The organism is Acinetobacter sp. WCHAc060006 (genome assembly GCF_004209135.1).
GTDB lineage: Bacteria > Pseudomonadota > Gammaproteobacteria > Pseudomonadales > Moraxellaceae > Acinetobacter > Acinetobacter cumulans.
The window spans coordinates 1-57,671 of the sequence record NZ_SGSS01000007.1; the positions used below are offsets into that span (position 1 = coordinate 1).

Annotated in this window: 57 protein-coding genes, 1 other RNA gene and 1 pseudogene; 26 read left to right on the top strand and 33 right to left on the bottom strand. The window is 39.6% G+C overall.

All coding sequences use genetic code 11. The annotated features are described in order from the left end of the window. From EXE29_RS05690 to EXE29_RS05705, 4 genes are all read left to right on the top strand, one after another. Positions 1–289: hypothetical protein (locus EXE29_RS05690; protein WP_130125646.1), on the top strand; the 289-nt coding region annotated here is incomplete at its 5' end. Positions 290–467: 178 nt separating this feature from the next. Further along, positions 468–1,553, top strand: a complete 1,086-nt coding sequence (gene trmA, locus EXE29_RS05695) for a tRNA (uridine(54)-C5)-methyltransferase TrmA (protein WP_120364216.1) — start codon at positions 468–470, stop codon at positions 1,551–1,553. Positions 1,554–1,794: 241 nt separating this feature from the next. Beyond that, positions 1,795–2,019 carry a hypothetical protein gene (locus EXE29_RS05700; protein ID WP_106984784.1) on the top strand — a complete coding sequence of 75 codons (225 nt, stop codon included), beginning with the start codon at positions 1,795–1,797 and terminating at the stop codon, positions 2,017–2,019. 187 nt (positions 2,020–2,206) lie between these two features. Next, positions 2,207–2,455, top strand: coding sequence for a hypothetical protein (locus EXE29_RS05705; protein ID WP_120365990.1), 249 nt, complete (start codon positions 2,207–2,209; stop codon positions 2,453–2,455). A 69-nt stretch (positions 2,456–2,524) separates the two neighbouring features. Here the strand turns inward: EXE29_RS05705 and EXE29_RS05710 are convergent, their stop codons facing one another. Further along, complete coding sequence (locus EXE29_RS05710; protein ID WP_120364214.1) at positions 2,525–3,301, bottom strand: phosphodiester glycosidase family protein; 777 nt, start codon at positions 3,299–3,301, stop codon at positions 2,525–2,527. A gap of 117 nt (positions 3,302–3,418) precedes the next feature. On the opposite strand from EXE29_RS05710, the gene EXE29_RS05715 reads away from it, so the two are divergent. Both EXE29_RS05715 and EXE29_RS05720 read left to right on the top strand, forming a co-directional pair. Beyond that, the gene (locus EXE29_RS05715) at positions 3,419–3,955 is read left to right on the top strand and encodes a lecithin retinol acyltransferase family protein (RefSeq protein ID WP_106984787.1); all 537 of its coding nucleotides are present in this window, start codon (positions 3,419–3,421) and stop codon (positions 3,953–3,955) included. Positions 3,956–4,132: 177 nt separating this feature from the next. Next, positions 4,133–6,841 (top strand): UvrD-helicase domain-containing protein, encoded by a 2,709-nt coding sequence (locus EXE29_RS05720; RefSeq protein ID WP_120364213.1) that lies wholly within the window; start codon positions 4,133–4,135, stop codon positions 6,839–6,841. 71 nt (positions 6,842–6,912) lie between these two features. Here EXE29_RS05720 and EXE29_RS05725 read toward each other — a convergent pair whose 3' ends face one another. Next, positions 6,913–7,827 (bottom strand): bestrophin family protein, encoded by a 915-nt coding sequence (locus tag EXE29_RS05725; RefSeq protein WP_117006674.1) that lies wholly within the window; start codon positions 7,825–7,827, stop codon positions 6,913–6,915. A 143-nt stretch (positions 7,828–7,970) separates the two neighbouring features. Continuing rightward, positions 7,971–9,698, bottom strand: a complete 1,728-nt coding sequence (locus EXE29_RS05730) for a glutamine--tRNA ligase/YqeY domain fusion protein (protein WP_120364212.1) — start codon at positions 9,696–9,698, stop codon at positions 7,971–7,973. 236 nt (positions 9,699–9,934) lie between these two features. Between EXE29_RS05730 and EXE29_RS05735 the strand changes: the two genes are divergently transcribed. Together EXE29_RS05735 and EXE29_RS05740 are read left to right on the top strand one after the other, a co-directional pair. Next, positions 9,935–10,444 carry a peptidylprolyl isomerase gene (locus tag EXE29_RS05735; protein ID WP_106984791.1) on the top strand — a complete coding sequence of 170 codons (510 nt, stop codon included), beginning with the start codon at positions 9,935–9,937 and terminating at the stop codon, positions 10,442–10,444. 107 nt (positions 10,445–10,551) lie between these two features. After that, complete coding sequence (locus tag EXE29_RS05740) at positions 10,552–11,277, top strand: UDP-2,3-diacylglucosamine diphosphatase (RefSeq protein ID WP_120364211.1); 726 nt, start codon at positions 10,552–10,554, stop codon at positions 11,275–11,277. Positions 11,278–11,442: 165 nt separating this feature from the next. Here EXE29_RS05740 and EXE29_RS05745 read toward each other — a convergent pair whose 3' ends face one another. Beyond that, entirely contained in the window at positions 11,443–12,699 is a 1,257-nt protein-coding gene (locus tag EXE29_RS05745) for an acyl-CoA dehydrogenase family protein (protein WP_120364210.1), read from the bottom strand. 12 nt (positions 12,700–12,711) lie between these two features. Next, a pseudogene (locus EXE29_RS05750) lies at positions 12,712–13,884 on the bottom strand (SfnB family sulfur acquisition oxidoreductase); the annotation flags it as partial. A gap of 446 nt (positions 13,885–14,330) precedes the next feature. Here EXE29_RS05750 and EXE29_RS05755 point away from each other — a divergent pair. Next, positions 14,331–15,746, top strand: a complete 1,416-nt coding sequence (locus EXE29_RS05755) for an LLM class flavin-dependent oxidoreductase (RefSeq protein WP_120364223.1) — start codon at positions 14,331–14,333, stop codon at positions 15,744–15,746. Between the two features lie 88 nt (positions 15,747–15,834). Here EXE29_RS05755 and EXE29_RS05760 read toward each other — a convergent pair whose 3' ends face one another. Both EXE29_RS05760 and hpaI read right to left on the bottom strand, forming a co-directional pair. After that, the gene (locus tag EXE29_RS05760; RefSeq protein ID WP_106984795.1) at positions 15,835–16,056 is read right to left on the bottom strand and encodes a transposase; all 222 of its coding nucleotides are present in this window, start codon (positions 16,054–16,056) and stop codon (positions 15,835–15,837) included. 399 nt (positions 16,057–16,455) lie between these two features. Further along, positions 16,456–17,253, bottom strand: a complete 798-nt coding sequence (gene hpaI, locus EXE29_RS05765) for a 4-hydroxy-2-oxoheptanedioate aldolase (RefSeq protein WP_120364208.1) — start codon at positions 17,251–17,253, stop codon at positions 16,456–16,458. 167 nt (positions 17,254–17,420) lie between these two features. On the opposite strand from hpaI, the gene EXE29_RS05770 reads away from it, so the two are divergent. From EXE29_RS05770 to EXE29_RS05785, 3 genes are all read left to right on the top strand, one after another. Beyond that, positions 17,421–17,882 carry a super-infection exclusion protein B gene (locus EXE29_RS05770; protein ID WP_120364207.1) on the top strand — a complete coding sequence of 154 codons (462 nt, stop codon included), beginning with the start codon at positions 17,421–17,423 and terminating at the stop codon, positions 17,880–17,882. Between the two features lie 40 nt (positions 17,883–17,922). After that, a complete protein-coding gene (gene nfsB, locus EXE29_RS05775) occupies positions 17,923–18,576 on the top strand; it encodes an oxygen-insensitive NAD(P)H nitroreductase (RefSeq protein WP_120364206.1) in 654 nt (217 codons plus the stop codon). A gap of 454 nt (positions 18,577–19,030) precedes the next feature. Continuing rightward, entirely contained in the window at positions 19,031–19,261 is a 231-nt protein-coding gene (locus EXE29_RS05785; RefSeq protein WP_106984800.1) for a hypothetical protein, read from the top strand. Between the two features lie 124 nt (positions 19,262–19,385). Here the strand turns inward: EXE29_RS05785 and EXE29_RS05790 are convergent, their stop codons facing one another. The 4 genes from EXE29_RS05790 to EXE29_RS05805 all read right to left on the bottom strand — a co-directional run bounded on the left by EXE29_RS05790 (position 19,386) and on the right by EXE29_RS05805 (position 23,119). Beyond that, positions 19,386–20,243: an EamA family transporter gene (locus EXE29_RS05790; protein WP_120364204.1), complete on the bottom strand. Its 858-nt coding sequence runs from the start codon at positions 20,241–20,243 to the stop codon at positions 19,386–19,388. A gap of 101 nt (positions 20,244–20,344) precedes the next feature. Then, the gene (gene fba / locus EXE29_RS05795) at positions 20,345–21,382 is read right to left on the bottom strand and encodes a class II fructose-bisphosphate aldolase (protein WP_120364203.1); all 1,038 of its coding nucleotides are present in this window, start codon (positions 21,380–21,382) and stop codon (positions 20,345–20,347) included. A gap of 122 nt (positions 21,383–21,504) precedes the next feature. Next, a complete protein-coding gene (locus EXE29_RS05800) occupies positions 21,505–21,780 on the bottom strand; it encodes a hypothetical protein (RefSeq protein WP_106984803.1) in 276 nt (91 codons plus the stop codon). Positions 21,781–21,931: 151 nt separating this feature from the next. Then, positions 21,932–23,119 carry a phosphoglycerate kinase gene (locus EXE29_RS05805; RefSeq protein WP_106984804.1) on the bottom strand — a complete coding sequence of 396 codons (1,188 nt, stop codon included), beginning with the start codon at positions 23,117–23,119 and terminating at the stop codon, positions 21,932–21,934. Positions 23,120–23,258: 139 nt separating this feature from the next. Between EXE29_RS05805 and EXE29_RS05810 the strand changes: the two genes are divergently transcribed. From EXE29_RS05810 to EXE29_RS05830, 5 genes are all read left to right on the top strand, one after another. Next, positions 23,259–23,642, top strand: coding sequence for a DUF2237 family protein (locus EXE29_RS05810; RefSeq protein WP_106984805.1), 384 nt, complete (start codon positions 23,259–23,261; stop codon positions 23,640–23,642). After that, positions 23,642–24,235, top strand: coding sequence for a Maf family protein (locus tag EXE29_RS05815; RefSeq protein WP_106984806.1), 594 nt, complete (start codon positions 23,642–23,644; stop codon positions 24,233–24,235). Before EXE29_RS05810 ends, EXE29_RS05815 begins: the two co-directional genes overlap by 1 nt. A 146-nt stretch (positions 24,236–24,381) precedes the next feature. Then, positions 24,382–25,173 carry a PP2C family protein-serine/threonine phosphatase gene (locus tag EXE29_RS05820; protein WP_117006668.1) on the top strand — a complete coding sequence of 264 codons (792 nt, stop codon included), beginning with the start codon at positions 24,382–24,384 and terminating at the stop codon, positions 25,171–25,173. 225 nt (positions 25,174–25,398) lie between these two features. Next, positions 25,399–26,643: a PDDEXK-like family protein gene (locus EXE29_RS05825; RefSeq protein WP_120364202.1), complete on the top strand. Its 1,245-nt coding sequence runs from the start codon at positions 25,399–25,401 to the stop codon at positions 26,641–26,643. A gap of 82 nt (positions 26,644–26,725) precedes the next feature. Continuing rightward, the gene (locus EXE29_RS05830; RefSeq protein ID WP_106984809.1) at positions 26,726–27,895 is read left to right on the top strand and encodes a ribosomal protein uL16 3-hydroxylase; all 1,170 of its coding nucleotides are present in this window, start codon (positions 26,726–26,728) and stop codon (positions 27,893–27,895) included. A 141-nt stretch (positions 27,896–28,036) separates the two neighbouring features. Here the strand turns inward: EXE29_RS05830 and EXE29_RS05835 are convergent, their stop codons facing one another. From EXE29_RS05835 to EXE29_RS05855, 5 genes are all read right to left on the bottom strand, one after another. Then, complete coding sequence (locus EXE29_RS05835) at positions 28,037–29,941, bottom strand: sensor histidine kinase (protein ID WP_120364201.1); 1,905 nt, start codon at positions 29,939–29,941, stop codon at positions 28,037–28,039. After that, positions 29,942–30,631 (bottom strand): response regulator transcription factor, encoded by a 690-nt coding sequence (locus EXE29_RS05840; RefSeq protein ID WP_120364200.1) that lies wholly within the window; start codon positions 30,629–30,631, stop codon positions 29,942–29,944. A gap of 210 nt (positions 30,632–30,841) precedes the next feature. After that, entirely contained in the window at positions 30,842–31,618 is a 777-nt protein-coding gene (locus EXE29_RS05845) for a glutathione S-transferase N-terminal domain-containing protein (RefSeq protein ID WP_117006663.1), read from the bottom strand. Positions 31,619–31,823: 205 nt separating this feature from the next. Continuing rightward, positions 31,824–32,336, bottom strand: coding sequence for a ribonuclease E activity regulator RraA (gene rraA, locus EXE29_RS05850; RefSeq protein ID WP_106984813.1), 513 nt, complete (start codon positions 32,334–32,336; stop codon positions 31,824–31,826). Positions 32,337–32,347: 11 nt separating this feature from the next. Beyond that, complete coding sequence (locus EXE29_RS05855; RefSeq protein WP_120364199.1) at positions 32,348–33,013, bottom strand: Rossmann-fold NAD(P)-binding domain-containing protein; 666 nt, start codon at positions 33,011–33,013, stop codon at positions 32,348–32,350. A gap of 215 nt (positions 33,014–33,228) precedes the next feature. Between EXE29_RS05855 and rpsT the strand changes: the two genes are divergently transcribed. Both rpsT and EXE29_RS05865 read left to right on the top strand, forming a co-directional pair. Next, positions 33,229–33,495 (top strand): 30S ribosomal protein S20, encoded by a 267-nt coding sequence (rpsT, locus tag EXE29_RS05860; protein WP_106984815.1) that lies wholly within the window; start codon positions 33,229–33,231, stop codon positions 33,493–33,495. A gap of 188 nt (positions 33,496–33,683) precedes the next feature. Continuing rightward, the gene (locus EXE29_RS05865; protein WP_106984816.1) at positions 33,684–34,124 is read left to right on the top strand and encodes a hypothetical protein; all 441 of its coding nucleotides are present in this window, start codon (positions 33,684–33,686) and stop codon (positions 34,122–34,124) included. Between the two features lie 102 nt (positions 34,125–34,226). On the opposite strand, the gene EXE29_RS05870 is transcribed toward EXE29_RS05865, so the two are convergent. Together EXE29_RS05870 and EXE29_RS05875 are read right to left on the bottom strand one after the other, a co-directional pair. Further along, positions 34,227–34,961, bottom strand: coding sequence for a histidine phosphatase family protein (locus tag EXE29_RS05870; RefSeq protein WP_106984817.1), 735 nt, complete (start codon positions 34,959–34,961; stop codon positions 34,227–34,229). Between the two features lie 53 nt (positions 34,962–35,014). Continuing rightward, on the bottom strand, positions 35,015–35,863 hold the full coding sequence (locus EXE29_RS05875) for a 3'(2'),5'-bisphosphate nucleotidase CysQ family protein (RefSeq protein ID WP_120364198.1): 849 nt from the start codon (positions 35,861–35,863) through the stop codon (positions 35,015–35,017). Positions 35,864–35,877: 14 nt separating this feature from the next. Here EXE29_RS05875 and EXE29_RS05880 point away from each other — a divergent pair, with 14 nt between their 5' ends. The 4 genes from EXE29_RS05880 (at position 35,878) to EXE29_RS05895 (ending at position 38,887) form a co-directional block, all read left to right on the top strand. Then, positions 35,878–36,564: an HAD-IA family hydrolase gene (locus EXE29_RS05880; protein ID WP_106984819.1), complete on the top strand. Its 687-nt coding sequence runs from the start codon at positions 35,878–35,880 to the stop codon at positions 36,562–36,564. Continuing rightward, positions 36,557–37,003, top strand: a complete 447-nt coding sequence (locus EXE29_RS05885) for an RNA-binding S4 domain-containing protein (RefSeq protein WP_106984820.1) — start codon at positions 36,557–36,559, stop codon at positions 37,001–37,003. The genes EXE29_RS05880 and EXE29_RS05885 overlap by 8 nt, the downstream gene beginning before the upstream one ends. A 140-nt stretch (positions 37,004–37,143) precedes the next feature. Beyond that, positions 37,144–38,187: a recombinase RecA gene (recA, locus tag EXE29_RS05890; RefSeq protein WP_106984821.1), complete on the top strand. Its 1,044-nt coding sequence runs from the start codon at positions 37,144–37,146 to the stop codon at positions 38,185–38,187. A 76-nt stretch (positions 38,188–38,263) separates the two neighbouring features. After that, positions 38,264–38,887: a regulatory protein RecX gene (locus tag EXE29_RS05895; protein ID WP_106984822.1), complete on the top strand. Its 624-nt coding sequence runs from the start codon at positions 38,264–38,266 to the stop codon at positions 38,885–38,887. A gap of 67 nt (positions 38,888–38,954) precedes the next feature. Here EXE29_RS05895 and ffs read toward each other — a convergent pair. Further along, positions 38,955–39,051, bottom strand: an RNA gene (gene ffs / locus EXE29_RS05900) — signal recognition particle sRNA small type. A gap of 291 nt (positions 39,052–39,342) precedes the next feature. Here ffs and EXE29_RS05905 point away from each other — a divergent pair. Then, positions 39,343–40,239 carry a YbgF trimerization domain-containing protein gene (locus EXE29_RS05905; RefSeq protein WP_106984823.1) on the top strand — a complete coding sequence of 299 codons (897 nt, stop codon included), beginning with the start codon at positions 39,343–39,345 and terminating at the stop codon, positions 40,237–40,239. Between the two features lie 91 nt (positions 40,240–40,330). Here the strand turns inward: EXE29_RS05905 and lpxA are convergent, their stop codons facing one another. From lpxA to rimO, 12 genes are all read right to left on the bottom strand, one after another. Next, on the bottom strand, positions 40,331–41,119 hold the full coding sequence (gene lpxA, locus EXE29_RS05910) for an acyl-ACP--UDP-N-acetylglucosamine O-acyltransferase (RefSeq protein ID WP_106984824.1): 789 nt from the start codon (positions 41,117–41,119) through the stop codon (positions 40,331–40,333). Then, positions 41,116–41,601 (bottom strand): 3-hydroxyacyl-ACP dehydratase FabZ, encoded by a 486-nt coding sequence (gene fabZ / locus EXE29_RS05915; RefSeq protein ID WP_171406253.1) that lies wholly within the window; start codon positions 41,599–41,601, stop codon positions 41,116–41,118. Before fabZ ends, lpxA begins: the two co-directional genes overlap by 4 nt. Positions 41,602–41,605: 4 nt before the next feature. After that, positions 41,606–42,679 carry a UDP-3-O-(3-hydroxymyristoyl)glucosamine N-acyltransferase gene (gene lpxD / locus EXE29_RS05920; protein WP_120364196.1) on the bottom strand — a complete coding sequence of 358 codons (1,074 nt, stop codon included), beginning with the start codon at positions 42,677–42,679 and terminating at the stop codon, positions 41,606–41,608. Positions 42,680–42,682: 3 nt separating this feature from the next. Then, entirely contained in the window at positions 42,683–43,183 is a 501-nt protein-coding gene (locus EXE29_RS05925) for an OmpH/Skp family outer membrane protein (protein ID WP_120364195.1), read from the bottom strand. 36 nt (positions 43,184–43,219) lie between these two features. After that, positions 43,220–45,727 (bottom strand): outer membrane protein assembly factor BamA, encoded by a 2,508-nt coding sequence (gene bamA / locus EXE29_RS05930; RefSeq protein WP_120364194.1) that lies wholly within the window; start codon positions 45,725–45,727, stop codon positions 43,220–43,222. A gap of 41 nt (positions 45,728–45,768) precedes the next feature. Further along, complete coding sequence (rseP, locus tag EXE29_RS05935; RefSeq protein WP_120364193.1) at positions 45,769–47,124, bottom strand: RIP metalloprotease RseP; 1,356 nt, start codon at positions 47,122–47,124, stop codon at positions 45,769–45,771. Position 47,125: 1 nt separating this feature from the next. Further along, positions 47,126–48,322, bottom strand: a complete 1,197-nt coding sequence (ispC, locus tag EXE29_RS05940) for a 1-deoxy-D-xylulose-5-phosphate reductoisomerase (protein ID WP_120364192.1) — start codon at positions 48,320–48,322, stop codon at positions 47,126–47,128. After that, positions 48,323–49,147: a phosphatidate cytidylyltransferase gene (locus EXE29_RS05945; protein ID WP_117006654.1), complete on the bottom strand. Its 825-nt coding sequence runs from the start codon at positions 49,145–49,147 to the stop codon at positions 48,323–48,325. It lies immediately after the preceding gene. A gap of 3 nt (positions 49,148–49,150) precedes the next feature. Continuing rightward, on the bottom strand, positions 49,151–49,903 hold the full coding sequence (gene uppS, locus EXE29_RS05950) for a polyprenyl diphosphate synthase (RefSeq protein ID WP_106984831.1): 753 nt from the start codon (positions 49,901–49,903) through the stop codon (positions 49,151–49,153). 6 nt (positions 49,904–49,909) lie between these two features. Further along, positions 49,910–50,464 carry a ribosome recycling factor gene (gene frr / locus EXE29_RS05955; RefSeq protein WP_106984832.1) on the bottom strand — a complete coding sequence of 185 codons (555 nt, stop codon included), beginning with the start codon at positions 50,462–50,464 and terminating at the stop codon, positions 49,910–49,912. A gap of 85 nt (positions 50,465–50,549) precedes the next feature. Beyond that, positions 50,550–51,278 (bottom strand): UMP kinase, encoded by a 729-nt coding sequence (gene pyrH / locus EXE29_RS05960; protein WP_106984833.1) that lies wholly within the window; start codon positions 51,276–51,278, stop codon positions 50,550–50,552. Between the two features lie 41 nt (positions 51,279–51,319). Next, positions 51,320–52,657 carry a 30S ribosomal protein S12 methylthiotransferase RimO gene (rimO, locus tag EXE29_RS05965; RefSeq protein WP_106984834.1) on the bottom strand — a complete coding sequence of 446 codons (1,338 nt, stop codon included), beginning with the start codon at positions 52,655–52,657 and terminating at the stop codon, positions 51,320–51,322. Between the two features lie 352 nt (positions 52,658–53,009). Here rimO and glnL point away from each other — a divergent pair, with 352 nt between their 5' ends. Together glnL and glnG are read left to right on the top strand one after the other, a co-directional pair. Beyond that, a complete protein-coding gene (gene glnL, locus EXE29_RS05970) occupies positions 53,010–54,119 on the top strand; it encodes a nitrogen regulation protein NR(II) (protein ID WP_120364222.1) in 1,110 nt (369 codons plus the stop codon). Then, entirely contained in the window at positions 54,106–55,584 is a 1,479-nt protein-coding gene (glnG, locus tag EXE29_RS05975; protein WP_106984835.1) for a nitrogen regulation protein NR(I), read from the top strand. The genes glnL and glnG overlap by 14 nt, the downstream gene beginning before the upstream one ends. 68 nt (positions 55,585–55,652) lie before the next feature. Here the strand turns inward: glnG and EXE29_RS05980 are convergent, their stop codons facing one another. Together EXE29_RS05980 and mhpT are read right to left on the bottom strand one after the other, a co-directional pair. Then, entirely contained in the window at positions 55,653–55,979 is a 327-nt protein-coding gene (locus EXE29_RS05980) for a hypothetical protein (protein ID WP_120364191.1), read from the bottom strand. Positions 55,980–56,137: 158 nt separating this feature from the next. Beyond that, a complete protein-coding gene (gene mhpT / locus EXE29_RS05985; RefSeq protein WP_120364190.1) occupies positions 56,138–57,340 on the bottom strand; it encodes a 3-(3-hydroxy-phenyl)propionate transporter MhpT in 1,203 nt (400 codons plus the stop codon). Positions 57,341–57,671: the final 331 nt, after the last annotated feature.

The window sequence follows — 57,671 nt, forward strand, 5'->3', positions numbered from 1 at the left end:
TTTTATATTAAAGTACTTATCTAGTATGCCAAAGGCTGTAGCAAATCGTATTGCCGTGGTTCCAGATCTACAAAATGGACAGTTTGATGCAGTGCTGTTCCATGGAACTAAGTCGGAGCTACTGAGCTTACAACAGCAGATTGCCAACCGTGATGGTGCCATCATTGGTATTACTCGATTAGAGCCAGGTCAATATGACATTCCGCTTGAGCGATTTGTCATTGAACGTGCAATTAGCATTAATACTGCCGCTGCAGGTGGTAATGCAAGCCTCATGACCATGAGCTAACCTATCCACGCTTCCTCAGAGCAAGGATCGCCGAAGTTGTATTCGTACAGCTTCGGTTTTTTTTCAGTTAATTCCCAACGCTGTGAGTTTCTTACAACATTTTTAGAATAATTTGACCCTTCAAGTTCAAACTTTGTTACCATCCCTGTTTTGAACATACATGTGATTTTTTCTGTATATGACTTCTTCTTATCAGCAACAACTTGATGCAAAAGTTGAGCGTATTTCAGCGCAATTTGCCGAATTTAATCCTCCTTCACTAGAAGTTTTTAACTCACCTGAGCAAAACTTTCGTATGCGTGCAGAATTCCGTATTTGGCATCGTAAAGAAGGCGGTATGTTCTATGCAATGTTTGAACGTACTGAAGATGACAAGAAAAAAGTTGTAGAGATTAAAGAGTTCCCTATTGCAGATCAAAGCATTAATGACTTAATGCCGAAGTTACTTACTGCATTGGAAGCAGATTCAATGTTATCTGCACGTTTATTCCAAGTCGATTTCCTCGCAACGCTCAGTGGCGAAATGCTGGTATCTTTGCTTTACCATCGTAAGCTTGAGCCAGAATGGGAAGTGGCTGCCAAAGCTTTGGCTAAAGAATTGAACATTCAACTGATTGGCCGTTGCCGTGGTCAAAAGTTTGTTTTAGAAAATGAATTTGTCGTAGAAGAATTACAAGTATTCGATCGCCAATATAAATACAAACAAATTGAAAATAGCTTTACGCAGCCAAATGCCAAGGTTTGTCAAAAAATGTTGGAATGGGCATGTAATGTTGCTCAGCAGTCCGATAAAGACCTACTTGAGCTTTACTGTGGTAATGGTAACTTTACCCTGCCTTTGGCTTCGCGCTTTAACCGCGTATTAGCAACCGAATTAGCAAAATCATCTGTATATGCAGCACAGTGGAATATCGAGCAAAATGGCGTAGACAACATCCAAGTTGCACGTTTATCTGCCGAAGACTTTACACAAGCCTATAATGGCGAACGTGAATTCCGTCGCTTACAAGAAGCCAATATTGATCTTTCAACTTATGACTTCGACACAGTTTTTGTTGATCCACCGCGTGCTGGTATCGACGATGAAACATTAAAATTGATCCAGCGCTTCGAACGCATTATTTATATTTCATGTAACCCAGACACTTTACATGACAATTTAAAAACCTTGTCAAAAACCCACAAAGTCACAAAATTCGCAATGTTCGATCAATTCCCGTATACGCATCATGTAGAATCTGGTGTGTTACTCGAAAAGATTTAAACAAAACATTTCATGTCATAAAAGCATAACCCAAAGAGCTTAACATTAAGCTCTTTTTTATTACTTAAAAATAAGTAAGTTAAAATATACAAGTCCCCTATACTTTCTTTATTTCGTTCATGTTCATTAGATTAATCGGAAAATCTAGTGTTCAACTGATGCTTTTATCACTTTGGTAGACTTGAATTATTTTACAGATTGACTATATTTCGTTCTATCGAAGGTCATAAATGAAGGCTCTATGAGTTTTTGGCAAAAATTGTTCTCAACTGAACAGGAAAACGGGCATAAAAACCAAATTGCTTGCGTTGAAAATGATTGCTCATGCAAATCTAATGAACAACTTCTAGAAGCGCTTGCAAAAGCAACCGATGAAGATGTCATTCTTGGCATAAAGAAAGTTCTAGCTTCTCGTGGCTATAGTCGTAAAGAGCTCAATGAGCTACAACATCTACCATTGCACTAAATTGTAGATTGTACAAAAAGGCATTTCATCCCCATGAAATGCCTTTTTTAATGTCTATAATTTTGGCAATTCAAACCCAAGCTTTCGTCTTCTTAGCTAAATGACTGCTTTGTTTATAATTTTTTTCATCTTTTTGTTATGATGATGCACAATAATGAAAAATTATAAGAAATCAGGGATATTTGCGATGAAACTCCATCTATTGATGTTACTCGGAAGCCTCAGTTTTATACTGACAGGATGCCAACGCCTACCCGAAGAATGCCAAAATTATTGGACTAACATCGAAAAAATATCCAAGCAGATGCAAATGTCTGATCTTCAAATTAAAACACGTAAACAACAGTTTAAAGAGCAAGTCCCTGCCATGAATAAACAAGAAGCAATCGAATACTGTAGCCGACAAAGTAGTTTTCTTAATTTAATGAAAGAATAGCCACCAACCTGTAATTCTCAAAGTAAATCTTCGAACTTCGATACTTTGCTTCCATGTACATAAATTTCTTTAGTTTGAGTCTACAAACACCTTATTGCATGGCTCAAATTCGCTATAAGCCAACATTGGCCCCAATCGCCTCCATGCATCATGTCTGTTCAATGCAGGAATATAAGCACTGGATAATGACCCATCTAAATATAATGCATCATCAACGCCCAGTGCTTCCTTAAAGAAAGTTGCAAACTGATAGAAAGTCAGAGGCTGATTACTAATTACAAAATATAACTGCTGATTTTTCAATCCGACACCATTTCGAATTTTATATGAGCTGGCATCTTTTAAAAAATTAGGATTGATCTGCCCTTGATGGACCAACATTGGGCCTGACTGCGTTGCATAACGTGGATTAAAAGTATTTTTTGCATATTCCGCAGTGCTCTGTAAACGAACTTCCTGATCATTCCAAGCCAACACCCCATTCGGCTGAATCAGAAAGTTACCATAGCCCTGCGTGGCTCTGTTTAAGGATTGAAGTTGCTGGCCATCTTCAACATATAATCCAACTGCCGAATAATCGCTGTGAAACATTCCTGCATTCATTGCAAAACTTAAGGGATGACATGCTTGACGCATTCGCTTAGCCAAATGCGTTAAAGTCGCATAAGGCTCACCATTGCTCTGATACAAATGTAAGCTGAGGGCTTTAAAATTTTTGACTTTCACAACATCTGCCTGAATAGGTTCAGACACACGCCACTGCTCTATATCAGCATCTGCTTGTAGCGCCATACTTATGCCGACCCAACTCAACACAAGGCCATACCATAGCGTCGGTTTATACATGCTGTTCACCTGTCGAATGCTCAAACAAAGTCTAGCCTAAAGAGTCGATTAATTCACAAAAAAGAAGTAGACTAAAAGCCTAACAATACACTTGTAACTTTATTGGCGAACGTAGACATGCATCAGCAGAGCAGACGGTTTCCTTTAGGGGCACATTTAATCGTCAAACATTTTGGTTATAGTCATCACGGCATTTACGCAGGTCGTGGCAGAGTAATTCATTACTCTGGATTCGCGCATCTATTTAAAAAGCATCCCATTGAAATCACTTCAATTGATGAATTTAGCCGTGGCAAACATATCGACGTTCAGCACTATAGCCAACCTAAGTTTACTGGTCGTCGAGTTGTTCGTCGTATGCGTTCACGTATGCACGAAAACCATTATCACCTCATTACCAATAACTGTGAGCATTTGTGCACATGGGCAATCACAGGCGTTGAAAGTAGCCCACAAGTGTACCGTATGATGAATCGCCTCACGACAATTGGCTATGTCAGCTCTGCAATGAGCTTTATGAATAGCATGTTCTTAACGCTTACTACAACTAGCTTTGCACTTGTGTTGTATATTAAGAAAAAATTACGCGATAAAGCCAATCATAGACTGAAACAGTATTTCGATTTTCGCAATCAGCAACAAAAGAATCGCTAAGTCACATTCGAATTATACTGCAACTATTCACCTACTATTTTTGAATAGGTATAGCCCAAATATCCGTTACATCATGACGATTAAAATGCCTTATTTTTCTTAAGTTTTATAGACTGATTCCACTTAAAATCATAAGCTTGTGCTATCGACATTGTAGTTTTAGCGTTTGGGTCTTTTATGATGCTTCAGTTTAATGCAGATCAGCTCAAAGTTATTCAACTGCGCGAAGGCTATCATGCATGTTTAGCCCCTGCAGGAAGTGGTAAAACTGAAGTCCTCACCGAGCGTATTGTGCAAGCTCTAGCGCGTAATGTAAAAGCCGATGATATTTTATGTCTGACTTTTACCAACCGTGCAGGCTTAAATATGCGAGAGAAAGTCACTGCTCGCTTGGCTAAAAATTTTCCACAATTGTTTATTGGCAATCTACATGCCTTTTGCTTCAAATTATTAATGAAGCACTATGACAGCCAGCATCGTGACTTAATCAATGAAGAACTGCAAAAACGCCTCATACGCCAAGCCTTAGAACAATTAAATGCATTACTCATTCAGCCACATCATGAGGTTTTGGTTCAGTTACAACATTGTTTAACCCGCTATGAGCTTAAAGCAAATGCACTCGATGGCTTTGATCCTCAAGCACTCAACTACTGCCATTACAGTATTTTTAAAAATGAAGATCCATACGCTCTATGGAATATGGAAGCGATTCGCAATTTATGTTTGCCCTTAATCTCTGAAGCACGGCATTTTTTAAAACCTGAACAGAAAAGTTATATTCGAAGCCGCTTACGTACCCTTGATCAGAACATTCCTGATCACTGCGTTAAATATGCATTTGTCTTGGCGGTATATTTTAATGAGGCTTATCAAGCACTCAAAAAACACTATCATTTTTATGATTATGATGACCTTATAATAGATGCGCTCGTGCTACAAAATCAGCCTAAGGCCAAACGCTATGGATGGATTCAAATTGATGAAGTACAAGACCTCTCGCCTTTGCATTGGCTTTTGGTCGACCATCTCACTGCCAAAGATGCCCATATTTTAATTTTAGGTGATGTCAATCAATCGATTTATCGTTTTCAAGGTGCATCTGTAGAATTAACCCAAGAGCGCTTAGGGCAAAATGTACATGTATTGGAAGAAAACTACCGTAGTCCAGACAATCTCGTTCAACTGTCTAATCAGTACATGGCATCTAGCCTAGATTCAACCTATAAAATCACAGCACGCGCCCACAAAAAAGCACATCCACGTGCCTTACTGCACTTGCACCGTGAATTTGATACTGAACATACAGCCGACCTCATTCGTCATATTCACATGCTCAACCAAAAAGATGAATCTACCGCCGTTTTGCTGTCGACCAATCGTCAAGCCGATGCCTTTTCAGATCAACTCAATCAGCAAGAGTTAAGGCATTTTTTTGTTGCACAAAATGATTTGTTAAGCCGTGAGTTTTATTTAGACTTTATGGCCTTTGTGAGTGCATTAAAAGACCCTGAAAATCGTTTGGCCTGGGCGCGTCTGTTGTGGCGCTTTGGCAATATTCAGCACTATAAACCTACACATTTAAAAGAGACTGAAGCACAATTTGCTACTATTCAGTTGGTTCATGAACTACGCGAGCATGGTTGTTGGCTCAATAATTTCATTAACATTAGCGACTGCTATCAGCATCAACAGCAGTGTTTAATCCAACATATACAAAACAACAGCTTTGCCTATTTTGATACAGAAACCACCGGGCTTGATCTCGCCCTAAATGATATTGTTCAAATTGCAGCTGTTACGCAAGATCAAGAGCTTAATTTATATTGCCTATCGGATCAGGACTTAAGCGAAAGTTATAAAATTCATGGGATTGATGCGTCTGTACTGGCAAAACATGGTTTAGATGCCAAACAACAGCTACATACATTTATGCAATTTAGTCATGACAAAGCACTGATTGCTCATAATTTAAAGTTTGATCAGGCCATGCTGACTGAGAATTTAAAGCGTTATGCACCCGAATTATCAGACATATTTTTTAGCCAACATAAATTTTGTACGCTAGAACTGACGCGCCAGCTGTTTCCAAATTTAGACAGCTATAAACTTGGGCATTTATTGGCACATTTTAAATTAGACGGCGAAAACAGCCACAATGCCTTAGATGATGTAAAAGCAGGTCGCGCACTATTAAACCCCTTACTGGCTAAAATTCAACAGAATGAAACAGCGCTAAGTGCTTATATCGCACAAGCTGAAAAATGCTTAAACGCATTTAACCAAAACTTTAGCCCGCTCTGGAATTTGGCACAATATAGTATACGGCGTAATGGTGATTTTAAAATTCAGCAACTATTTAAGCTTTATACACACTATATGCAAGCATTTAATCCTCAGCTTTATGAAGCGCATATAGATACAAGTATTGAACAACTTCGAGTCAAACTGCTCAACCATGCAAATTATCATTTTGAGCATATTCATAACCCGTATCAATATTTTGATGAAGCGATTCCCTTCTATCAAACCGCAAAAGAGTCTGATCTCATCACTCCAAATGATCAACTAATTGTCAGTACGATTCATCGCTCCAAAGGGCTTGAGTTTGATCATGTCATTTTGCCAGACTTAACCCATCAAAATTTCCCTGGCTATATGGTCGTCAAAAAACAAAATAGTGAATCACAGCTCCATCAAAATGAAGGTCATCAGCTGTATAAAGAACAAAAGCGCTTGTTATATGTCGCCATTACCCGCGCCAAACAGAGCCTGACCATTGGTAGCTATAATCTTAAAAGCATTGAACAAAGCTGGTATAAGCCGCGACACTATAAAATCACTAGTTTCATGCATAAACATCAAGCTAACTTTGAGTCGATTTAATCCATATATCTAAATTTGAACGCATTCAATTGAGCGATACCAAAATCGCTCAATTTCGCTCACCATAAACCCTAAAGTAGATTTCCTTTGGCTGTCGCACTCACTGGTGGTGGTAGCTCCAAATCCAAGGAACTCAGCATTTCACGCTCTACCCCACGCACTATGGCATCCAAAGCCAAGTCATTTTCTTGCACACCAAAGGGTTCTTCTAGCTCTGCGCTTAATGCATCTAGACCTAAAAACAAATAGGCGATCAGCGCCACGATAATGGGTGTCCATACGCCAAGACTGGTGGCTAAACTAAAAGGCAAAATAAAGCAAAATGAATATACCGCGCGATGCAACAACACCGAATATGAAAATGGTAAAGGTGTTGATGAAATCCGATCGCAACCAGCGTGAATATCCCCCAAAGCCACCACATGCTGACTGATGGTTTGGTAAATAATATCGCTGATAGTGCCTTGCTGATATAAATTGGCTAAGTCCTGCTGCACCAATTCAAGTAAATATTGGGGTGCATTAAAATGGTTTTGAAGTTTGTGCCATTGCTGATCATTCAATCCTAAGGCCACTTGCGTTTGGCTAAAGTACATATCTTGCTTACGCAAACGATCACGTAATAAAGCACTAAACTGCATGACTCTCAGCATCATCAATTGGCGTGAAGTCTCAGGCAACACATGGCTATCGCGACAGATATGACGCGTTTGAGCAATCAATGCTCCCCATAATTTACGGCCCTCCCACCAACGGTCATAGCAAGCTGTATTTCGAAAACTCAGAAAAATCGAAAGAATCACACCAAAAATTGTAAATCCAATGGCAGGTACTTCAGGCATATTCACATAATGGCGTGCATTTAAATACACCAAACTAGCCGATATTAGGACCACAATAGCCAGTGCAGGCACAACTTTGGGTAAAATTGTGCCATGCCATGCAAATAAAAGTTTAAAACTATTGGCTTTATCTCGAACAATCATCTGCTCACCTTAGATTAAGATCCCACAAAAAAGCCCAACCGAGGTTGAGCTTTTGAATCAAGATCGGAGGCGAACCTCAAGCAAGTTAGACGCTAGTTTTCACTCAACATACTTTCGGCTACCTTTTCATTTGATGGTGTAAATTATTTACCTGGCTTAAAGCTGTCTTTTAAGTCCAAAATGCGGTTAAACACAAGTTTTTCATTGCTGTAATCGTGTTGATCTGCAACAAAATAACCTTCACGTTCAAATTGGAAACGATCTTCAGCTTGTACTTGTGCCAATGAAGGTTCAACTACAGCTTCCACAATCGTTAAAGAATTTGGATTTAAGTTTTCTAAGAAATCTTCACTGATTTCAGGATCTGCTTCTGTAAATAGACGATCGTAAATACGAACTTCTGCTTTTACACCTTTGGTTGCAGAAACCCAATGTACAACGCCTTTCACTTTACGCCCTTCAGGGTTTTTACCTAAAGTTTCAGGATCAATTGAACATTTCAGCTCAACCACCTCACCATTTTCATCTTTAATGACTTCGTCGCACTTAATCACGTACGCATGACGTAAACGAACTTCACCACCCGGAATTAAACGTTTAAAGCCTTTTGGTGCAACTTCTTCAAAGTCCTTACGGTCAATGTAAAGCTCAGACGTTAACGGAATTACGCGCTCGCCCATATCTACGTTTGGATGACGTGCATGTACCAAGTCCATGTCTTGTGGCAAGTTGGTTAACGTCACTTTAAGTGGATTTAACACCGCCATTGCACGGCTTGCTGTATTTTCTAAAGATTGGCGAATACAGAATTCAAGCATTGCAACATCGACAATACTGCCATCAACTTTAGTTACACCAACACGCTTACAGAACTCACGTAAGCCTTCTGCTGTAAAACCACGACGACGCATACCCACAACTGTTGGTAAACGTGGATCATCCCAACCATTTACAAAACCGCCATCCACTAAACGACGTAATTTACGCTTAGAAGTAATGGTGTAGTCGACATTTAAACGGCTAGATTCGTACTGACGTGGTACTGCAGGTGATTTAACTTTTTCTACAACCCAGTCATAGAATGGACGGTGATCTACAAACTCTAATGTACACAATGAATGCGTAATGCCTTCAATCGCATCGGATAAAGGATGCGCATAATCGTACATTGGGTACATTTTCCATTTATCACCTGTTTGGTGATGCTCAGAATGTAGTACACGGTACAAAATTGGATCACGCATGTGAACGTTTGGAGATGCCATATCAATTTTGGCACGCAGTACAGCTTTACCTTCGCCAAGTTCGCCATTACGCATTTGCTCAAAACGTGCAAGGTTTTCTTCAACCGACGCATCACGTTGTGGTGAGTTTTTGCCTAGATCGACAAAATTACCGCGGTTTAAACGAATTTCTTCAGGGCTTTGCAAATCTACGTATGCATCGCCTTGTTCAATCAGTTGCACAGCCCATGTATACAGCTGGTCAAAATAGCTTGATGCATAGCGTGGTTCGCCATTCCAATCAAAACCTAACCATTTTACGTCGTTGGCAATACCATCTACGTATTCTTGCTCTTCTGCATCAGGATTAGTGTCATCAAAGCGAAGGTTACATAAACCTTCAAACTCTTGTGCAATACCAAAGTTTAAGCAAATTGCTTTTACATGGCCAATATGTAGATAACCATTTGGTTCTGGTGGGAAGCGCGTAACAACTTGTTTTGAACGGCCAGTAGCCAAATCGTCCGTAATAATTTGACGAACAAAATCTAAGCCAGGCTGTTGTTCTTGCTGCGCAGCATCGACAGACGCATTATTACTTGGTGTCGGGTTATTTGGCAGTGTTGAAACAACATCATTCGGCTTCATAGTTAAAAAATCACTTTTGATGAAAAAAATATAGGGATAAATTGGGTTTGTTAAACCTTCATCATTCTAGCTGATCTGCCAGATGATTTATGAATGTTTTACAGCCCCTTAAACGATATTTGATCTATTTTACAAAGAAAATAACGTTTTTACTTGCCTTGTAGTTTACAGTTTGCTTATGCTTCTCACAACCAAAAAACCCATGGCTTTGTTGTCCATGATTAGGAGATTACACAATGAGTTTTCCTCAAGTCGAATTAAACACCAATAAAGGTCGTATTGTTCTTGAGCTTAACAGTGAAAAAGCACCAAAAACTGTAGCTAACTTCTTAGAATACGTTCGTGACGGTTTCTATGACGGCGTGATTTTCCACCGCGTAATCGACGGATTCATGATCCAAGGTGGCGGTATGGATGAAAACTTTAAAGAAAAAGCAACACGCGATGCAATTGAAAACGAAGCTGACAACGGCTTAACCAATGACCTTGGTACAATTGCAATGGCACGTACACAAGCACCTCACTCTGCTTCTGCACAATTCTTTATTAACGTTGGCAACAACTCTTTCCTTAACCACTCTGGCAAAAATGCTCAAGGTTGGGGTTATGCAGTATTTGGTAAAGTAACTGAAGGTCTAGACGTAGTTAACGCAATTAAAGGCGTTCGTACAGGTAACCGTGGTTACCACGCTGACGTTCCGCTTGAAAACGTAGTGATCGAATCTGCAAAAATCATTGCTGAATAAATAACATCCTCTCCATTCTTTATTAGTTTTAAAGCATCGCTTTAAAATGGAGTAATGAAAAGGTTTCTCTATTTAGAGAAACCTTGAGGATGATAAGGAAAAGATTTGTGACCTATCTGTTTATCGCTGATTTACATTTGTCACCTGATCACCCTCGACTCGTTCGGGGGTTTTTGGATTTATTAGAACACTATAAAACCCAGCAAACCCAGCTGTATATTTTAGGCGACTGGTTTAATGCGTGGATTGGCGATGACTACAGTGCCCCATGGCTGAATGAAATTGTACAGGCCTTGCAAATTTTTCATGCATCAGGCAATCAGGTTTATTTTGTTGTAGGTAATCGTGACTTCTCCTTAGGGCAACAATTTCTCAATCAATTCCACGGTACTTTGCTCAAAGAAATCTCTACGCTACAAATTGGCAATACACGGTATCGCATTGAACATGGTGATCTCCTTTGCACCGATGACCTATCCTACCAACGCTTTCGTAAAGTAATTCGTAACCCACTCATTTTAGGCTTACTCAAAAAAACACCTTTAAGCTTCCGACAAAAATTAGCACATGGCTTTCGCAAAAAAAGCCAACAAGCCAATCAAATTAAAAGCTATGAAGTGATGGATGTGAATCAACAGGCCGTTGAAAATGCTTTGGCTCATGTCGATGTATTAATTCATGGTCATACACACCGCCCAGCCATTCACCAAGTTGCACATAAACAACGTATTGTATTAGGCGACTGGCGTGCACATGAGGCGCAAATTTTAGAAATATCCCCTCAAAATCATATAAGCCCACCATCCTTAAAACTCAGTACGTGGTCATATTAAAGTTACAACCAGTTTCGACATTCCTCCTCACATAGCAAATTTCAGGTCTGAATGCTTTAAATTCAACAGTGCGTTTACTGCTATTCAAAAATTGAGTCATAAGTTCTCAAAACAATAAAAAACTGCCAAATGACAGTTTTTTATTACTTATTCAAATGTGTACGATTAAGCAGCAATTTCAGCTTGCTTCGCTACAGGGCTATTACCAATTTGCCAAACATAAGGTAAGGCCGTTTGATTAACCACCCAGTCCCCAATCACCTTTTGCTTATAAATAAGTGGGTTATGTGAAGATACCACACGTGCATTACGCCAGAAACGATCCAGTTGCTTAGCCGTACTACTGGCCGATGCACCCAAGCTGTTAAATAATTCTGTACTTAAATTAAGCACCAATTCAGAGATAACAACCTGACCTTGGGATGACTCCAATTCAGCACGGTCATTGGCCTGTTGCTCGAAGGTGGCATCCGACTGAAAATGACTCAGATAAGCAACATCCAAAGCTTTTGCTGTAGCTAATGTAATAGCTTCACTGGCATAGGCTTGAGCTGAAGCTTTACCAATGACTTGTAAAATTTGCGCATCATCACGGACTAAATCTGCATTGCCATGACTAAAGATTCGTGTACGCTGACGAACTTCTTCGCTAAAAGTCGCCACTGCGCTGTGTGCAATACCTGCCAAAGTTGCGAGATGCACCACTTGATAGAATGCAGTTTGGTACTTAAAACGCTGCTCAAATGGCAAAATGTGATCGCGCTCAATGGCCACATCTTGAATGGTTAAAGTACCACTCCCCGTGGTTTTCTGGCCAAAACCATCCCAATCATCGCTAATTTTTACCCCTGCATCCTTTGTAGCAACTGCTGCAATCACATGCTGATTTTGGGTTTCATCCAAAGCAAAAAGATCAATCCAATCCGCAAAAATAGTGCCGGTTGAATAATACTTTTGCCCATTCACACTTAATTGTCCATCTTGATTGGCCGTCACTCGTGTAGCAACATCACCAATTTCAACTTGGCCAATTTCCGTCCAAGCATTGCCCACCAAATCACCCTGTACAAAACGCTTAAACCATATCGTTTGATCTTGATCTTTATGCGCATTTAATCGGTCTTCGACAAAGGCAAAATGCCCACGCAGTGCTTGCACCACATTTGAATCGGCTTTCGCTAATTCAATCAATAGGCGAAACAGTTGCTGTTGAGATAGTCCATCACCACCAAATGCCGTTGGTACACGTACTGCGCCAAAGCCTACTTGCTTTAGAGCTTGAATAGCGTCAAATGGTAGCTTACGCTGCGTTTCACGCTCTAATGCACCTAAAGCAATCTGCTGAAAAATAGGACGAAATTTTGTCGCAACCTGCTCGTAATCAGCACCGAGTGATAAATTTTGATTATTTTGAATGCTCATATTTAATTCCTCTTAGCTCCAAGCATGACGGGGTAAGGCAACACCATTAAGATAATAATTTCCAACAAGATTTAATTTCCAACGTACAGGGTCATGTAGCGTATGGGTACGGGCATTGCGCCAATGACGATCTAAATTCAGCTCAGATAAAGTTGAACGTGTACCTGACAACTCAAACAGCTTATTGGCTGCCAAAAGTGCAATTTCAGTGGTCAGCACTTTAGATTCAGCCGTGAGTAAAGTCGCTTGAGACACCGTTTCTTCTGTAGGTTCTTGCAAAGCTTTATCAATTGCCACTGCGGCTAAATCTAATACAGCCTCTGCTGCACGTAATTTAATTTTTATTTCACCAATATTGGCAATGGTATATGGGTCTTGTACAGCCTGCTCTAAACCCGAATCAATCCAAGGACGAGCATGCTGACGCACGTAGTCAATGGTTTCTTGAATCGCGCCACGGGCGATACCTGCATCTACCGCAGATTGAATAAATTGTGAAATTGCACCAGCAACTGTAGGACGCTCAAATGCCTGATGGATTGGTACAACATACTTTAAATCGACTTTCACATTGTCTAAAAGCACTGAACCACTGACAGTTGTACGTTGCCCAAAGCCACTCCAGTCATTAATGATAGTTAAGCCTGGTGTGTGTTGTGGCACTAAGGCTGCATAAGGCTTTCCATCATTAACTGCAACCACGGGAACCCAATGCGCAAGTAAGGCCCCTGTCGCAAAGAATTTTTGCCCATTAATAAGGGCATGATCTGCTTCAAAATCGATACGCGTAGTGAGCTCAGCCACGTTTTTTGAACCTTTTTCCGAAAATGCATTGCCAAAGCGTTTACCTTGTAATACTTGCTCAAAGAAAAAAGCTTGTTGCTCAGGTTGAGCATCTAAACGGATATGCTCTACAAAAGCCCAGTGGTTTTGGGCAATTTGCCCCAAAGAAGAGTCTACACTCGAAATAATTTTGACAACTTCTGCCAGCGTCTTATAACTTACGCCTGCACCACCAAACTCACGTGGAACGTTAATCCCCCATAGCCCAGAGGCAGAATAGCGTTGTACCTCTTGTAAAGGTAAGCGTCTTTCATGGTCACGCTTTGAAGCCTCTTTGGCAAATTCATGTGCCAAAGTTTCAGCAATTGCTATTGCTTCTTCATCGCTACGAACCACATGGGCTAAATCGTCAGAATGATAAAAATCACGAGGAATCTTTTGTGCATCTTTTAATTTAATTTCAATTTTTGATGTCATTTTTTCAATGCTCAAATGGTTATTTATAATTAAGCTAGCACTTTTTATTTTGATTTTTTATATATTAATCTTCAAACCAAATCACTTTATTTAAAATACAAAATACCGATATATTTTATTTCATAATAATGTCATTCTTCCTTACAATTTAATAATAATTAAACATAAATCTCAAATAACCCAAAAACAACAATCCATAAATTAAACATATATTTCAATATCTTAAACAAATATTAAGTTAATTTTAAAGACTTATTTATAAATCACAATTATTGCTATATCAATTATATGATAAACATTCATTTTTTTATTCATAACGTATCCGTATATTTTTCTTAATATAAAAGCAAGCTCCACATATAGATTACATGATGACAAAACAAATTCGCTTTAATGCCTTTGAAATGAATTGCATTGCCCACCAATCGCCTGGTTTATGGCGACATCCGCTTGACCGCTCTACCGAATATAAAGACCTAGAATACTGGACTGACTTAGCCAAAATTTTAGAACGTGGCATCTTTGATGGTGTGTTTATTGCAGATGTTTTAGGTATTTACGATGTTTATCATGGTTCAGCTGAACACGCTTTAACAGGTGCAGTACAAGTCCCTGTCAATGATCCCTTGCAAATTGTACCAGCAATGGCTGCCGTAACTCAGCACTTAGGATTTGGGGTAACGACCTCTATTTCATTCGAACATCCATATCCATTTGCACGGCGTATGAGTACCTTAGACCATCTTACCAAAGGCCGTGCTGGCTGGAATATCGTGACATCTTATTTAGAAAGTGGCTCAAAAAATTTAGGCCTAAAAACTCAAGTCAGCCATGACAATCGTTATGACATTGCGGATGAATACTTAGAGGTTTTATATAAGCTTTGGGAAGGTTCTTGGGAAGATGATGCTGTCTTACGTGATAAGCAAAAAGGCATCTTTGCAGATCATACAAAAGTTCACCCTATTCAACATGAAGGGCAATATTTTAGCGTACCAGGCATTCATATTTGTGAACCGTCACCGCAGCGTACTCCTGTTTTATATCAAGCTGGCGCATCAGCACGTGGGCAAAAATTTGCCAGTCAAAATGCTGAATGTGTGTTTATTTCTGCACCAACACAAGTCGCTGTTAAAAAATTAGCTTCAGGTATTCGCCATAATTTAGCCCAAGAAGGCAAAGATCCAAACTCTGTACTGATCTACACCATGTTGGCAATTGTGGTAGATGAAACTGATGAAAAAGCTCAAGCTAAATTTCGTGAATATCAACAATATGGCAGTTACGATGGTGGCTTGACGCTTGCATCGGGTTGGTCAGGTGTCGATTTTGCTCAATTTAAAGCCACAGACCAAGTCGAATATATTCAGACCAATGCCATTCAATCAATGTTGCAGTCTTATGTTGAAGCAGATCCAAATAAAGTGTGGACCATTGAAGAAATTGCACACTGGACCAGTGTCGGTGGTAATGGGCCTGTCATTGTTGGCTCACCAACAACGGTTGCAGATCGACTGCAAGAGTGGATTGATGTGACAGGAATTGATGGCTTTAACCTCGCATATATTTTGGCTCATCAGAGCTTTGAAGATGTTGTGACTTATGTTGTCCCCGAATTGCAACGTAGAGGCGTTTATCCTACAGCATATCGTGAAGGCACCTTACGCGAGAAGCTGTTTGCACAAGGGCCAAGACTTCCAGATGAGCATCGTGCAGCGCAATATCGCCACCGTAATTCAGCACCCAAAACAACACAAAGCCTTGAAGCGGATACTGTCAGCGTATAGCACGACATAAATTCAAGCATAAAAAAACGGTAACTATTCAAGTTACCGTTTTTTTGTTGAACTGTATAAACAGTCTTTTGATATCAGATTAATGACTTAAGCGATACAATTGATTTGGGCCCGTATAGAAGCTTTTACCATCCAAATTTAAAGCAAAAGTTTCACCTGTTTCCAATTCAATCATTTGTCCTACATCCACCCAAACAAAACCATTTGGTGTATTTTGTTGGCGTTGCATAGGTACCAATTTCACATTAATTTGACCGCCATTTGACTGGCTGGCAATATGCCATTCATTTAATTTTTTCATTACAATTACTCAAAGTTGAGCATTTGTGACAATCACGCAAAGAGATAAATTAACGCAGATAGAGGAATTATTCTGTATTACTAACTACTAGATGCAATCTAAGCAACTCACTTAGATTTTATATAAATCACAAACCGCTATATAAATAGAAAAGCAGGAACAATACCCACCTATTAGTTATTCTTTTATACATTTTTTAACTTAACAAAGCAAATTTAACTTGTAACATTTTTTAAACAATCAGTATAAAAGTGCTTATTTTTTTCTTATTCTTCACTGTTTTATTCAATCGCTTTAAAAAATATTGTGTTTTATTACAGGTGCTTTCATGCCTAAAGATCAAGACATGAAAGCGCATAATGTGTGCAATTCAGCATTACAATTTTAACGCTCGACTGCTTAATAACCTGCAGAAACTTGTACCTCTTCTGCATCTGGTTTGTAACGCTGAAGCAAAGTTCTTAGCGACTGCATTAATACGCTGGTATCTACACCGACTGCTACAAACTCCGTACCTAAGGCTAAATACTGCTCGGTTGCTTCATGTTGTGTAGACAATATACCTGCTGCTTTGCCAGATGCACGAATGCGCTGAATAGCATCAATCACGGCTTTTTGTACTTCAGGGTGGTTCGGATTACCTTCATAGCCCATTGTTGCAGATAAATCTACTGCACCAATAAAAATACCATCAATCCCTTCTACTTTTAAAATATCGTCTAAATTGGCAAGTCCTTCTACAGACTCAATTTGAATTAATAAACAAATATTTTCATGTGCAGTTGCATAATAGTCAGGGATACTGTTCCAGCGTGTTGCACGTGCTAATGCAGCCCCTACGCCACGCACACCTTCTGGCGGATAACGAACTGCTTTAACCATCAGTTCGGCTTGCTCAACCGACTCCACCATTGGAATCAACAAAGTCTGTGCGCCAATATCTAATAATTGCTTTATCAATTGCACACTGCCAATCGGCGGGCGCACGACTGCTTGTGAAGGATAGGCTGCTATACTTTGCAACTGCGATAAGGTTGTGCGCAAATCACTCGGCGCATGCTCACCATCAATAAGTAACCAATCATAGCCGGCATTGGCAGCAATTTCAGTCCCATAAGCATCTGCAAGCCCAACCCAGAGGCCAATTTGCTGCTGAGTTTTTAATTTACGTTTAAAGTGGTTTGTGTAATCTATCATTTACTTGCTCAGTGCAGGAGAAGAGACATCCTTTGATTAAACGCCTTTTGGTAGATTCTGCCAATAGAGATTTTATATCAATTCATTGCTCAAAGTTATTAATAGAATACTTGTAGTAAACTGTAAATATTGAGATTATTAGAAAAATCAAACTTATCATTGAAACAATGAAATTAGACTTTTCTAAAACCAATAAAATTTTCAATATTTTTCTAGTACTGCTTTTTATTGTCATACTTATTGATCTCGACCCTGCACTCACATACGTGATCTCAATCATTAAAACCCCATTGCTACTCATTTACTTAGTAAGCACAGCTTTAATACTGTATGAATTTTTACATAAATTTCACGGCCATTTGAATGAAAAAAACCGACTAAAAAGCGCACATAAAGATATACAAGATGCATTGAACCAATTAAGTCATGATGAAAAATACTTTTTGTCTCTATTTACAGAAAAACAAGTACTTGAACTGGGTTTTGACCCTAAAAATCCAACGATTCAAATATTACTAAGCCAAAAATTAATCATTGATTTAAATAAATTTGAAGGTGCTAAAAAACACTACCGAATTCATCCAAATGTATATAGATATTTAAGAACTCACCCCAAAGTTTTATATTAAAATAAAATCATTATTTTAGACCGTTCTGGAAGGCTTCATCATGGATTTGCTCAATATTTCAAAAAGTCGTTATACCACTAAAGCTTACGACCCAAACAAGAAAATTCCACCAGAACAATTTGCACGTTTACTTGAAATTCTTCGTTTGACACCCTCTTCTATCAATATTCAACCTTGGCACTTTTTTATTGCCGATCATAGTGCCGCGAAAGAACGTATTGCAAAAGCCTTGGTGGGTAAATATGCCTACAATGCACCAAAAGTACTCGACTCATCACACACCATTTTATTTTGTACCCAAGCCGATATTAGCGAAACGCACCTTGAGCACTTACTGAGCCGTGATGAAGCAAGTGGTCGATTTAAAGATGAGCAAGCCAAACAAGGTCAAAAAGACAGCCGTACGGGCTATGTGAATTTTTATCGCAACGAAAAAGGTGATATTCAGCGCTGGGCCGAAAATCAAACCTTTATTGCCCTTGGCCAAATGCTTTTAGCTGCAGGTATTGAAGGTGTGGATGCAACACCGATTGGTGGTTTTGATGAGGATATTATGAGCGATGAGCTACAGCTTGTTGAGAAGGGCTTAATTCCCTCCGTATTATTAACCTTGGGCTACCGCAGTGAAAAAGACTTCAACGCCAAACTCCCCAAATCACGCCTGAGCCAAGAAGAAATATTCACCAAGCTCTAATATTTTCAATAAAGCGACGAAAGGGGGACTATTCCCTCTTTCATGTCATTTTAGGACTTATTTTTTAAACATAAATCGAGTATATTTTGCGCAACTTAATATCTTGGTCAATTATCATGTTTGTTGCACCTAAATTACCGATGAAATTTTATTGCGCTTCATGTAAATCCATTTATTTACAACCCTACCAAGCAAAAGCACACCTTTTTTATCCACACTGCCCTCAATGTCAGCAACCTGGACAATTACAAGGCACAGTAGAGACACAAGACTTTATTAAACATCCCATCCCCCTCATCAAAAGCTATTTACAAGGCTTCAGCCGATCTTTAAATAGTTAAAATATTCTTTTAAAAATAATGCCTTAGATAAAAATTAAATTAATGTTTTTATTTTTTGGCCTGTATTTTGCTTTTTATTAAATACGATTTATATTCAATCAAGGGGAATACTCATGTCTATGCTGTTTAACCTACCAATGAAGTTTGAATGTACCCATTGTAATACCTGCTATATGCACCCTTATCAAATACAAGAACACCATTACCCTGCTTGCCCTCAATGTAAGGCACAAGGTCAATTACTTGGCATTGCTGAAACTGGCGATTTAATACAAAACCCTATTCATGCAATGAACAGCTACTTGTCATGGGTCAAAAGTAAATTAACGCCACATAGTCACTAAATGACTTAAGTAATGCGTTGAGTTAATGCTTAACGACAATAAAAATAATGCAAAAAGAATAATCTAGAAAATGTAACAGCCTACAGTAAATCATGCATAACTTCCTCCAGTTATGCATGATTTTTTACATTGCATAGGCCAAGCACAAAACACTACTTAAGCCTAAAGCTAAACCCAAAGCGACAATGGGCTTCACACGCTCTTTAAAGATAAATAATCCACTGAGCACACCGAGCATCACCACCAATACATTCATGCCTGCAAATACGACTGCTGGCGAATCTTTCAAGAGCATGTGTGCTTTCACATATAAGGCAATATTGGCAAAATTTAATACGCCAAGTAGTAAACCTGCACTAATATTTTGCCATGTTCCCATACTTTTATATTTAACAATGATGTATAGCATGGACAAAACAAAGGCAAAAATAAACATCAAATTCAGTGTCACTGAAAATTGTAAACCCAAGCCTGTCGTATATTTCAGCAATACATCTATGAGTGCATAACCTACCCAAACCGCTAAAAGCGAAATAACAGCCATCGGTTTTGCACCATAATTCAACTGTTTGCTTTTATGTGAATCTAATATACAAAATACGGCGCAAACCCCCATGATAATGCCCAAAATTTTCAGCTGATTAAAGGCTTCATGAAAAATGAAATACGCTGCCAGCAATGACAACACCACCGATAAACGCTGGGCAATTTCAGTTTTTAAAATACCTGCGCTTTGCAATGATTTGGACAAACTGAAAAAAATTGCAGGGAGCAATATGCCTAAAACGGTAATCAACCACCATGGTGTATGCTCGACTGACACATGGACTAAATCTGGCTTAAACCATAAATAGGTTAATACACTGGCCATCGCATAATTCCATGCAATCATTTGCATTGGAACTAAGCCTCGATCTCGGCATATTTTTAAGATTATAGATACCGCCACACTGCACAGCGCAGCTGCAAATATCAATTCCATGATGGTGTATCCTCTATCAAGCGATATTTTATATTTTTTCTTATCAATACAAGAAAAGCCCACATATTGTGGGCTTTTGCTGATAAATAATCTATGACAAATTATTTATAACGATCAACCATTTTCTCTAAAGAAATCGGGCGGATCTTGTCAGCGTTGCCAGCTGTACCAAATGCTGTGTAACGGTCTACACAGATTTGCTTCATTGCTTCAACAGTTTGAGCAAAGAATTTACGCGGGTCAAATTCGCTTGGTTTTTCAGCCATCATACGGCGCATTGCACCAGTAGACGCTAAACGCAAATCTGTATCGATGTTGATTTTACGAACACCGTGTTTGATTGCTTCAACCAATTGCTCAACAGGAACACCATAAGTTTCTTTGATGTCGCCGCCATATTGGTTAATGATTGCAAGCCATTCTTGAGGAACAGAGCTTGAACCGTGCATTACAAGGTGTGTATTTGGCAATGCCGCATGAATTTCTTTAATGCGTTCGATTGCTAAAATATCACCTGTAGGTGGACGCGTGAATTTGTAAGCACCATGTGAAGTACCTACAGCAATTGCTAAAGCATCTACATTTGTATCAGCAACAAAGCTACGCGCTTCTTCAACAGAAGTTAAAAGCTGTGAATGGTCAAGAACGCCTTCTGCGCCTACGCCATCTTCTTCACCAGCCATACCAGTTTCTAGGCTACCTAAACAGCCAATTTCACCTTCAACTGATACGCCGCACGCATGCGCCATTGCAACTGTACGACGAGTTACGTCTACGTTGTATTCGTAAGTTGTTGGTGTTTTGCCGTCTGCACCCAAAGAACCGTCCATCATTACTGATGAGAAGCCTAATTGGATAGAACGCTGACATACGTCAGGGTCTGTACCATGGTCCTGATGCATTACAACAGGAATATGCGGCCATTCTTCAATTGCTGCCAAAATAAGGTGACGTAAGAATGAAGCGCCTGCATATTTACGCGCACCAGCAGAAGCTTGTACGATTACAGGTGAATTCGTTTCGTCTGCGGCCAACATGATAGCGCGCATTTGTTCTAAGTTGTTTACGTTAAACGCTGGTACGCCGTAGTTGTGTTCGCCGGCGTGATCCAAGAGCTGGCGCAATGAAATAAGAGCCATAATGTCCTCCCAGGTAATGCGACATATTCTACATGCACAATCATTTCAATTCAGCAAAAAAACCAACTTTTATATAAAAAATCCCTGCTTATGCAGGGACTTTTAAAATAATGTCAGCAATTTTAGTGAGCTGCTGCTGAAGCTTCTGTTTGCTCAGTGTCTGCTGTCGCCTCATCTGCAGGTGCATTTGCAATTTCTGCAGGTACATCCGTATTTTTTTCGTCCAAGACTGGTTTATCTAAAGAGTCAATTGCCGCTTGTTGCTCTGGCGTCACTTTGTCATTTGTAACTGCAGCAGATGCTTCAGTCGCATCATGTGGAGCTGCATCTTTTTTTGCACACGCTGTTAATGCTAAAGGCGCAATTAATACTGCTGCAAGTGCCAGTTTTAGGTTCATCACATTGTCCTACGGGTTGATGATTAACTTCATGGAAAATTTTATTGCAGAAATATTGCATTTTTATGACTGAAAAATGAACGGCCATAAAAAAAGGGCTAACAATTGTCAGCCCTTTTTTGTATTTCAGTCTTAATCAAAGACGAAATGCTTATGCACGCTCAATAAGCGCAGCAACTGCAGGAAGTGTTTTACCTTCTACAAACTCAAGGAATGCACCACCACCTGTAGAAATATAACCAATTTTGTCTGCAACTTCATATTTGTCGATCGCAGCTAAAGTATCGCCACCACCAGCAATTGAGAAACCAGCAGATTCAGCGATCGCTAAAGATAATGTTTTAGTACCTTCGCCAAACTGATCAACTTCAAATACGCCTACTGGGCCATTCCACAGAATTGTTTTTGAAGTTTTTAAAATTTCAGCAAATGCTTTCGCTGTTTCTGGGCCAACGTCCAAAATCATGTCGTTGTCAGTTACATCTTCAACTTTTTTCACAACTGCTTTCGCTGCAGCCAATGAACCTAAGAAGTCATCAAAATTAATTTCTGACGCATCTGCCACAACTACGTCTGTAGGAAGTGGTACAGATACTTTGGCAGCAATTGCTTTTGCAGTGTCGATCAAATCATTTTCGCAAAGTGATTTGCCCACGTTAAAGCCAGCAGCAGCTAAGAATGTATTAGCAATACCACCGCCAACGATCAATTGATCGCAAATATCTGAAAGTGATGTTAATACATCAAGCTTAGTTGATACTTTAGAACCCGCAACAATCGCAACCATTGGCTTTTCAGGAGTTTGTAGCGCACGCCCCAAAGCATCTAATTCAGCTGCCAATAAAGGACCTGCAGCTGCAACTTTTGCACAACGTGCAACGCCTTCAGTTGATGCTTCTGCACGGTGAGCCGTACCAAATGCATCCATTACATAGACATCACAAAGTGCTGCATATTTTGCAGATAATTCTGGGTTGTTTTTCTTTTCACCAACGTTAAAACGGCAGTTTTCAAGTAATACCACTTGACCTGGTACAACTTCAACGCCATCTAAGTATTCAGTGATTAACTTAACTTCTTGGCCTAAAGCTTCTGTTAAGTATGCCGCTACAGGAGCAAGCGATTGTTCCGCTTTAGGTTCACCTTCAACAGGACGACCAAGGTGTGAATACACCATTACAGCTGCACCTTGCGCAAGGGCTGCTTTAATTGTTGGTAATGCCGCACGTAAACGGGCATCACTTGTAATCACGCCATTTTTAACAGGTACGTTTAAGTCTTCACGAATTAGAACACGCTTACCCGCTAAATCAAGATCAGTCATACGCTGAAAGTTCATGCATTGCTCTCTTTATTGATATCAAAACGCGAAGATTTTAAATGATTATGTGAAAAAAGGTTAGCTTCTTTTGCAGAAAAGGCATCCAAACTTAAAGTTTTGCTATCATAGGGAAAAATCAGAGCAAGATTCAAAGCCTATGTCTATTCATCCAGACCCGCATCTTAATCGTCTTAACGCTTTAGGTGAGCCTTTGGCCAGCTGTTGTTTTGATCCCATTACCGGTTTTTTTCGTAATGGTTTCTGTCATACAGCCGTTTCGGATTTAGGCCAGCACACCATGTGCGCACAAATGACCTCTGAATTTCTTAATTTTTCGCAAAAAGCGGGAAATGACCTTATCACCCCATTACCAGAAGTTGGTTTTCCAGGTTTACAACCCGGCGACTTTTGGTGCATCTGTGTGACGCGTTGGGTGGAAGCATACCAAGCTGGCATTGCCCCACCTGTCAAAATACAAGCATGTCATCAAGCTGTGCTGTCTTATGTACCGCTTGATGTACTTATGGAATATGCAGTGTAATGAGTACTCCCGAAATCATTTTGGCCTCCTCTAGCCAAACCCGTAAAGATTTAATGGATCGTTTACGGATTGATTACCGTTCAATCGTACCTGATATAGATGAATCGCCGCGCGGTGAAAACCATGCGGATGATTTGGCAAAACGACTGGCTTTTGAAAAAGCCAAATGTATTAGTAGCCAATATCCAGATGCGATCGTGATTGGTTCGGACCAAGTCGCTTGGCGTGAAGGCGCTCCCGATATTTTTATTGGCAAGCCACTGTGCACAGAAAAAGCCATTAAACAATTACAAGCCAACTCGGACAAAATTGTTTACTTTAGTACGGCGCTCAGCGTACAACATGCGAGTTCTGGCTTTGAACAGACCTTGATCGAACATTATAAAGTGAAGTTCCGCAAACTGAGCTTGCCTGAAATTGAACGCTATGTAGACGTTGAACAACCTTTACACTGTGCGGGTAGCTTTAAGTGTGAAAGCTTGGGGATTAGTTTGTTTGAAGAAATGATTGGCCATGATCAAACCACGTTAATGGGCATGCCAATGATTAAACTTTGTCAGATTTTGCGTGAACTGAAGATTTTAGTACCTTAATTTCTAAGTACGACGTCTAAAACAAATTAATAGGCAGCGCCTTAGTATTTAAGTGCGCTGTTTTTTTTAATTATTTTTATAAATTAGGCCGCGAAGCAAAGCGCAAAGGCGTAACCACTCTGCCATATTTTGATGCGGAGTAATTTATGAACGACCTGAACTTTGAATTACAAGGTTTTTCACTCAAGTTCAAATCACCACAACAACAAGATGCCATGTTGATTGCGCATAAAGTGCTACAACATGACCGTATCCTGAGTAAACGTCGTATATATCCCATACATGAAGCATGGTGTACTGCACTTGCTGATGGTGTCAGCCAAAGCCCTCAGGCACAGCTCGCCTCTAAAAAAATTCTACAATTGGTCGATCAAAATCAGTCAATGCAAGTCCCTTTCAACTTTGCCCTTTTACAGCAACAATTTTGCCAATATTTCTCGCAACTGCCTGAGCACCACGGCACCAGTACAACACTGATTACGCTCACACACAGTCAATCACAATTTATTGAGATACAGCATTTGGGCAATAGTCGTGCCTATCTTTATTCACTCGCACAAGCAACGCCCCAATGGCGTCAACTTACACGTGACCATAGTTTTATTGAAGAACTTCTTGCACCAACCGACATTCAAAATAGAGTGTCCTATGCCAGTTGTTATGACATGCTCACCCAATACTTTTGTGCTGATGACAGCCATGAGGTATGCCTCTCACCGTTACAAGAGCAGTTTTTAACTGAAAATGAGGCCTTGGTCATTTGTACAGATGGCATCTATCAATCATTGGCCTGTTCTCACTGGCCATTGCTTCAGCCCAATCTATCTTTGGCAAATTGGTTACTACAACTCAAAGAAAAACTCGAACAACATAAGCCTTATGATAATGCCAGTATTGTGATTGTTCGTTTGACGTCGAGCAAGGTACATCCACAATAGAAAGCATGTGCTGGTAGCCAAATAGCACAATAAATCTGATTATTTTAAAGCGCTATTTCATCGTGTATACCCAAGCATATTGGGCCACCATTAAGCTAACATGGGTTTGAAATTTTCAGATATACTTAGATAAAACAAACAATTAGTACTTTTACTTATTAGAAATGGTGTGCATAAAACTTATAGTACATGCGTGCTGTAGAATATTAAAATTGGAATACTCCCATGCAAAATATCGAACATTTACTCCGCTCAGTTTCAGATGAACTCAGAGCCTTAGCGCTTGCCAAAAGCAAATATGTGCAACAACTCGCACCCAATTTTTCTATTTTTAATTATATTTATACCGATGAGTTAATGCTCAGTCGCATGATTGCTGACTTGCTTAATCCAAAAGGAGATCACGCTCAAGGACATATTTTTCTGTCCTTATTTTTACAGCAACTGACCAACGCATCGCACTATTTATTGTTAGATATTCAACGTGCCAAAGTAGCTATCGAAGTCTTAACCTTTCGCAACCAAACGCAACGTCGCATGGATATTTATTTAGAAATTCCATATATAGACAGCGCACAAAGCTTCGGTATTTGTATTGAAAATAAACCTTATGCCGCTGATCAAAAAAATCAGTTAAAAGACTACGCATCTGAACTATCTAAACGGCATGATAGAAACCAAGATATGCAACACCATTGGCATCTGGTTTATTTGGCTGGTTATGGCAACGAACCGAGTGCTGAAAGTGTTGAACCGAGTCAATTAGAAGAATGGAAATCTAAAAATCACTTCACCTTAATCTCGTATCCGGAATTAATTGAATGGCTTAATCAGTGCATGCTCCGATGCCAAAATGAACGCGTAAATAACTTTCTAAATGCATTTAACACCTTTATTCGAAAAAGTTTTTTAGGAATACAAGACATGTCTGAACAGCAACATTTACTTAATCTCATCAGCTCAAATGATCAATATATGGCGTCTGCTTTTGAAATAATAAAATATCAAAATGAGCTACAAGATCAACTGATCAAAAAATTTGAATCACAATTAATTCAGACATGTAAACAAAAAAACTGGCACATTACAGGTCATTTTTCTAGAGAAAAAGCCACAGGTCTCACAATCAACTTTGACAACCCACACACGCATATTGATTTTATTATTCAATTTTATGCCAAAAACTATGGAGATTTCTTCTGGGGCTTATCTAAAAAAATATCTGATTACCATGATCCTGATTTATGGAAAGAAATTCATCAAAATGCGTCTTTACATTTTAGTACGGACAAAATTCAACACAGTGAATGGTGGCCATTTTATATCGATCAAAAATACCCTTTTAATTGGCAATCACATCATGAAGCATGGCCCATGATCTTATCTGGCGAGTTATGTGATCGCGTGATGTATTATGCCGAAGAAACATATCAGCTCCTCAAAAAGCAGGATCTTTTGAGTAAGTTGTAAATAATTCTTAAAATAAAGCTTTTACTTGCACCAGCCAAAGACACAAGGGACAATATGGGAAATTTAATTTATGGTTTTTCTTATGTCCCAACCTTTAGACGTGCTCGGCGGTATTAGCGCTGAGCAATTCCTTGCCGAATATTGGCAAAAAAAACCGCTCCTTGTACGTAATGCGCTTCCTGAAATTGCTGATATTTTAGAGCCAAGCGATATTATGGAATTGGCACTTGATGAAAACGTCAATGCACGTCTAATTAAGCAAAAAGACAAAGACCCAAATCAATGGTCTGTAAAATCTTCACCTTTAATCAAAGCTGACTTCCAAAAAATGCCCAAGCTTTGGTCTGTACTCATCCAAGCTGTAGATCATTATTCTTTTGATTTGGCGGCTTTATGGAAAAAATTCCCCTTCATTCCACAATGGCGCCGTGATGACATTATGGTGTCATACGCACCGCAAGGTGGCTCAGTGGGCAAGCATTTTGACTTTTATGATGTATTTTTAGTTCAAGGCTATGGGCATCGCCGTTGGCAGTTAGGTCAAATGTGTAATGCAGATACAGAGTTTGTTGCAGGCCAGCCTCTACGCCTATTACCAGAAATGGACATTCATTTTGATGAAGTTTTAGCACCTGGCGATCTATTGTATGTACCACCAGGTTTGGCACATTACGGCGTTGCTGAAGATGACTGCCTCACCTACTCATTTGGCTTCCGCATGCCGAATGTAACCGACATGATGGATCGTGTGAGCGATAAATTTTCAGAAAATAGTGCTTTAAAAAATCCATTGCTTGATATTATTCGTGATCAACAAAGTGCGATTGGTCAAGTGACTGAAAATGAACTGGAATATCTAAAAACTAAACTTTTTGAGCATTTGCAAAACTCAAATATTTTAGAAGATGCCATCATGAGCTTGATGTCTGAACCAAAATATTTAGACAACATTCCTGAAGCTGAAGAAATTGGTACAGGTGACTTAGAGGCCGTACTTGAGCAAGGTTATCAATTGCTGATGGAACCTGCTTCACGCCTACTTTATACCGAACAAGATGGCCAATTGCTATTTTGGGCCAATGGCGAAGCTATATGTACTTCAGATGCTTCTGCAAGCTACTTAAAACGCCTTGCCGATGGTGAACTCATTTTATTAGATGAAAATCTTGCAGATAATGACATTTTGGAAGATATCGCACATTTACTGAATGAATCGATTGTTATGCTTGCTCCAACGGACGATGCCGAATAAATAACAGCATTGACGATTTAGCCGATTACATATTTTGTTCTAAGCTAAAGGAATCATCCAATGAAGGGCCATTCTCTTCATTGGATTCATTTTTAAGCTCAAATCACTTCAATCGTTCAACTTAGACATCAATATCATCATTTATACAGATGAATCATTCTCATCAATGGGGGCGTCAATTAGTACTTGTATACGAGTACAACCAGATGCAGATTGAATTGAAAAAGTTGCACCCATGCGTTCAGCGCGAGTTTTCATACTACGTACACCAATACTCATACCGTTTTGATTCACACACTCTACATCAAAACCAACGCCATCATCTTGCACCGTTAATTCAAGTTGTTGCGTTGCTGTAAAGTTTAAGCTCACCACAATTGACGTTGCTTGGCTATGCTTAACGACATTCACCAAACTTTCTTCTAAAATTCGAATGAGTGTTAAACATTGTAATGCGGTAGGCTGAAATACCCAAGATGGCGCAACATGCCATGCAACACGAATATTTAACTCATCTAACAGTAAATTAAAACGATAACGTACAGGTGCAAGCCATAAAACTGGTGAATCAGGCACTCGACTCCCTTCAGCTGATCCAGTATCAATAATTTGACGTAAGTCATCTCTCAAAAGTTTTAACATTGATAAAAACTGTTGATTCGGTATTTGATGTTCACACTGGTCGACAATAATCATAGAACGTACCAGTGATGCACCTAAACCATCGTGCAAATCATGAGATAAATCCATACGCTCGTGTAAACGCGCATTACTCAATTCGAGCTGATGTTGTTCATTTAAACTTTTACTCAAGTTTGCACTGACTTCTTCTACTTTAGTTGCTAAATAATTATTAAAATCTTCGACTTTTTTAATATTTCGGTTGAGCCTAACCCCCAATATCACCACGATAAAAATCGTGACAATGGGTGAAGTATACGGCGTAAGTGATGTAACCTCATAAGGTACACCCACCACAAATACCACTAAATCAAATAAACCGAGTAGCAATACAACCGTCATACAACATGCTAAAAATATAAAATCGCCTCGCTTTTTACGAAATGCCATTATGCATAAATAAAAATAGACGCATAAAAACAAGAGTATGTAAAAGAGCAATACCACTACAACCACTAAATTAAGTGTGCTTAACCCCGTCAAAGCTATCGCAAGAAGGCTCACTGCAGTAATACACAAGAGCACCTTTTCAAGCCTCGGATGTTTTTGCTCAATAAAACGAACCAAGTAAGTACTAAAAGTGAGTAAATATAAAACCAAACAGATCATGTTAAATTTAATCATGACCACAGTATTTGGATATGGCGCCGTTTCTGAAATCAGAATATTGGTAATGAAAAGCACCCAAAACAATGAACTTAAAGCAAACCAACCAAAACTGGTTTCTTTAGGGCGAAATAGCCAAATAATTAAGCAAATAATGCCCAGAGTACTCGATAAAATCGAATTGATTTGAAAAAGTGTGCGATGGTCCCATGTTTTTTGCCGGATCATCGCACTATTTCCAACAACATTATTAAAATCTATTTTCCCAACCCCTGCACCCAAGTCTGAATAGCCTGTGACATAAATCATGATCTCATTTTCATGCGTGCGTAAGCCTGAGATAGGTAAAATCCAAGAGCGTTGAATATTCCAACTCTTAGATAAAGGTTCGACCAAGTTTTGGTCCCGCCACAACATATCCCCATTCAGATATACGGCGCCTGCAACATTAATATAATCGAGCGAAAATGCGATGGGTTCTTTTAATTTTTCATGATTTTGGCATTGCCAATGCCACTGCACCCGATACCATGCTCCGCCAACATAATCTTTCCATGGTCCCTTATTTGACCATCGATCAGGTAATTTCGCGACTTCTTCCCAACCTTGAGTAGGAATCGAATCTATAGAGGGTGTTTGTGCTTTTTGAATGTTCTTTACAATGACTTGGCATTGTTGATTGATAACAAAATTTTCACTAGCAAAGCTAAAACTACAAATAAACCATAACAGTAAGCATGTAAATTTTAGCTTGCTCATTTATAAAATTCCTAAAGAGCGAGCAGCGCTCACGGCCTTCGTTCGTTTTGTTACGGAAAGTTTACGGTAGATATGCTTAATATGGCTTTCAACGGTATACCGTGAGACACACAATTTCTCTGCAATTTCTCGATTACTCAAGCCCTGTGCAACCAAGTTAAGAATTTCTGTTTCGCGTACAGTGAGCAATACCTGCTCCGCATCAACTAAACCAATCTGCTCAGGCTCAGACTGTCCTTGTTCCTCAACTGCAATTTGCTTTAAAATTTCACGGGCAATAAACGGATCAATTGGCGCACCACCACGCAAAATACTCCGAATCGACAACAGCACTTCAGCGTCATCACGCTCTTTGAGCACATAACCTGTCGCTCCTGCCTTAATTGCACCAAACAAACTTTCTTGAGTGCTCCATGCAGAAATCACCAAAATCATCGCACTGCTTTCTATAGCACGTAGCTTTTCGATAATTTGTCGACCATTCCCATCAGGCAAACCTAAATCGACCAAAGCCAGTGAAATAGGCTGCTCTTCAATAATCTGAAAAGACTCCTTCACATTTTTCGCAAAGAGTAAGTCAGCGGGTTTATAACCCAATTCCGTTAAAATTTGGCGTAGCCTAAATTGAATAATCTCTTCATCTTCGACCACTAATACAGGAACTGGTAATATCACATCAGAAACAGCCATTTATCTACCACCCCAAAATTTTCTTAAAGTAATCAATTTATTGCTCTAAGAATATCCCTAGAAATAAGTAATTTAATTACTTTTTAAGGAGCAATATTGCGAAATGTTCTTTTTATCCTCGGCTTTAAAGCGATGACACATAAAAGTTGAAATATACGCTACATACTGCTCTAAATTGACAATGTTTTTTATTCTACGCCTGTATTTGATTTAGGCACCATATTGTGCGCGCAAATACTTTACTATTTTCGCAGACTCAAATAATTTTACACCTGTATTTGGGTCGACCAAATAAGGGACTTGAATATTATCCCCCATTAATTTCAACACTTGCTCACGTTTTCCACCTTCGAGTGGCACATATTGGCCTGGCTTTAAACGTAAAATCGCCATACCTTGATCTTGCCAGCGTTCTTTGGATACGTTATGAAACTTAAAAGCCAGCTCTAACTCAGTCAGCTCTGCACGCACAATACGCGTAAATGGGCTCGCTTCAAAGCCCCACAACTCTAGTAACTTTTCAGGGGCTTCACGTTTTAATATCTTTTTATTAACCCAAACACCACGCGCACCATTTACCACAGTTCCCGCTAAAGCGAGTACAGGTACTTTAGGGTAATGTGAATATTGTTTTGGTGTTTGGCCTGTTTTGCCATAATGTTTAAATAAATGATGAATAATCGCCTGCGATTCATATAGTTGCGTCCCCGTATTGTCATCAACTAAAAATGGAAATTGGCGACGCCCACCCAATGCTTTCATTTCAGTTCTATAACGCTCACCACCTTTGGGGCAAGGATATACTTCATAATCTAAATTGAGTGTCGTCATTACCTCACGCACACGGCGACAAAACGGTGAACCTTCAAATTCATAAAGTTTCAGGGCCTTTTCTGGTTGTTTAGGATGAGCTGTTCCATTGGTACCCCGCCCACCTTCTAATACAGCAGAGGCAATTGCTTGAATCACTTTAATTTGATGGAGCATAGATCTCATCCTTTTTCGTTTTATGTATTGGTATTTTTATGGCAGGTCACTTTAAAAGGTGACGCTCAGCAGAAAATGACTTAATGACTGATAGCACAGCACCACTTCAGTACTGTGCTATCTAAAATTTTATTGAGCGCTTACATTCAATTTATAATCAGGCATATACATCGTAGACCTGACAGACCACATCCACTTCTACAACTTAAAGTTGAACCAAAGCTTCTTCTGCAATCACAATTCCGTTATTGTCTGCATAAATAAATTGGCCTGACTGTATAACAACACCGCCAAAGCTGAGTGCAACATCCGTTTCACCTAAGCCTTTACGGTTACTTTTTTGTGGAATCGCAGCCAAAGCATGTACACCAAGATCTAAAGTTGCAATTGCATCTACATCACGGACACAACCATAAATAATCACGCCATTCCAGTGATTTTCTACTGCTGATTCTGCAATCATGTCACCCATCAGTGCACAACGCATGGAAGCACCACCATCAACAACCAGCACCTTACCTTGCCCATTCGTCGCCAATAGTTCTTTTACACGCGAATTGTCTTCAAAACATTTCACTGTAACCACTTGGCCACTAAAGCTTTTACGCCCGCCATAGCTCTTAAAAAACTTTCCGTCTAATGATGGGCACATCACTTGAATATTTTTTTCTGGATTGTCATCGAGTAAGTCACACGTCACAAATGGCACTGTAGACACAATATTTCCCCTCATTTGGTTTTTTGTATGCGTAAATTATCATAAATCTGAAATTTTTCGGTCTGCGTATGTGCTACCTCGACCATAGTATGAGCCACTTGATCGGCTGTCACTGGCTTATATTTAAAAGTATCGGGTACGAAATGCGAAAAGCGTCTATACAGTTTTTGTGCAGCATCTTCTAAGGTACGTGAACTTTCTCGCTCTCCCAAAAGCAATGAGGGCTGTATAATGGAGGTACAACACAAATCTAAACTTTTTACATAATACTCTAGCTCGCCTTTGACCCGATTATAAAAAAATGGCGATTGGCTATTTGCACCTAAAGCGCTGAGCAAAATAAAATGTGTTGGCGAATATTCTAGTAATTCCGCAAAATGCGCATTGATACTAAAATCCGTCTGATAAAATTTTTCTTTGCTTCCTGCCTGTTTCATTGTGGTGCCCAAACAACTAAATGCATGTGTATATGCCATCACATCTTGTTTATTGAGTTTTAAAAAATCATCTAGCACTAATTGTTGCACTTTAGCCGTTTGATTCAGTTGCGTATCTCTTTTTCGAACAACAGCTGTAATATTGCTACAGTCGTCCAACAAACTCAGCGACTGAATTAGTCGTCGACCCACCAAACCTGTTGCCCCGATCACGATTGCATTTTCTATAGATTTACTCATTTTTTATACAATATCCTCTAAACATGACTAATCTACGCTTTTCTTAGGACATTTTCTTCATCTAAAATGTTGTCAAAGCATGTCAAGACTTGACTTAAGCACTTAGTTTAATCACAATATGGCACTTGTTTACGGGCTGGTGATAGTTCTTCTGATGTTGGTTTTCAGATGTAATTTCAGCCCGCCCAGACCAATCTAATTCAAGGAGTGCACGAGTGGCAAACTCTGCTCAAGCAAAAAAACGTGCTCGTCAAAACGTTAAAGCACGTAAACACAACGCTAGCTTACGTTCTATGGTTCGTACTTATCTTAAACGTACAGTAGCTGCTATTGCTGCTGGTGACTATGCTGTTGCTACAGAAGCTTACAAAAAAGCTGTACCTGTAATCGACCGTATGGCTGATAAAGGCATCATCCATAAAAACAAAGCTGCTCGTCATAAGAGCCGTTTAAATGCACAAGTTAAAGCGTTAGCTAACTAATTTGTCGCAGTGAAAAAAGCCCATTTTTGGGCTTTTTTTGTTTTTGTATCATCTAAAAACCAAGCTATTCCCTCATAATTTAAATCAAACCAATATCATTCCAAACCCAATAATCCCATATTTTTTTTATGGTATTCCAAATCGATCTATTGTATGTTGATAACACCATCCTTTGGGATATTCATAGCATGATTGACAAATTTCTACCCACACTTGAAAAATTTCAACAGACCGAACAGCAATACATCAACTATTTTAGTGCCAAAGGCGAAAAAGATATTTTATCCAAAGTCATTTCTAATATGAAAGGCACAGCCGAAATACAAGCCTCACAAGGGGTTGATGCATGGTTGGCTTATGGCGTTTATTTACCTGCAATTGAACGTATATTTGCCTTACATTCAGGTGAGTCAGAAAGCCAGTTTTATCAACGCACCCAATACCCGCAAGAGGTTGTCGAGGCTTATACCCTTGCTGAGCATGAGATTGCGACTTTGATTGCCGCTGATAAATACAGCCGCATTCATCAGCAAAACACCGCAACCAATACAGCGATTTGGCCTTTAAATGATACTGGACGCTACATTAACCTGAATGATTATCCAAAACGAATCAAAGCTAAAATTTAAATGAATCATCAACTATAAAAAAAGCTCAATAGATATATATTGAGCTTTTTACATTACTTTTAGAATGAAGCACTAGATTTTTAATGCGCTTTAATACATGTATTAGGTTTGCGGTTGAAAATCTGCAATATTGAGTTCATTTAATTGGCCACGCCAAATCCACTTCAGCTTGGATTCGAGAAAAATATCTCCCTCAAACCACACAAATAGCCCTTCCATCATCTTTGGCCATTCTTCACGTGTAATCCCATGCTTACCCGAAATAACCGCCAATATAGCCGCCAAAATCGTGTCATGGCTCACCGCTAGGCTTAAACCCGAATGATTACTTGGATGCGTGTTATATATCAATTCCAGTACATCCACGACACCATTAATAGGATGTTTCATGCCTGGTAAAGCATTATTTACAAAACTATTGATAAAGCCTAATGCACCTTGCTTTTTAAAGTATGGGCCTGCCTGTTTAATATCTAAAACAAAACTTCCTGGCTCGACCAATAAGCCTTGCTCAATAATTTCAATATGATGCGTATTTACTGCAACAGACTTTGCATCCGCACCCTCAATCATCAGCGCAGCGGTATCTACACAACGTTGAATAGGACTTGAAATGCAATGCTCAATAACCCGGTCCGTATTTTCAATTAAATACTCACCCCAAGCTTGTGCCAAATCACGGCCTTGATTGGTCAATTGTAAATCATAGCCTGCTAATCCTTGACCAGTAACCACTTCACGAATCGAGTGTCGTGTAAATAAAGTCACTGGAGTTTTAGCATCAGGCAATAAATCTAGAGCCTTGAGCATACTAGGAGGAAGCAGATCTAAAGCCATAACACATCAAATGCACAATCGTTTGCATTACTATAGCATGAACAGTTTTTAGCTCAATCGCTGTTCTGCATTAACTCAAGTGCCTGTAAAGCAAGTTTTTTCATATTGTCATCTTTAAAAGCGATAAAACCGCCATTTAACAAGCTCTCACGCTGATTATAAACAAAGGGACGACCTTTAAAATCAAGTAAGCCACCACCAATGCGTTCGATCAAACATTGACCCGCACTGGTATCCCATTCGCAGGTTGGATGAAATCTCGGGTAAATATCCACACGATCTTCTAGCATCATGCAAAACTTATACGCACTTCCCGCCTTAAATACTGCATAGTCTGTCAATTGTAACAAAGCTTGCAAATATTCTGCATACTTAGGTTTGTTTTGACTACTTTGACTTAAACCAACCTGCACTACAGTTGTTGTTTGAGCTTCGTATTCAAACCATTGTTGGCTATCAATATTATATTTTAGAGGCATTCCCTGTTCTGGGCAGATATAAACATCTCCTGCACCTGGTATGGCCAATATTGCAAAAACCGTATTTGCACCTGAGACCTTACTCAGGTTAATTGTAAATTCAGGCCGTTGATGTAAAAACTCTTTGGTTCCATCCAAAGGATCAAGTAACCAAAACTCAGACCATTGCCGACGTAAATCTTGCTCACCTTCTTCTGACAAAATAGGCAAGTCAGACAAGTTCATTAACTGCTCACAAATATAAGCATTTACCCGATAATCCGCCTGAGTGACAGGTGATTGATCAGACTTTTTCAGCACCTCAAAATTACCACCGACACAATACTGGCGATATTCTTCTCGCAAAATTTCACATGCCTGTGTCACAATGGGCATCAACTGTAAGATTGTCGGGTCTTGCGGTATTGCTGTAGTTTTAAACATAGAATGCCCTATATATGTCAAATTATTCAGAAAAGCCAACGATCATCTTTGATATGGATGGCACGCTCCTTGATCTTGCCTACGATGACTTTATTTGGAATGAGCTCTTACCCATTCGTTATGCCGAGCTACACCAATGTAGTCTAGAGCAAAGCACTCAGACTTTATTCAATTTTTATCAACAACATAATCATACCTTAAAATGGTACTCATCACGCTTTTGGACCTCACAAGTTGGCGTAGATGTGCTAGCGATGCAAATTGAACAGAAACATAAGGTCGCAAAACGTGCAGGCTGTATCGCATTACTCGAATATTTAAAACAGCATCAGTACCCGATTTGGCTGGCCACCAATGCTGATACAGCTGGCCTTGCTTTTAAGTTAGAAGAAACAGGGCTTGCCGCCTACTTCGATGTCATTATTAGTAGTGAAACCGTCGGTCATGCCAAAGAATTTAATGAATTTTGGCAAGCTTTGCATGAACGTCACCCTTTTAACCCAAAACATTGCTATTTTATTGATGATACGGAAAAAGTCTTAAAAAGTGCGCAAGGCTACGGAATAGATGCTTTGTTTAGTATTCGCCAACCGTCTTCACATAAAGCACCACGCGATTCGTTCAATTATCCAATGCTCGATGCATTAACAGATCTCATCCCTATTTTACAACAAGCTGAGGAACTCAAAAAATATGCGTAAGTCAAACCTAGCCGAAGATGCGGTTGGAATGCGTATAGACAAATGGCTTTGGGCTGCACGGTTTTTTAAAACCCGCTCTATTGCTAAACATGCCATAGAAGGTGGTAAAGTCCACCAAAATGGTGAGCGCGTAAAAGTCTCACGTGAAGTACGTGTAGGAATGGAACTCACCATTCAACAAGGCATTGAGAAAAAGACCGTTGTAGTAAAATCACTCTCTGATGTACGTGGCCCTGCTCCTGTTGCTCAGCTACTTTATGATGAAACGGAAGTGAGTTTAGCCAAACGGGAATTGCTTGCATCACAAAGAAAGTTGCATAATCTAGCTCGACCAGATCACCGACCTAGCAAAAAAGATCGTCGTGATATTGGTAAATTTAAAAAAGAAAATGATCAGATGTTTGACCAGCAATGGTCGTATCATGATGATGTAGAATGACGCGTCACAATGTGTCGCACACACTGTGATAGGTATAGTTAATCAGGATGAATTCTGTCACTATACGCTGGTGGAAAAGGTTTAAAGTAAATACATCCACTTGAGTATATTGTTTAGTGACATCGTATTGAGGTTGTAAGATGGATGATAATAAAAGCAAAGCGTTAAACGCAGCTTTAAGCCAAATTGAAAAGCAATTCGGCAAAAACACAGTAATGCGCTTAGGCGACAATACCACACAAGCAGTTGAAGCAGTGTCTACGGGCTCGCTTACACTTGATATTGCGCTAGGTATTGGTGGCTTACCAAAAGGCCGTATTATTGAAATCTATGGTCCTGAATCATCAGGTAAAACCACCATGACACTTCAAGCCATTGCTGAATGTCAAAAAGCAGGTGGTACATGTGCATTTATCGATGCCGAACATGCACTTGACCCTCAATATGCACGCAAACTTGGCGTAGATATTGACAACCTATTGGTTTCTCAACCAGACAATGGCGAACAAGCGCTTGAAATCGCAGACATGCTTGTACGTTCTGGTGCAATTGACTTAATCGTTGTCGATTCTGTAGCTGCATTAACGCCACGTGCTGAAATTGAAGGTGAAATGGGCGATTCGCACATGGGCCTACAAGCACGCTTAATGAGCCAAGCACTACGTAAAATTACAGGTAATGCTAAGCGCTCAAACTGTATGGTTATCTTCATTAACCAAATTCGTATGAAAATTGGTGTGATGTTTGGTAGCCCAGAAACTACAACTGGTGGTAATGCATTAAAATTCTATGCATCTGTACGCCTAGATATCCGTCGTATTGGCCAAGTGAAAGAAGGTGATGAAATCATCGGTTCTGAAACTAAAGTCAAAGTAGTAAAAAACAAAATGGCGCCTCCTTTCCGTGAAGCACTATTCCAAATTTTGTACGGCAAAGGTGTTAACCACCTTGGTGAATTGATTGATCTTGCTGTACAACAAGACATCGTACATAAAGCGGGTGCTTGGTATTCGTACCAAGGCGACAAGATTGGCCAAGGTAAAAACAATACCATTCGCCATCTTGAAGAACATCCAGAATTAGCACAAACGATTGAGAAATTAATCCGTGAGCAACTTCTGACCACAGGTACTCCTGTTGTTGAAGATAAAGACGAAGAAGAACCAGATTTTCTAGATGCATAATGACATCTAAATCAGGTTAAACTATAAAACGCCCTACGGGGCGTTTTTCATTGTTCAGCAATATGCCACTTTTGATATGACCGATCCAAAATTTCCTAAACTCCTCGATTATGAAGCGCTCAAACAACAGTTTGGTGAAGAAGAATCCGCCACAACAACGCAAAATAACCCCAAAGAAACAGATAACCCATCATTTAAAGCAGAAGATGGCTTATTTGCAGACCCAGTGAAGGAAACTAAGCCCGGACTAAAAGGCACACGCTTACGCTCCTACGCCTTTGCTGTGCTTACACGTAAAGAGTTCTCTAAAGCCGAATTAATTGAAAAGCTTGCCCTATATGCAGAAGATCGCAATGAGGTCATTACACTGGTCGATGAGCTCTCACGTGAAAACTATCAGAGCGACCAGCGTGTTGCAGAAATGATGCTCTCGAGCCAAATGCGTAAAGGCAAAGGCCCAAATCAAATTAAAATGAAATTAAAAAATAAAAAGGTTGATCATCAGCTGATACAAGATGAACTAAAAGAAACCGATTGGGTACAGCAGGCCTATGAACTTAAAGTAAAAAAGTATGGAACTGATGTCGCGACAGATCAAAAGCTAAAAGCAAAGCAAATTAGATTCTTAATGTATCGAGGTTTTGAAATGGATGCGATTATGAAGGCAATTAAACGTAAATCAGATACAGACTTTGATTAAAGAAGTAAAATTGAGAAAATAAAAGAGAGGATTTAATTTTTATAATAATAAAAGAAACTGGTGGCAACCCTACCAGCAAAACTTCGGCACATCATAATTCTACTACCGTTGCTACCTTCCGGTCCTGGCGGGGTTCGTAGAGTACAATTGCGAAGTAACCAGCAGGGCTACCATTGCAAGAACAGAGTATAGAGATTTTTATTAAACTTGCAAGCACTCTGACATAAATTAGCTAAACCATTTATTCGTTTGATTATTTTTAAATCAAAATAAGGATTTTTTAGAAAAATACCATCTCCATCATAATGAATTTTATTTACCTTTCATCACAACAAGCATGAAAATGCGTATTGCATTTAATGAAGTTGGCGTTTTTAATGTGTCTATTAAAAATCAACATGATGCCTGACTCAACTGAAGTTGAGTAGCTAATGAAAAGACTATATGGAACTTAAATTATGTTAAAAAAACATGCGCTCGGCACACTGCTTCTTTGCTGCACCGCACCCGTTTTTGCCAATATTCCAATTGAATCACGGGGTTTAAGCCAAAATTCGGCGAGTTACGCACCTAACAATACACAAGCCGCTATTTCTACAGGCTCAGGTGAAACGGTAACCACCAATCTAAATTGGCAACTCATGCAGAAAAATCAACAGCTTGAAAATGACATTCGTACTTTACGCGGTAAAATTGAAGAGCATGATAACGAAATTGAAAAACTTAAAAATGAATTAAATAACCGTTATGCTGATTTGGATCAACGCCTAGAAACATTACAACAAAAAGTAGAGCCTTCAGAAGAAAGCGCTACGCCCGAGGAGGATAACCAACAAGGTACTGCACCCAGCACCAGCAACACCTTAAAAACTGCGCCAGTGAACAATACACCAACCCCAACGATTAAAACATCGGCTGTTGTTGTTCCTGCAAAATCAACCGTTACACCTACAACAACAAAAACTGCTCCAATTGCAGTTAAATCCGATGAGTTAGATAAAGCTGCATATACAGTAGCATTAGATGCCTATAAACAAGGCGGAGCTAAAAAAGCCATTGCACCAATGCAAAACTTTATCAAAAACAATCCAAACAGCGTTTATATCAGTAATGCTCATTTCTGGCTGGCCGAGTTTAACGTTGCGATAGAGCCATCTAATTTTAGCGAGGCTAAGCGAAATTACAGCATTGTCGCAAACCAATACCCAAATTCAGCACGTGCTTCTAGAGCACTTTATCAGCTGTATAGCATTGCAAAAGATGTCGATCACAACACAGCACAAGCAACGCAGTACAAACAAAAGTTACTTAAGAGCTACCCGCAGTCTGAAGAAGCCAAATACTTTAAATAATTTAGATGTTATAGCAGATAATGTACGTTAAATTTTCTGTTAAACACCCATAAAAAAGACCGCCTCATGGCGGTCTTTTTTAGATTAAAGCTTAACGTGTAATACCACGTTTTGACTGCTCTAATGAATCAATTAGTAATTGCGCTTCAGATACTTCAGGTAAAATCTCTGCACGAATTTTATCTAAAGCTTCTTGCGTGGTTAAGCCTGATTTATAAATCAACTTAAATGCTTCTCGAAGACCTTGAATCACGTTCTTCGACCAACCCTTACGACGCATGCCTTCGATATTCATTGCAAATGCATGTGCAGGATTTCCTGACACCATGACATACGCTGGGACATCTTTCAAAATAAGTGATGCACCACCAATCATACTGTAAGAATCAATTTTACAGAATTGGTGAATACCTGAGTTACCCCCAATTACAACATAGTCGCCCACGTGCACATGCCCTGCAACACCTACATTGTTTGCAAAGATATTGTGATCACCGACCACACAATCATGTGCAATATGTGTATTCACCATTAATAGGTTATGACTACCCACTTTTGTCAGACCTTGATCTTGAACTGTGCCACGATGCAAGCTGCAATGCTCACGAATCGAATTGTGGTCACCAATTTCCAACCAAGTTTCTTCCCCTGCATATTTTAAGTCTTGACAGACTTCTCCAACACTTGCGAATTGGAAAATTTCATTGTATTCACCAATACGGGTATAACCACCAACCACAACATGTGAATGCAGTTGGGTGCCCGCACCAATTGTGACATTTGGACCAATAATACAATAAGGGCCAATTTTCACATCTGGAGCAATGACTGCTGATGAGTCAATAATAGCGGTGGGATGAATGAATTCGTTATTACTCATGCTTGCTCTATTTTCTGATGCGAAATCATAATTTCCGCAGTTGCTGCGACTATGCCATCCACAGTAGCAATACAATTATATTTGTAAATACCACGTTTTTGCATGACAAGTTCAGATTTTAACACCAATTGATCACCTGGAACGACTGGCTTTTTAAAACGCACTCTCTCGGCACCAGCAAATAAAAATAGATTACCCGGTGTTGGTAATTTATTGTTCATTACGAAGCCAAGAATACCTGAAATTTGCGCCATTGCTTCAACAATTAACACACCCGGCATAATCGGAAATTCTGGGAAATGTCCCTGTAAAAACTCTTCATTGATTGAAACGTTTTTATAACCAACAATGCTATTTTCAGTGATATCAGTAACACGATCAACCAACAAAAATGGATAGCGGTGTGGAAGATATTCACGAATTTTTTGTGCACTCATTGGCAACTCTGGTTTCGTGAATGCAGGTGTATTCGACTCAGTCATCATATTATTTACGCAGTTTAAAAGTTGATTCAAGGGACTCAATTTGAGCTTGCATATGATCAAGTCGTTTGACCAGCTGGGTCAATGGCACATCTGCTAATTGTCTCATACGAACAACTGTGCGTTTCCATTTCTGATTTTCAAACAACGCTGTACCAGAAGAATACTTTCCAGCTTCAGAAATATTATTTGTCACCATTGACATTCCTGTCAAAGTCACATTATCCGCAATTTTAAGGTGCCCTGAGACTACACTAGCACCACCAATGATACAATTTTTGCCAATGGTTGTGCTACCTGCGATTGCAATATTTGCAGCTAAAGCCGAATGCGCACCTATATGAACATTATGTGCGATTTGCACAAGGTTATCGATAATGACACCTTCTTCCAAAATTGTGTCATCCATTGCACCACGATCAACACTGCAATTTGACCCAATACGTACGTCATTTGCGATACGTACTGAACCTAATTGTGCAATTCGGTTCCATTTGCCTTGATAAGGTGCAAAGCCAAAACCTTCACTACCAATCACTGTATTTGCATGAATACGAACACGATCACCCAATTTGCACGCACCCATTAAGGTAACATGTGATTCAATTAGGCAATCCCTCCCCACCTCAACATCATCATCTAAAGTTGCATGTGCTTGAATAACAGTATGCTCACCCACAACACAATGCTCACCAATGACAACATAGTGACCAATATAGGCTGTTTCGGCAATCATGGCAGATGGATGGATTTGGGCTGTCGCTTCAATACCCGTTTTTGTGTTCTTTTTTTCAAACACATGGGTCAATATGGCAAAGGCAAGATATGGATTAGCCACCACAATAAAGTTTTGCTGGGCTGAATTGAGATGTGCTTTAAGCTCTGCCGTGACAATCAGTGCACCGGCTTGAGATTGATTAGCTTGATCAAGATATTTTTCTGCATTTACAAATGCGATATGCTCTGGCTGTGCATGCTCAAGGCTAGCCAAACCTTTGAGTCGTAAATCTGCATTACCAACAGCTTCGCCCTGCACGAGGCCGGCGAGCTGTTTTAAACTTAACTGTTCAGGATTCATCGATTACTTAATTGCATTAACCTTTTGAATCATTTTATCAGTTAAATCATACTTAGCGTCATAAGCCAGCGCAGAATTTTTATTCAAAACCACGTCCAGATTATTTTCCTTCCGCAATTGTTCAGCTGCTTGCTTAATTCTTGAGTCCATAACTTGGTTAATCGATTGAATATTCGACTGTACCGTAGTCTGAACTTTTTGCTGCAAAGCATTTAAAGTACTTAACTTAGTTTGATATTGCTGAGCAAGTTTTTGCTTTTCCGCATCTGACAATTTATTTGCACTTTGTTGTGCTTTTAATTGCATTGCTTCAAGCTCTTTACTCAGATTTTCAATCTGTGTTGTTTGGGGCTTAATTTGTTGCTGAAAAGACATATTTTGCTGTTTCAAATATGCACTTTGCTCAACAATACGCTCTAGGTCTACCACACCATAGCCTGCGGCATGTACAGCAGTAGAGCCCAATACGCTAAGGGCGAATAGGCTTTTAAGTATTATTTTCATTTTAACTTCCATCACTTATTCCGAAATGGACCGTATTTAGAACGTACGGCCAATTTCAAACTGGATATTTTTCGTTTCATCGCCTGCTTTTTCATTCAATGGGAATGCATAGCTCAACGATAATGGACCAATCATAGTAATCCATGTGAATCCAGCGCCTACGCTATAACGCATATTTTTTGCATCAAAGCCAAAATTGTCTTCACAGTATTTTTTAGCATTCACTACAGTTGTTGTATCTAGGTGAATATCTTTTGAAGGCACATTACACTGTGTATCAAAGACCTGTGCACCCTCAGCAAACAATACTGGACGAACTTGACGAGCCCAATCACCTTTAAACGGCATTGGAAGTACTAGCTCTGTACCAAATTGCACCAAGGCATTACCACCAACTTCTTCTTTATCCCAGTCTTTCTGATGCGTTTCGCTGTATTGAACGCCAGGATATTTAGGACCTAAAGTACTGTTGTCATAACCACGTACTGAACCAAAACCACCTGCATAGAAGTTTTTAAAGAACGGTAAATCATTACCATAACCTAACTTACCATAACCACGTAATACAAAGTCTTTACCCAATGGGAAGAAGGCTTGTGCATCATAAGTTAGTTTTTGATATTCAACATCACTGCCTGGTACCGCAATTTCAGCATTCACACGATGTGACATACCGCTGGTTGGGAACATTGGACGGTTTAATGTGTTATATGACCAACCTAAGTTTAAGTTATAGGTTAAGAAGTCACCTTCAAATGCTGAGCCATACTCCGGTGACAATTTACCAGGTGGACACACCATTTCACCAGTTGTAGGATCTTTTTCCAATTCAACCAAACAATAGGTTGAAGTATTTGTGGTCTTACCACCATTGGCTAATAAGTAGTCTCGCACATAAGTTGATACGTAGGCACCTGTAGTAACTTTAGTACTATCAATGTTTAAACCAGCGCTAATACTTTGGTTTTCATCAATTGGATAACCAAAGTTAATACCACCACCAAAACTATCTGTAACGTAGTTGTTTACGTTATAGTCATTGTTTAGCTTGGTTTTACGGTAGTACATGTTATAACCACGACGTACACCATCAATAGTGAAGTACGGGTCTGTAACACTTAAGTTATAGTAATCTTGTGTTTCTGAGCGTGATAAATCAATCGCAACTGAGTTACCTGTTCCCAAGAAGTTAGTTTGACTTAAACCTGCTTGGAAAGTTACACCGCCACTTTGCGAGAAACCAACAGCAAGTGTACTTGTACCTGAGTGCTGTTCTTCAACATTAATGTTTAAGTCCACTTGGTCTGGTGAATTTGGTACACGGGCAGGTTTAATATCTACAGTTTTAAAGAAGCCAGTACGCTCTAAACGTACTTTTGACAAATCAATTTTTTCATTGCTTGCCAATGCACCTTCCATCTGACGCATTTCACGACGCAATACAGAATCCGCAGTTTTACTATTCCCGGTAAAGTTAATGCGTCGAACTGTAACTTGCTGACCTGGATTAATGTAGTAGTTTAAATCAACTTGTTTTGTTTCATTGTTGATTTGTGGCACCACATTGACTTCAGCATAGTAATAACCAGAGTTACCATACTTACGCAGTAATAGTTGCTTCACTGCGTTCACTTTTTCTTGTGAATACAGCTCATCCGATTTATAAATTTGTAATGCTTGAAGGTCTTTTTCAGAGTAAAGCGCATCACCTAAGAATTTAGTTTCGCCAAATTTAAACTGCTCACCTTCATCTACTGATACTTCAATAAAGACGTTCTTTTTGTCTTCACTCAAGTTCAAACTTGAATTGGTAATATTGAAATTGATGTAGCCTTTGTTCAAATACATTGCGCGCAATGATTCAAGGCTGGCTGCCATTTTTTCACGTGCATAACGGTCATTACGTGAAACAACAGATGCCCAACCACTTTCTTTCACAGCAAAGGCTTGCTTGATATCAGCATCTTTAAATACTGTATTACCAATAATATTAATATCAAAAACTTTTGCAGCTTTACCTTCAGTAAATTCCAGTAAAAGATCAACACGGTTATTTGGTTTTGCAGTCGTTGTTACTTTAACATCAGCATCATAGCGGCCTTGTTGCATATATTGCTGTTCAAGCTCAGTCTCAACAATTTGCAATGCAGACTTTTTCAGTACTTCGCCTTCAGCGAGACCCATTTTTTTTAAGCCTTCTTCCAAGGCTTCTTTAGGAATCAGCTTATTGCCTTTTAACTCAATTTTAGAAATAACAGGACGTTCTACAACTGTAAATATCAGGTTATTGCCTTCTTGTGATGTTTTAATATCATCAAAAAGTCCTGTTGCGTATAAAGTACGAATTGCATTTGCTATTGAAGAATCGCTGACACGATCACCACTAGTGACTGGCAACATGCCATACACACTTTCTGGTGTTAAACGGACAAGTCCGTTTACTTTTACATCTTGTACTACAAAATCATCCGCTGCATATATTTGTTGTGTAGCTGCCATTGCACTAACGAGTGCCAAAGGCATAAATAAATGTGTGTGCTGCATGCCAGTCTTTTCCGCTGTTAAATTTATTTCGTCATCTACGCTTATAAACGCATAAAATCATTGAAGAGTGCGAGTAGCATCATGCTACCCAGCAGTACCATACCAATTTTCAGTCCAACCAATTGTATTTGTTCAGAAACAGGTTTACCACGAATTAATTCAATAAAATAGTAAACTAAATGACCACCATCCAGCATCGGAATAGGTAATAAGTTTAAAATTCCCAAACTCACACTCATGAGTGCCATAAATGAGATAAAGGTTTGCCAACCCATTTCTGCACTTTGGCCTGCCACTTTTGCAATCGTGATTGGGCCAGATAAGTTATCTAAACCAATCATACCTCGAACCATTTTTACAATGGAGTTCAGAATCATACTCGAAAGTTGACCTGTTTTATCTAGCGCCATTGTAAACGCTTCAACTGGTGTGTATTGAATTGTTTGCTTATATTCTGCAGGAATCACAACTTTACCAGGGTCACTTTGCACCCCAAGCACACCTGTGACTTTACCCATATTATCGCGTTGACCTTGTGGCATTACTTCTAAATGCACAATTTTTTGATCACGCAATACATCAATCTTTAATAACTTTTCTGGTGATGCTTTTACCACTTGTACCACATCAAACCAATCATTCATCTTTTGACCATCAATCGCAACAATACGATCTCCAGCCTTCATGCCTTGGCGAATCGCAGCCCCATCCTCACTCAATTTTGTGACAGTCGCTGGAATTACTGGACGGTATGGAACAAAACCTAAAATATCTAAAGGTGATTCAGATTGATCTTTAAGAAAACCTTGGATAGGCAATTGAAAGTTTTTGACTTCTCCAGCACGATCCGCTGTCACCAAAATACTGCCTGTTTCACCTAAACGGTCAACCAGCGCATAATTGAGCTTTTCCCATGTACTTACAGGTGTACCATCAATTGCAGTAATTTTGTCACCTGTATGCATCTGCATTGTTGCAGCAGGTGTATTTGGCAACACTTTACCTACACGTGTATTTAATTGCTCTTGTGCAGGTAAAAAAAGTACCCAAAACAAAACCACGGCTAAGGCCAAATTAATTAATGGCCCAGCAGCTACAATTGCAATTCGCTTCCAAGGATGCTGACGGTTAAATGCAAAAGGTAAATCCTCTTCTGCAACATTGCCTTCACGCTCATCTAGCATTTTGACATAGCCACCTAATGGTAATGCCGAAAGCTGGTATTGAATCCCTGATTTCTTAGAAGTCCACTTCAGAATAGTTGGCCCAAACCCAATGGAATAAACCAACACTTTTACGCCAAGTTTACGTGCAACAAAATAATGACCAAACTCATGTATTGCAATTAAGGGCCCCAACAACAGAATTGCAGCCACAATAATAAACAAGGCGCTCATACTAACTTCCTTTATTGGTCACCAATTGTTGTGCAATTGCACGCGCTTCAGCATCTGCTTGTAAAATCACATCCAGATTGTTTGCAGCCTGATGTGCCAGTTGATTCAATGTTTGCTCAACAATCGCAGGGATCTGCATAAATCCAATTTTTTGCTTTAAAAATGCATCCACCGCAATTTCATTGGCTGCATTTAAAATCGCAGGTGTAGTTCCACCTACTTTCATAGCTTGACGTGCCAATTTAAGTGCAGGGAATCGAGTTGTATCAGGCTCAACAAAATTTAATTGCGAATGTGTAAATACATTTAATGCCGGAACATGCGTTTGTATGCGTTCTGGCCAAGCCAAAGCATGTGCAATTGGCGTACACATATCTGGATTACCCATTTGTGCCAAGGTCGAACCATCTACATATTGCACCATAGAGTGGATGATACTCTGTGGATGCACAACAACTTTTACAAAATGTTCTTCAATTGAAAATAAATGGCAGGCTTCGATCAACTCTAAACCTTTATTCATCAACGTAGCAGAATCTACAGATATTTTTTGCCCCATAGACCAATTTGGATGTTTACATGCTTGCGCAGGTGTCACCGAATGTAATTGTTCTAGGCTATGGTTTAGAAATGGACCACCAGACGCGGTCAGTAAAATATTGGACACACCCAGTTTAGGTTGACCATTTCGTTCGGCCTGAAAATAGTTTTGAGGTAAGCACTGAAAAATAGCATTGTGCTCAGAATCTACAGGCAATAGTGTCGCATGATGATCCAAAGCAGCTTGCATCATGATATCGCCCGACATTACCAATGCTTCTTTATTGGCAAGTAAAACACGTTTACCTGCCTTTACAGCAGCTAAAGTCGGAAGCAGACCAGCCGCACCAACGATTGCTGCCATCACCACATCTACATCTGAATGTGAAGCAACAGCAATTAAGCCTACCTCATCAGCCAAAATTTCGATGTCAGCTAATTGCTCTGCCACAAGGAGCTGTCGTAATTCATCTACTTTAGAGGATGGTACAACAGCGAATCTCGGTCGGTACTGTTTGCAAATTTCTACCAGCTCTGCAAGTCTGCTCTGCGCAGTCACTGCAAAAACGGAATACTCTTGTGAATGTTGCGCCAAGATTTTCAAGGTACTTTGACCTATCGACCCTGTTGCACCCAATATACAAACAGATTGAGACATTTATAAATCTACGCCAAGAAGTTTTAAAACATATATGCCCGCAGCAAAAATTGGGGCAGCAGCCAATAATGAGTCAATTCGATCGAGCACACCGCCATGACCAGGAAGAATTCGACCCGAATCCTTAATGCCAGCACGACGTTTAATCATCGATTCAAATAAATCACCCAATACTGAGCTAAATACGGTAATCACAGATAAAATAAGGAATAAAGCATGTTCTGCTAAGCTTAAGTCAAGATAAACCACCTCAACTACAACCACGATTAACATTGCAGTAAACACACCACCATACAAACCTTCTAAAGATTTGTTTGGACTCACATCGGGTGCGAGTTTCTTTTTACCCAGCTTACGTCCTACGAAGTAAGCACCACTGTCTGCACCCCAAACCAACAGGAATAAGTACATGAGCCACCACGGTGAGCTCTGCCAAACAGAGAAAATGGCTGTAACAGCAGCTGAAACCAAAACCAAACCTATGACTTTAAGCGTTGGATTATACCAACCGTCATATTCTGGATAAGATTTCACCCAATAAACACTGAGCAACCACGTCAAAATCGAGGCTGCCCAAAGTAATAAAGCCACATCATTATAGCTTAATGCTAAGGTAGAAATCGCAGCAGTGACTAAACCATAGCCCCATGCAAGCGGTTTATTTACATTCTTAGATTTTTTAGGCATGAGTTTAAACCACTCATAGCCAGCAACCCCAGCTGCAATGATCATCAGCACAAACATTGGGTAATGCGAAGACGAAGCAAACATACAGCTCAGTACAACCGCAACTAGCACCAATGCGGTAATAATCCGCTCTAACATTTATTAATTCTCAAGTGACGCTTGTTGAACTTGTTCTGATGTTTTACCGAAGCGGCGTTCACGCCCTGCAAATACTGCAAAAGCATCATCTAATTCTTCAACGGTAAATTCTGGCCATAATGTATCTGTAAAATACAATTCTGCATAAGCGGCTTGCCACAATAGAAAGTTAGATAGACGGAAATCTCCACCTGTACGAATTAACAAATCTACTGCAGGTAAATCACTCATGCTGACATAGCGACCAAATACATCGGTATCTATTGCATCAAGCGTTAATTTGTTTGCCATAACATCGGCCGCAATCTGCTGTGCAGCGTGCGCCATATCCCACATACCGCCATAACTTATCGCAATGGTCAGCGTCATGCTAGAGAAGTTAGCAGTCCTTTCTTCGGCATGCAACATGAGTGCACGTAATTCTGGAGATAAACGTGATCGATCTCCAATAAAACGAAGCGAAATGTTAAATTTTTCCATACGTGGCAATTGTTCATGAATTGTTTCTTCTAACAATTTCATCAACAAATCAACCTCAAATTGAGGTCGTTTCCAGTTTTCACTAGAAAATGCAAACACAGTTAATGCTTGGATATTCGCTTGTCGACAATGCTCTACAATTGGATCTAGGATCTCTTTACCAGAACGATGCCCTTCACCTTTTTGCATTAGATTTTTTTTGGCAAAACGATTGTTGCCATCCATAATGATGGCAACATGTTTTGGAAGACTGGAATTTTCTTCAGAAACGGTCATTCAAGATTAGACCTTCATTAATTCAGCTTCTTTTGCAGCTAAACGTTTTTCCACTTCAGCAACAAATTTGTCTGTAATTTTTTGAATGTCATCACCAGCACGACGCTCATCATCTTCAGAAATTTCTTTTTCTTTCAACAATGCTTTGATATCACCTAAAACATCACGGCGAATGTTACGAATCGCAACTTTTGCATTTTCAGCTTCGTTACGCGCAACTTTTTGCATATCACGACGTGTTTCTTCAGTTAGTGCTGCCATTGGCACGCGAATCGCGTCAGCAGTAATCGGGTTTAAACCGAGGTCAGATTCACGAATTGCTTTATCAATTGCAGCAACCATTGTACGTTCAAATGGTTGAACCAATAGTGTACGTGAGTCTTCAACACCTACGTTTGCAACTTGATTTAATGGAACATCAGAACCATAGTAAGGAACCATAACACCGTTAAGGATCGATGGGTGCGCACGACCTGTACGTACTTTTCCAAAACCATGCTCTAAAGACTCCAGCGACTTGTTCATGCGTTCTTCGGCGTCTTTTTTAAGATCGTTAATCATAAGATCTTCCTTACTAAATTTTAAATGAGGTATAACTAAATATAATCTGTAGTTGTAGTATAGAGAGCTTTCAGCCCCACGTACATTAGTTCGTAACGTGAGTACCTTCTTTTTCACCCATCACTACAGACAACAATGAACCTGCTTTGTTCATGTCAAATACTTGAAGTGGCACGTTATGATCACGGCATAAGCAAATTGCTGTTAAATCCATTACACCTAATTTTTCATCTAACACTTGGTCAAATGTCAAAGCATCGTATTTCACAGCATCATCGTATTTGCTTGGATCTTTGTTGTATACGCCATCAACTTTAGTTGCTTTTAAGATTAAGTTTGCTTCAATCTCGATACCACGTAAGCATGCTGCTGTATCTGTAGTGAAGAATGGGTTACCAGTACCCGCAACAAATACACACACTTCACCACGAGTTAAATGACGAATTGCATCACGGCTTGAATATGATTCTACTACTGCGCCAATTGGCAATGCAGACATCAAACGCGTTTTAATATTACGGCGCACCAAAGCATCACGTAATGCAAGGCCATTCATTACAGTTGCCAACATACCCATTTGATCGCCTGTTACACGACCAACGAGGCCATCCTTTTGTAACTGGCTGCCACGGTATAAGTTACCACCACCAACAACGATACCCACTTGAACACCCAAACCAACAAGGTGCGCAATTGCGAGTGACATTTGATCGAGCACTTGTGCATCGATACCCATATCTTTATTGCCTGCCAAAGCTTCACCAGAAAGCTTTAGAAGAATGCGACCAAAACGCGGTTTTTTAGAATCAAGCATCATCAACTCCGAATTATTTAATTTCAATTATTTTTCGTGAATCATTTAATACGAATTAATTTCGCATATAAGTCATATTCATCTGCATCGGTAATTTCCACTTCAAGCAAATCACCTGCCTTAATCAATGATTTATCGATATCTTCAACAAAGACGTTACCGTCAATTTCAGGTGCATCCGCATAAGAGCGTGCAACTGCAACTGGGAACTCATCTTCTAAATCATCAACCAACACTGTCATGGTTTGACCAATACGTTTTTGCAGTTTCGCTGCAGAAATTTCTTGTTGAACTTCCATGAAGCGTTCATAGCGTTGTTGCTTAATCTCTTCAGGCACATGATCTGGCAGATCGTTTGCTGTAGCACCTTCAACAGGTGAGTATGTAAAACAACCCACACGGTCTAGCTGTGCTTCTTTTAACCAATCTAACAGCATCACGAAGTCTTCTTCAGTTTCACCAGGGAAACCTACAACAAAAGTTGAACGAAGGACTAAGTCTGGGCATTTTTCACGCCATACTTTTAAACGCTCTAGTGTATTTTCACTATGCGCAGGACGTTTCATCAACTTCAAGATTTTAGGACTTGCGTGTTGGAATGGAATATCCAAATATGGAAGAATTTTACCTTGTGCCATCAAATCAATCACAGCATCGACATGCGGATACGGATAGACATAATGCAAACGAACCCAAATACCCAACTGCCCTAAAGCTTCACACATATCGTAAAACTTAGTTTTTACAGGTTGGCCATTCCAAAAGTCCAATTTGTACTTTGTATCTACACCGTATGCAGAAGTGTCTTGTGAAATGACAAGAACTTCTTTTACACCCGCATTTTTGAGTGCTTGTGCTTCGCTTAATACCGAGCCCACTGGACGTGAAACTAAATCACCACGCATGCTTGGAATAATACAGAATGTGCAACGGTGGTTACATCCTTCTGATATTTTCAAATATGCATAATGTTTTGGTGTTAAACGAATCCCTTGTTCTGGAACAAGGTCAATGAATGGATTATGTTTTGGTGGCTCTGGAACGTACTCATGTACCGCTTCCATAACTTCTTGATATGCCGCAGCACCTGTCACCTTTAAGACGTTTGGATGCATTTGGCGAATTTTGTCTTCGTCTTTACCTAGACAACCTGTCACAATCACGCGACCATTCGCGCTCATTGCTTCACCAATGGCGTCTAAAGACTCTTGTACTGCAGATTCAATAAAACCACAGGTATTTACAACAACTAAATCTGCACCATCATAATCTGATGCAACATCATAACCTTCAGTTTTTAACTGAGTTAAAATTCGTTCGGAATCAACCAATGCCTTAGGACAACCTAAAGAAACAAAACCGACTTTGGGGGATTTCATGAATCTGCGCTCCACTAGAATGCGCGTATTGTATGTCTTTTCTTTGCATAAAAATAGGTGAAAAGGCCACTCTTTATATCATGCACCAAAATAATGCTATAATTTCATCCATATAATTAAAAATGCACCATTTTGAACCATATTTTATTTACAGCCCTTTTTTTATTCGCTATACATTTAAATTAAAGGCCAACTTCGGCACATTCTTTTAATTCAGCACTCAAATTTGGCGTTCTTTTAGAAAAGTTGGCGTGCATTTTGCTTACTCTGCATCAATTCAGTCCGTTTACTGAAAACAGAATGCCTTATGAAGATGCCATTGCGCCATTTTAAAACAGAACACCCACCGCTAATGGATCAACCTATGACCATCGATTATCGGCTATTAGTAGATAATTTAACCACAGCGATTTTACTGGTCGATAGTAATCTCAATATTTATTACTTAAATTCGTCATGTGAAGCACTTTTTGACATCAGTTTACTTCGGGCTGAAGGCCTGCCTGTACTTCATTTATTGCACATGCCCAATGATGAATTCAATACAGAAGAAGCCCTAAACAACACCCTACAATCTGGGCAACCTTATACACGACGCGAAGCAACGATTAATGTGAACTTCAAAGACATTCATGTTGATTACACGGTGTCGCTTTTAAGTTCAGGCAAGTCATATCACCCTTTATTGATTATTGAGCTTAATCCAATTGACCGAATGCTTAAAATCTCCAAAGAAGAAAACCTAATTCAGCAACACCAAGTTGCACGCCAATTAATTCGTGGCGTGGCACATGAAATTAAAAACCCATTGGGCGGAATCCGCGGTGCAACACAGCTTTTGGCTCGTAGTTTAAATGACCCTAAATACAGTGAATTTACCGACATTATTATTAGTGAAGTCGATCGTTTGCGTAATTTGGCCGACACCATGCTGGGTTCACGCCAACTTCCAAGCTATGAACCAACCAATGTACACGAGCCTTTAGAACGTGTACGTGCCCTCATTGCGAACCAAACCAAAAAGAAAATAAAAATCACACGTGACTATGACCTTTCTTTACCCGATGTCATGGCCGATCGCGATCAACTTATTCAAGTCATGCTCAACATTAGCGTTAATGCTGTGCAAGCCATGACTGAAAATAAAGATTTCTTTGAAGAACACCAACCAGAACTGATTCTTCGCACGCGTATTCAGCGCCTAGTTACCATTAATGGTGTACTCAAACGCTCTGCTGTACGCATTGACATTGAAGATAACGGCCCAGGTGTACCTGAAGAAATTTTAGAATCTGTGTTTTATCCTTTAGTGACTGGACGTGCTAAAGGTACAGGCTTAGGCCTCAGTATTGCGCAAAATATTATGCATCAACACAACGGAATGATTGAATGCCAATCTGTTCCCGGCAAAACAACTTTTAGCTTATATTTACCTTGGGAGTCAGGACATGTCGCGAAATAAAATATGGGTCATCGATGATGATCGCGCGATGCGCTGGGTTTTAGAAAAAACATTTAAAGAAGAAGGTTTTGATGTTACCAGCTTTGAAGAGGCTCAATCTGCACTCGATCAACTTAGTGTAGATGCACCCGATGTCATCTTAACTGACATTCGTATGCCCGGTATTGATGGTTTGACTTTCCTAGGCAAAGTCAAAGGTAGTCATCCCGATCTTCCTGTCATTATTATGACAGCGCACTCAGATTTAGAATCTGCCGTGTCGAGCTATCAAACTGGTGCTTTTGAATATCTACCAAAACCTTTTGATATTGATGAAGCATTGGCCTTGGTCAATCGTGCAATTTTGCATATTGCGAAGCTTCAACAACAAGAATCTGCAAAAACCGTTCAACCCATTCAATCCACTGAAATTATTGGTGAATCTCCTGCAATGCAGGAAGTATTTCGTGCTATTGGTCGTCTATCACAATCGCACATTACGGTACTCATTAATGGTGAATCTGGTACAGGTAAAGAGTTGGTTGCGCATGCGTTACATCGCCACTCTCCGCGTAGTAGCAAACCGTTTATTGCACTCAACATGGCTGCTATTCCCAAAGATTTGATTGAAACAGAATTGTTTGGTCATGAAAAAGGCGCATTTACGGGTGCAAATACACAACGCCAAGGTCGCTTTGAACAAGCCAATGGCGGTACGCTGTTTTTAGATGAAATTGGCGATATGCCATTTGAAACCCAAACACGTTTACTACGTGTATTGGCCGATGGCGAGTTCTACCGCGTAGGCGGACATATTCCTGTAAAGGTTGATGTACGTATTGTGGCTGCAACCCATCAGGACCTTGAAAAACTTGTTCATGAAGGTCGCTTCCGCGAAGACTTGTATCACCGCCTGAACGTGATTCGTATTCACATTCCAAAACTTGCACACCGTAGCGAAGACATCCCTATGCTTGCGCAGCACTTCTTGGCGCGTGCAGGTAAAGAATTGGGCGTCAGTCCAAAAATATTGCGTCCTGAAACGCAAGAATATATGCAAAAACTGCCTTGGCAAGGCAACGTGCGTCAATTGGAAAATACTTGTCGCTGGCTCACAGTGATGATTACAGGTCGTGAGGTTTATCCTGAAGATTTACCTTCTGAACTCAAACAAATTCCAATTCACCAAAGTGGTGAAGGCTCGCCTGCGCCAAATACTTTAGATCGTGTTTCAATTCACCATTGGGACGAGCTACTTGGCCAATGGGCGGTACAAAAGCTTAAAAATGGCGAAATGAAGATTCTAGACATTGCCACACCAATGTTTGAGCGCACACTGATTAATGCCGCATTACAGCAAACCCGTGGTCGTAAACGCCATGCAGCTGAGCTTTTAGGTTGGGGACGTAATACGCTTACCCGTAAGCTCAAAGAGCTAGGTATGGACAGTGCCGACGATGAAGTTGAAGAAGAATTAGAAAGCTAATTCTCTCGGCTCATGCAATAAAAAAGGCTAATCTTCGGATTAGCCTTTTTTATTGAAACCTTAGTGCATTAAGCAGTAATCCCCACATAGCGCGAGTAACCTTCAACACCTAAATCTGACTGATAAATAACAAAATCTGGATAGCTTGATGCTGTTAGCTCCTCAATCACCACCACTTGATCGTCGTTGGCATGCATATCATCTACAGTACGGCGCAAAGTATGCTCAAATTCATCCGTAATGTATTCAAAGCCAATATCCATCGCAATAAACAACGTATGCTCACAGGGCTGTACATATTGCTCTTCTGACCAATTGATCACGGCTTGCTGGCAATGTGGGCAGTTAATATTATCGGTTGCCTGAATAGGAAGTTGAATAAGTTGATAAGCCATGAATATTTATATCTTGAGTGAATCAAATGATTTTAGCAAAAACTCAGTATTTGCTGATGCTATTTTTATATTCTAACTTAGCCTGAATATCAGATTCCACAAAAAAAAGGAAGCCAAAGCTTCCTTTTATATCTCAATTTTTACCACAACAATTCGCGTTATTTTTTACTCGATTTATAAGCAGATAACGCTGCCACAGCAACCGCTGACAATACAATCCCTGGTGCACTTGCAAGTAAAATACCTGTAGTACCAAGACCTAAAGCCAAAATCTTACCTGTAAGTAATGGACCTGTCATAGCACCTAAACGACCAAGAGAAATTGCGCTACCTACACCTGTTACTTTGCCTGCTGAGGTATAGAAAATTGGTGAAATGCCGTACAGAATCGATTGACCGCCTGTAGAGAAAATACCCCCAATTAAGCCTGCAAATACCAACAATGGAATAGATTTGGTTGTGAATAAAATTAATACCGCAATAAATAGACCGATATAGATAATCACAGCCATTTGCCACAACTTTAAACGGTCAAGTAAATAACCTAAACCAAGCGTACCAATAACCGCACCTACTTGGAAAATCAGCATAATCATAAATGCTTGTGATTTTTCTAAGCCTTGCTCCATAAGTAAGTTTGGCAACCAACTGATTAAGATGTAGTTCACCATCAAGGTAAAGAAGAAACTCACCCAAAGTGGCAATGTGTATTTGTAGCGGTTTTCTGCAAATAGCACTTGCGCCATAGGCGGTACAGCTTCTACTGCTACAGATTCAACCTTTTCTTTGCGCTTATCTTTTAAGATAACTGCCATAAATGGAAGCAATACTAAAGGTGTTAAACCACCAATTAAAAATAATGTGTGCCAAGAAATATCTTTAAAGATAATAGCCAAGCTTGCAACAAAGATTGCACCTACAGGTAAGCCACAATACATCAAGCTGTTTAATTTACCTCGGTTTGCTTCAGTTGCTTCATCACCCACCACTGAAATCATGGTTGGCATAGCAGCCCCCAAACCTAAGCCTGTAAAAAAGCGAGCTGCATATAATATTTCTACACTTGGCGCCAATGCAGTGATTGTCATAAATACGCCAAAGATCGCAATTGAAAGCATCAACACTTTCTTTTGCCCTAAATAATCTGCTACACGGCCACCAAAAAATGCACCGAATAACATACCAAATACCCCTAAGCTAAACACATAGCCCATTTGTACCTGATCTAATGAAAATGTCGCTGCAATTCCTTTCGCCGCGATCCCAGGTGCCTGCAGGTCAAAACCTTCAAAAAACGCCACCCAGAAACACAAAAATACCGTTAAAATTTTCTGTATTTTACTCGTTTGTACTTGTGCCATGATCTAACTCCATCCGTAGTACACACACAGCCACATCTGACTGTGTGTGCATTCTCTGCCGATTGAGTCACAATAAATACCACTACAATAGTCGGATTAAAGCTTGATTTATAAGCCAAACTTAATGAAACTTATAGACAAAAGGTTGTATATCAATATATTTTACGTCTAAATAATTAAATTTATAATTAAAAAACAATTACTTAATTAAAGTAAAGCTTATAACTATATAACCATAATAAAAAACGATAGATAATACGATTTCAGATAAAATGCTGTGCTGTTGAGAATTCTAGTCGTGTTTTTTCTATTTTTAAAATGTATTACAATC

Excerpts from the sequence above, each read along its gene's own strand:
- trmA (WP_120364216.1), top strand. The coding sequence starts at position 468 with ATGACTTCTTCTTATCAGCAACAACTTGATGCAAAAGTTGAGCGTATT.
- EXE29_RS05700 (WP_106984784.1), top strand. The coding sequence starts at position 1,795 with ATGAGTTTTTGGCAAAAATTGTTCTCAACTGAACAGGAAAACGGGCAT.
- EXE29_RS05705 (WP_120365990.1), top strand. The coding sequence starts at position 2,207 with ATGAAACTCCATCTATTGATGTTACTCGGAAGCCTCAGTTTTATACTG.
- EXE29_RS05710 (WP_120364214.1), bottom strand. The coding sequence starts at position 3,301 with ATGTATAAACCGACGCTATGGTATGGCCTTGTGTTGAGTTGGGTCGGC.
- EXE29_RS05715 (WP_106984787.1), top strand. The coding sequence starts at position 3,419 with ATGCATCAGCAGAGCAGACGGTTTCCTTTAGGGGCACATTTAATCGTC.
- EXE29_RS05720 (WP_120364213.1), top strand. The coding sequence starts at position 4,133 with ATGATGCTTCAGTTTAATGCAGATCAGCTCAAAGTTATTCAACTGCGC.
- EXE29_RS05725 (WP_117006674.1), bottom strand. The coding sequence starts at position 7,827 with ATGATTGTTCGAGATAAAGCCAATAGTTTTAAACTTTTATTTGCATGG.
- EXE29_RS05730 (WP_120364212.1), bottom strand. The coding sequence starts at position 9,698 with ATGAAGCCGAATGATGTTGTTTCAACACTGCCAAATAACCCGACACCA.
- EXE29_RS05735 (WP_106984791.1), top strand. The coding sequence starts at position 9,935 with ATGAGTTTTCCTCAAGTCGAATTAAACACCAATAAAGGTCGTATTGTT.
- EXE29_RS05745 (WP_120364210.1), bottom strand. The coding sequence starts at position 12,699 with ATGAGCATTCAAAATAATCAAAATTTATCACTCGGTGCTGATTACGAG.
- EXE29_RS05755 (WP_120364223.1), top strand. The coding sequence starts at position 14,331 with ATGACAAAACAAATTCGCTTTAATGCCTTTGAAATGAATTGCATTGCC.
- EXE29_RS05760 (WP_106984795.1), bottom strand. The coding sequence starts at position 16,056 with ATGAAAAAATTAAATGAATGGCATATTGCCAGCCAGTCAAATGGCGGT.
- hpaI (WP_120364208.1), bottom strand. The coding sequence starts at position 17,253 with ATGATAGATTACACAAACCACTTTAAACGTAAATTAAAAACTCAGCAG.
- EXE29_RS05770 (WP_120364207.1), top strand. The coding sequence starts at position 17,421 with ATGAAATTAGACTTTTCTAAAACCAATAAAATTTTCAATATTTTTCTA.
- nfsB (WP_120364206.1), top strand. The coding sequence starts at position 17,923 with ATGGATTTGCTCAATATTTCAAAAAGTCGTTATACCACTAAAGCTTAC.
- EXE29_RS05785 (WP_106984800.1), top strand. The coding sequence starts at position 19,031 with ATGTCTATGCTGTTTAACCTACCAATGAAGTTTGAATGTACCCATTGT.
- EXE29_RS05790 (WP_120364204.1), bottom strand. The coding sequence starts at position 20,243 with ATGGAATTGATATTTGCAGCTGCGCTGTGCAGTGTGGCGGTATCTATA.
- fba (WP_120364203.1), bottom strand. The coding sequence starts at position 21,382 with ATGGCTCTTATTTCATTGCGCCAGCTCTTGGATCACGCCGGCGAACAC.
- EXE29_RS05800 (WP_106984803.1), bottom strand. The coding sequence starts at position 21,780 with ATGAACCTAAAACTGGCACTTGCAGCAGTATTAATTGCGCCTTTAGCA.
- EXE29_RS05805 (WP_106984804.1), bottom strand. The coding sequence starts at position 23,119 with ATGAACTTTCAGCGTATGACTGATCTTGATTTAGCGGGTAAGCGTGTT.
- EXE29_RS05810 (WP_106984805.1), top strand. The coding sequence starts at position 23,259 with ATGTCTATTCATCCAGACCCGCATCTTAATCGTCTTAACGCTTTAGGT.
- EXE29_RS05815 (WP_106984806.1), top strand. The coding sequence starts at position 23,642 with ATGAGTACTCCCGAAATCATTTTGGCCTCCTCTAGCCAAACCCGTAAA.
- EXE29_RS05820 (WP_117006668.1), top strand. The coding sequence starts at position 24,382 with ATGAACGACCTGAACTTTGAATTACAAGGTTTTTCACTCAAGTTCAAA.
- EXE29_RS05825 (WP_120364202.1), top strand. The coding sequence starts at position 25,399 with ATGCAAAATATCGAACATTTACTCCGCTCAGTTTCAGATGAACTCAGA.
- EXE29_RS05830 (WP_106984809.1), top strand. The coding sequence starts at position 26,726 with ATGTCCCAACCTTTAGACGTGCTCGGCGGTATTAGCGCTGAGCAATTC.
- EXE29_RS05835 (WP_120364201.1), bottom strand. The coding sequence starts at position 29,941 with ATGAGCAAGCTAAAATTTACATGCTTACTGTTATGGTTTATTTGTAGT.
- EXE29_RS05840 (WP_120364200.1), bottom strand. The coding sequence starts at position 30,631 with ATGGCTGTTTCTGATGTGATATTACCAGTTCCTGTATTAGTGGTCGAA.
- EXE29_RS05845 (WP_117006663.1), bottom strand. The coding sequence starts at position 31,618 with ATGCTCCATCAAATTAAAGTGATTCAAGCAATTGCCTCTGCTGTATTA.
- EXE29_RS05855 (WP_120364199.1), bottom strand. The coding sequence starts at position 33,013 with ATGAGTAAATCTATAGAAAATGCAATCGTGATCGGGGCAACAGGTTTG.
- EXE29_RS05865 (WP_106984816.1), top strand. The coding sequence starts at position 33,684 with ATGATTGACAAATTTCTACCCACACTTGAAAAATTTCAACAGACCGAA.
- EXE29_RS05870 (WP_106984817.1), bottom strand. The coding sequence starts at position 34,961 with ATGGCTTTAGATCTGCTTCCTCCTAGTATGCTCAAGGCTCTAGATTTA.
- EXE29_RS05875 (WP_120364198.1), bottom strand. The coding sequence starts at position 35,863 with ATGTTTAAAACTACAGCAATACCGCAAGACCCGACAATCTTACAGTTG.
- EXE29_RS05880 (WP_106984819.1), top strand. The coding sequence starts at position 35,878 with ATGTCAAATTATTCAGAAAAGCCAACGATCATCTTTGATATGGATGGC.
- EXE29_RS05885 (WP_106984820.1), top strand. The coding sequence starts at position 36,557 with ATGCGTAAGTCAAACCTAGCCGAAGATGCGGTTGGAATGCGTATAGAC.
- recA (WP_106984821.1), top strand. The coding sequence starts at position 37,144 with ATGGATGATAATAAAAGCAAAGCGTTAAACGCAGCTTTAAGCCAAATT.
- EXE29_RS05895 (WP_106984822.1), top strand. The coding sequence starts at position 38,264 with ATGACCGATCCAAAATTTCCTAAACTCCTCGATTATGAAGCGCTCAAA.
- lpxA (WP_106984824.1), bottom strand. The coding sequence starts at position 41,119 with ATGAGTAATAACGAATTCATTCATCCCACCGCTATTATTGACTCATCA.
- fabZ (WP_171406253.1), bottom strand. The coding sequence starts at position 41,601 with ATGACTGAGTCGAATACACCTGCATTCACGAAACCAGAGTTGCCAATG.
- lpxD (WP_120364196.1), bottom strand. The coding sequence starts at position 42,679 with ATGAATCCTGAACAGTTAAGTTTAAAACAGCTCGCCGGCCTCGTGCAG.
- EXE29_RS05925 (WP_120364195.1), bottom strand. The coding sequence starts at position 43,183 with ATGAAAATAATACTTAAAAGCCTATTCGCCCTTAGCGTATTGGGCTCT.
- bamA (WP_120364194.1), bottom strand. The coding sequence starts at position 45,727 with ATGCAGCACACACATTTATTTATGCCTTTGGCACTCGTTAGTGCAATG.
- rseP (WP_120364193.1), bottom strand. The coding sequence starts at position 47,124 with ATGAGCGCCTTGTTTATTATTGTGGCTGCAATTCTGTTGTTGGGGCCC.
- ispC (WP_120364192.1), bottom strand. The coding sequence starts at position 48,322 with ATGTCTCAATCTGTTTGTATATTGGGTGCAACAGGGTCGATAGGTCAA.
- EXE29_RS05945 (WP_117006654.1), bottom strand. The coding sequence starts at position 49,147 with ATGTTAGAGCGGATTATTACCGCATTGGTGCTAGTTGCGGTTGTACTG.
- uppS (WP_106984831.1), bottom strand. The coding sequence starts at position 49,903 with ATGACCGTTTCTGAAGAAAATTCCAGTCTTCCAAAACATGTTGCCATC.
- frr (WP_106984832.1), bottom strand. The coding sequence starts at position 50,464 with ATGATTAACGATCTTAAAAAAGACGCCGAAGAACGCATGAACAAGTCG.
- pyrH (WP_106984833.1), bottom strand. The coding sequence starts at position 51,278 with ATGCTTGATTCTAAAAAACCGCGTTTTGGTCGCATTCTTCTAAAGCTT.
- rimO (WP_106984834.1), bottom strand. The coding sequence starts at position 52,657 with ATGAAATCCCCCAAAGTCGGTTTTGTTTCTTTAGGTTGTCCTAAGGCA.
- glnL (WP_120364222.1), top strand. The coding sequence starts at position 53,010 with ATGGATCAACCTATGACCATCGATTATCGGCTATTAGTAGATAATTTA.
- glnG (WP_106984835.1), top strand. The coding sequence starts at position 54,106 with ATGTCGCGAAATAAAATATGGGTCATCGATGATGATCGCGCGATGCGC.
- EXE29_RS05980 (WP_120364191.1), bottom strand. The coding sequence starts at position 55,979 with ATGGCTTATCAACTTATTCAACTTCCTATTCAGGCAACCGATAATATT.
- mhpT (WP_120364190.1), bottom strand. The coding sequence starts at position 57,340 with ATGGCACAAGTACAAACGAGTAAAATACAGAAAATTTTAACGGTATTT.